General features: G+C 69.5%; 38 protein-coding genes and 1 pseudogene (2 of these 39 only partly in view). 18 read left to right on the forward strand and 21 right to left on the reverse strand.

Translation table 11 applies throughout. The annotated features are described in order from the left end of the window. The 6 genes from NBG84_RS02190 to NBG84_RS02215 all read left to right on the forward strand — a co-directional run. Positions 1-343, forward strand: the end of a protein-coding gene (locus NBG84_RS02190) for a response regulator (protein WP_250917489.1). The gene continues 347 nt to the left of window position 1, outside the view; 343 of the gene's 690 nt are visible here — the last part of the coding sequence; its start codon lies beyond the left edge, outside the window; it ends in the stop codon at positions 341-343. 241 nt (positions 344-584) lie between these two features. Then, positions 585-1,013 carry an OB-fold nucleic acid binding domain-containing protein gene (locus NBG84_RS02195; RefSeq protein ID WP_425608553.1) on the forward strand — a complete coding sequence of 143 codons (429 nt, stop codon included), beginning with the start codon at positions 585-587 and terminating at the stop codon, positions 1,011-1,013. A gap of 3 nt (positions 1,014-1,016) precedes the next feature. Continuing rightward, positions 1,017-1,754: a DUF3159 domain-containing protein gene (locus NBG84_RS02200; RefSeq protein ID WP_250917490.1), complete on the forward strand. Its 738-nt coding sequence runs from the start codon at positions 1,017-1,019 to the stop codon at positions 1,752-1,754. A 701-nt stretch (positions 1,755-2,455) separates the two neighbouring features. Next, the gene (locus NBG84_RS02205; RefSeq protein ID WP_250917491.1) at positions 2,456-5,827 is read left to right on the forward strand and encodes an FtsX-like permease family protein; all 3,372 of its coding nucleotides are present in this window, start codon (positions 2,456-2,458) and stop codon (positions 5,825-5,827) included. A gap of 274 nt (positions 5,828-6,101) precedes the next feature. Beyond that, positions 6,102-8,807, forward strand: coding sequence for an FtsX-like permease family protein (locus NBG84_RS02210; RefSeq protein ID WP_308311992.1), 2,706 nt, complete (start codon positions 6,102-6,104; stop codon positions 8,805-8,807). Next, positions 8,804-9,763, forward strand: coding sequence for an ABC transporter ATP-binding protein (locus NBG84_RS02215; RefSeq protein WP_250917493.1), 960 nt, complete (start codon positions 8,804-8,806; stop codon positions 9,761-9,763). The genes NBG84_RS02210 and NBG84_RS02215 overlap by 4 nt, the downstream gene beginning before the upstream one ends. Before the next feature lie 110 nt (positions 9,764-9,873). Here the strand turns inward: NBG84_RS02215 and NBG84_RS02220 are convergent, their stop codons facing one another. Next, positions 9,874-10,542, reverse strand: coding sequence for a potassium channel family protein (locus tag NBG84_RS02220; RefSeq protein ID WP_250917494.1), 669 nt, complete (start codon positions 10,540-10,542; stop codon positions 9,874-9,876). Further along, positions 10,542-11,210, reverse strand: a complete 669-nt coding sequence (locus tag NBG84_RS02225) for a potassium channel family protein (protein ID WP_250917495.1) — start codon at positions 11,208-11,210, stop codon at positions 10,542-10,544. The genes NBG84_RS02220 and NBG84_RS02225 overlap by 1 nt, the downstream gene beginning before the upstream one ends. Positions 11,211-11,424: 214 nt before the next feature. Here NBG84_RS02225 and NBG84_RS02230 point away from each other — a divergent pair, with 214 nt between their 5' ends. The 3 genes and pseudogenes from NBG84_RS02230 to NBG84_RS02240 all read left to right on the forward strand — a co-directional run. Then, positions 11,425-13,473 carry an APC family permease gene (locus NBG84_RS02230; RefSeq protein WP_250917496.1) on the forward strand — a complete coding sequence of 683 codons (2,049 nt, stop codon included), beginning with the start codon at positions 11,425-11,427 and terminating at the stop codon, positions 13,471-13,473. A gap of 130 nt (positions 13,474-13,603) precedes the next feature. Beyond that, on the forward strand, positions 13,604-14,932 hold the full coding sequence (locus NBG84_RS02235) for a class I SAM-dependent RNA methyltransferase (RefSeq protein WP_250917497.1): 1,329 nt from the start codon (positions 13,604-13,606) through the stop codon (positions 14,930-14,932). An 898-nt stretch (positions 14,933-15,830) separates the two neighbouring features. Continuing rightward, a pseudogene (locus NBG84_RS02240) lies at positions 15,831-16,016 on the forward strand (serine/threonine-protein phosphatase); the annotation flags it as partial. A gap of 103 nt (positions 16,017-16,119) precedes the next feature. Here NBG84_RS02240 and NBG84_RS02245 read toward each other — a convergent pair. Next, complete coding sequence (locus tag NBG84_RS02245; RefSeq protein WP_250917732.1) at positions 16,120-16,269, reverse strand: hypothetical protein; 150 nt, start codon at positions 16,267-16,269, stop codon at positions 16,120-16,122. A 59-nt stretch (positions 16,270-16,328) separates the two neighbouring features. Here NBG84_RS02245 and NBG84_RS02250 point away from each other — a divergent pair, with 59 nt between their 5' ends. Then, entirely contained in the window at positions 16,329-16,736 is a 408-nt protein-coding gene (locus NBG84_RS02250; RefSeq protein ID WP_250917498.1) for a thiol-disulfide oxidoreductase DCC family protein, read from the forward strand. A 69-nt stretch (positions 16,737-16,805) separates the two neighbouring features. Here the strand turns inward: NBG84_RS02250 and NBG84_RS02255 are convergent, their stop codons facing one another. From NBG84_RS02255 to NBG84_RS02330, 16 genes are all read right to left on the reverse strand, one after another. Further along, complete coding sequence (locus NBG84_RS02255) at positions 16,806-18,029, reverse strand: HTTM domain-containing protein (protein WP_250917499.1); 1,224 nt, start codon at positions 18,027-18,029, stop codon at positions 16,806-16,808. Beyond that, positions 18,019-18,735 carry a DUF5819 family protein gene (locus tag NBG84_RS02260; RefSeq protein ID WP_308311993.1) on the reverse strand — a complete coding sequence of 239 codons (717 nt, stop codon included), beginning with the start codon at positions 18,733-18,735 and terminating at the stop codon, positions 18,019-18,021. The genes NBG84_RS02255 and NBG84_RS02260 overlap by 11 nt, the downstream gene beginning before the upstream one ends. Positions 18,736-18,870: 135 nt before the next feature. After that, on the reverse strand, positions 18,871-20,181 hold the full coding sequence (locus tag NBG84_RS02265) for an ice-binding family protein (protein WP_250917500.1): 1,311 nt from the start codon (positions 20,179-20,181) through the stop codon (positions 18,871-18,873). A 1,089-nt stretch (positions 20,182-21,270) separates the two neighbouring features. After that, positions 21,271-21,936 (reverse strand): type I-E CRISPR-associated protein Cas6/Cse3/CasE, encoded by a 666-nt coding sequence (gene cas6e / locus NBG84_RS02270; RefSeq protein ID WP_250917501.1) that lies wholly within the window; start codon positions 21,934-21,936, stop codon positions 21,271-21,273. Then, a complete protein-coding gene (gene cas5e / locus NBG84_RS02275; protein WP_250917502.1) occupies positions 21,933-22,757 on the reverse strand; it encodes a type I-E CRISPR-associated protein Cas5/CasD in 825 nt (274 codons plus the stop codon). Before cas5e ends, cas6e begins: the two co-directional genes overlap by 4 nt. After that, the gene (gene cas7e, locus NBG84_RS02280) at positions 22,754-23,929 is read right to left on the reverse strand and encodes a type I-E CRISPR-associated protein Cas7/Cse4/CasC (protein WP_250917503.1); all 1,176 of its coding nucleotides are present in this window, start codon (positions 23,927-23,929) and stop codon (positions 22,754-22,756) included. Before cas7e ends, cas5e begins: the two co-directional genes overlap by 4 nt. 24 nt (positions 23,930-23,953) lie before the next feature. After that, positions 23,954-24,553: a type I-E CRISPR-associated protein Cse2/CasB gene (gene casB / locus NBG84_RS02285; protein ID WP_250917504.1), complete on the reverse strand. Its 600-nt coding sequence runs from the start codon at positions 24,551-24,553 to the stop codon at positions 23,954-23,956. 94 nt (positions 24,554-24,647) lie between these two features. Further along, the gene (casA, locus tag NBG84_RS02290; protein WP_250917505.1) at positions 24,648-26,258 is read right to left on the reverse strand and encodes a type I-E CRISPR-associated protein Cse1/CasA; all 1,611 of its coding nucleotides are present in this window, start codon (positions 26,256-26,258) and stop codon (positions 24,648-24,650) included. Between the two features lie 64 nt (positions 26,259-26,322). Next, positions 26,323-29,049, reverse strand: coding sequence for a CRISPR-associated endonuclease Cas3'' (locus NBG84_RS02295; RefSeq protein ID WP_250917506.1), 2,727 nt, complete (start codon positions 29,047-29,049; stop codon positions 26,323-26,325). Between the two features lie 1,623 nt (positions 29,050-30,672). Continuing rightward, the gene (locus NBG84_RS02300) at positions 30,673-31,911 is read right to left on the reverse strand and encodes a cytochrome P450 family protein (protein ID WP_250917507.1); all 1,239 of its coding nucleotides are present in this window, start codon (positions 31,909-31,911) and stop codon (positions 30,673-30,675) included. 925 nt (positions 31,912-32,836) lie between these two features. Next, entirely contained in the window at positions 32,837-34,018 is a 1,182-nt protein-coding gene (locus NBG84_RS02305) for a cytochrome P450 family protein (protein ID WP_250917508.1), read from the reverse strand. Further along, entirely contained in the window at positions 34,015-34,998 is a 984-nt protein-coding gene (locus tag NBG84_RS02310; protein WP_250917509.1) for a methyltransferase, read from the reverse strand. The genes NBG84_RS02305 and NBG84_RS02310 overlap by 4 nt, the downstream gene beginning before the upstream one ends. Before the next feature lie 2 nt (positions 34,999-35,000). Beyond that, a complete protein-coding gene (locus tag NBG84_RS02315; protein WP_250917510.1) occupies positions 35,001-42,470 on the reverse strand; it encodes a non-ribosomal peptide synthetase in 7,470 nt (2,489 codons plus the stop codon). Next, entirely contained in the window at positions 42,467-43,039 is a 573-nt protein-coding gene (locus NBG84_RS02320; RefSeq protein WP_250917511.1) for a DUF6875 domain-containing protein, read from the reverse strand. The genes NBG84_RS02315 and NBG84_RS02320 overlap by 4 nt, the downstream gene beginning before the upstream one ends. Further along, positions 43,033-44,301, reverse strand: a complete 1,269-nt coding sequence (locus NBG84_RS02325) for an FAD-dependent oxidoreductase (protein WP_250917512.1) — start codon at positions 44,299-44,301, stop codon at positions 43,033-43,035. Before NBG84_RS02325 ends, NBG84_RS02320 begins: the two co-directional genes overlap by 7 nt. Continuing rightward, positions 44,298-45,950: a non-ribosomal peptide synthetase gene (locus NBG84_RS02330; protein ID WP_250917725.1), complete on the reverse strand. Its 1,653-nt coding sequence runs from the start codon at positions 45,948-45,950 to the stop codon at positions 44,298-44,300. The genes NBG84_RS02325 and NBG84_RS02330 overlap by 4 nt, the downstream gene beginning before the upstream one ends. A 379-nt stretch (positions 45,951-46,329) precedes the next feature. On the opposite strand from NBG84_RS02330, the gene NBG84_RS02335 reads away from it, so the two are divergent. Then, positions 46,330-47,337: a ParB/RepB/Spo0J family partition protein gene (locus NBG84_RS02335; protein ID WP_250917513.1), complete on the forward strand. Its 1,008-nt coding sequence runs from the start codon at positions 46,330-46,332 to the stop codon at positions 47,335-47,337. On the opposite strand, the gene NBG84_RS02340 is transcribed toward NBG84_RS02335, so the two are convergent. Further along, a complete protein-coding gene (locus NBG84_RS02340; protein ID WP_425608554.1) occupies positions 47,290-48,588 on the reverse strand; it encodes an MFS transporter in 1,299 nt (432 codons plus the stop codon). The two genes, NBG84_RS02335 and NBG84_RS02340, sit on opposite strands and share 48 nt — an antisense overlap. Before the next feature lie 8 nt (positions 48,589-48,596). Then, positions 48,597-49,751, reverse strand: coding sequence for a sulfatase (locus NBG84_RS02345; RefSeq protein ID WP_250917515.1), 1,155 nt, complete (start codon positions 49,749-49,751; stop codon positions 48,597-48,599). Positions 49,752-49,924: 173 nt separating this feature from the next. Between NBG84_RS02345 and NBG84_RS02350 the strand changes: the two genes are divergently transcribed. The 7 genes in view from NBG84_RS02350 to NBG84_RS02380 are tightly spaced (at most 3 nt apart) and all read left to right on the forward strand, a layout consistent with a single transcriptional unit that may run on beyond the window. After that, positions 49,925-51,589 (forward strand): B12-binding domain-containing radical SAM protein, encoded by a 1,665-nt coding sequence (locus tag NBG84_RS02350; protein ID WP_250917516.1) that lies wholly within the window; start codon positions 49,925-49,927, stop codon positions 51,587-51,589. A 3-nt stretch (positions 51,590-51,592) separates the two neighbouring features. After that, positions 51,593-52,624, forward strand: a complete 1,032-nt coding sequence (locus tag NBG84_RS02355; protein ID WP_250917517.1) for a sulfotransferase family protein — start codon at positions 51,593-51,595, stop codon at positions 52,622-52,624. Then, positions 52,621-53,364, forward strand: a complete 744-nt coding sequence (locus NBG84_RS02360) for a class I SAM-dependent methyltransferase (RefSeq protein ID WP_250917518.1) — start codon at positions 52,621-52,623, stop codon at positions 53,362-53,364. The genes NBG84_RS02355 and NBG84_RS02360 overlap by 4 nt, the downstream gene beginning before the upstream one ends. Before the next feature lie 2 nt (positions 53,365-53,366). After that, entirely contained in the window at positions 53,367-53,819 is a 453-nt protein-coding gene (locus tag NBG84_RS02365) for a rubrerythrin family protein (protein ID WP_250917519.1), read from the forward strand. Next, the gene (locus NBG84_RS02370; protein WP_250917520.1) at positions 53,816-55,747 is read left to right on the forward strand and encodes a methyltransferase domain-containing protein; all 1,932 of its coding nucleotides are present in this window, start codon (positions 53,816-53,818) and stop codon (positions 55,745-55,747) included. Before NBG84_RS02365 ends, NBG84_RS02370 begins: the two co-directional genes overlap by 4 nt. Beyond that, positions 55,740-56,993 carry a sulfotransferase family protein gene (locus NBG84_RS02375; protein ID WP_250917521.1) on the forward strand — a complete coding sequence of 418 codons (1,254 nt, stop codon included), beginning with the start codon at positions 55,740-55,742 and terminating at the stop codon, positions 56,991-56,993. The genes NBG84_RS02370 and NBG84_RS02375 overlap by 8 nt, the downstream gene beginning before the upstream one ends. Continuing rightward, positions 56,968-57,671, forward strand: partial view of a dimethylarginine dimethylaminohydrolase family protein gene (locus NBG84_RS02380; protein WP_250917522.1) — the 5' portion only. 250 nt of this gene lie beyond the right edge of the window; only the first 704 of its 954 coding nucleotides appear in the window; the start codon lies at positions 56,968-56,970; its stop codon lies beyond the right edge, outside the window. Before NBG84_RS02375 ends, NBG84_RS02380 begins: the two co-directional genes overlap by 26 nt.

A 57,671-nucleotide genomic window follows, 5' to 3' on the forward strand; every position in this document is an offset into this window, starting at 1 on the left:
GCGCAGGGCCGAGCCGGTGGGCGGCGGTGACGATGACGTGGTGATCGTGGAGACCGATGGCTTCACCGTCGACCTCGCCGCCAAGAAGGTGCACCGTGACGGACGCGATGTTCGGCTGACTCCGACCGAGTGGCATCTGCTGGAGGTCCTGGTGCGGAACACGGGACGGCTGGTCAGCCAGAAACAGTTGCTCCAGGAGGTGTGGGGGCCTTCGTACGGGACGGAGACCAACTATCTGCGGGTCTATATGGCACAGCTGCGGCGCAAGCTGGAGGCCGATCCCTCGCACCCCCGCCACTTCGTGACCGAGCCGGGGATGGGATACCGCTTCGAACGCTCATGAGTGATCGGGTTCCAGCGCAGCGGGCCTGACGCCGCCCTTCCGTTTGATGCCTCCCAAGCACCGGGCGCTTCGTCCGCTCTGGCCGCCCGCGCGGCCGGCGGCGTCCCCGGGCCACGGTGACCCGCCCGCCGGGCGTCGTGCGGCCCGCTTCCGCCTCCCCGGGCGTCACCGGGGGTATGAGCAGGTGTACGAGGTGGGCGGGGCACGAGAAGGTGTCGGCGGTGGCCGGTACGCTTGCTCCATGAGTGCAACACCCCGCTCGGACAGTGGTTCAGCGAAGGACGGCAGAGCCGCCAAGCCGGCCGGCCGTTTCCGGCGCATGCTCGACCGGCTTTCCAGCTCGCAGGAGGACCTTGAGTCCGAGGAGTTGCGGGAGGACGCACAGGCGTCGGGGTGCCTTCGGATAGCGGAGTGCGGTGACCGCCAGATCGTCCGAGTGACTGGTACGTTGCGCACGGTCACCTTCCGCCCTCGGGCCGGAGTGCCCTCGCTGGAGGCGGAGCTCTTCGACGGCAGTGCCCCGCTGGACGTCGTCTGGCTCGGCCGCCGCGCGATCGTGGGGATCGAGCCGGGCCGCAGGCTCATAGCTTCCGGCAGGATCTCCATGAGTCACGGACGCCGTGTGCTCTTCAATCCCAAATACGAACTCCGACCGCTCGGACAGGAGTAGCCGGTGACGTCTCTCGACAAGCCGACCACCACGAACGAACAGCAGCAGGACGCCGACTCCAAGGCAGTGACGGAGGCAGCCCTGTCTGAGGCCTTCGGTGGCGTGCGGGGCATGGTGGAGACCGTCCTGCCCGGACTGTTGTTCGTCACGATTTACACGATTAACAAGGATCTCCACGTCTCCGCCATCGCGGCGCTGACCGTCTCCCTCCTGCTGGTGGGAGTCCGGCTGGTGCGCCGGGACACCATGAAGCACGCGTTCAGCGGTGTCTTCGGGGTGGCCTTCGGTGTCGTCTTCGCCATGGTGACGGGGAATGCGAAGGACTTCTATCTCCCGGGGATGATGTACACCCTGGGCCTGGCCCTGGCGTACATCATCACCACGATCTGCGGTGTGCCGCTGGTGGGGTTGATCCTCGGGCCCATCTTCAAGGAGAACCTCTCCTGGCGGACCCGCAACCCGGGGCGCAAGAAGGCCTACGCCAAGGCGAGTTGGGCCTGGGGCCTGATCTTCCTGGCCAAGTGCGCGATCCTCTTCCCGCTCTACTGGTGGGCGGACACCACCCAGTTGGGTTGGGTGCTGGTCGCGCTGAAGATCCCGCCGCTCTTGCTGGCGGTCTATCTGACCTGGCTGTTCCTGGCGAAGGCACCACCGCCGATCGATGTCTTCGCCGAGATGGAGGCCGAGGAGCGCGCCGAGAAGGAACGCAAGGCGGCGGCCGCACGCCAGCCGGAGCTCTAGCCCCAGATGAGGCCGTGAGGCCCGGTTCCCGGTCAACGCCTACCCGGAACCGGGCCTCAGCCCTGTCCGAACTCGCACGCGGTGCGCGAGGGGATGCGCCAAGGGCGCGCTGGGGAACACGAGGGGGGAACGTCGACTCCATGGCAGCCCTCGCCGGAGGTGTCCGAACAGCTCAACCACCGCCCTCGCCGGATGGGCACAGGCATCCCGATACCGATCTTGGGCGGCCCTCTTCGGACAGCTGACCGATCACGCCGGAGGGCTGGGGCTCACAGCGATTCCCGTGATGTGATGACTGTTGGCTGCTGACTGCTGACTGCTGACTGCTGATCGATGGCTGATGGCTGATGGCTGATAGGAGTTCGCGTTGGATTCCGCTCGGGTGGGGAGCAGGGGCAGCGCCGATCTGATCCTCTCGATGCGTCCCACAGCACCACCCCGGTCCCGGGTCTTGCTGGGAAGTCACAGCTCGGCCCCGGGGTAGGAGCTCAGCGGAGATGGCCGATCGCCGGACAGGTCGCCGACCCGCTCTTCCCCTGATCACTGGCCGGATTCATACGCAAACGATCACGATCTCATCAAATCCTTTGCAACAGGTGTCACTCCAGACCCAGCTTCTGAAAGCATCCACAACAGAAAGGGCTTTCAGGGGGCGTACACCTTTATTTGATGGGCGCGCTGACGCATCAGGGGGATATTTCGTGGCGGGGTTTCTCTTTCTCCGCGCGCGCGGGCACCGGCTGCTCCTGGCTGCGGCGCTGCTCGCCATCCTGCTCACCACCTCCATACTCGCCGCGCTCGCCGCCTTCGCCGGCTCCGTCGGTGACGCCGGACTGCGGCACGCACTCCGTACCCGGGACGCTTCAGCCGCCGCGCTGGTCATCACCTCGGAGAACACAGAGGTGAACCGCACCGCGGCAGCGCGGGACGCCAGGCGCGGGGCCCAACTGGCCTTCGATGGACTGCCGGTGAAGCTCCAGCAGTTCGATCGCTCGGGACCGTACGCCCTCCCGCGGACGCTCCAGTCCCCCGCCGCGCGCAAGGGCGAACCGGATCTCACCCTCTTCGCCGCCGTCGATCGCGCCCATGTCCGGCTCTCCAGCGGCACCTGGCCCACCCCGAAGACCGCTGGAGTGATCCCGGTCGCCCTGCCCGAGGTCGCGGCGAAGCAGCTGAGGCTCACACCGGGTCCGCGGGTACTGAAGGTCACCGACCGCATGGGCGGACCCCCCGTACGGATCAGGGTCACCGGGATCTACCGGCCGACCGACCGCGGCGCCCCCTACTGGCAACTCGACGAGTTGGACGGGCGCGGGGTCACCAAGGATGTCTTCACCACCTTCGGGCCGCTGCTCACGGACCCCAGCGCCATGGGTACGGGCGGTATTCGGCCCGGTGGGGTGTCCTGGCTCGCCACCGCCGACTTCGGCGGTCTGACGGGCGAGCGGATCGATGGGGTGCGGAAGGCCTCGGCGAAGAGCCAGCAACTCCTCTCCGCACAGCCCTCACTGGCGACCGGTGTGGTCGCCCGCACCTCACTGCCCGGGGTGCTCGATCAGCTTGAGCGCGCCCTGCTGGTGTCCCGGGCCACCCTGCTGCTTGTCTCCTTGCAGCTGGTCCTCCTGGCCGGATATGCGCTGCTGCTGGTCGCCAGACTGCTGAGTCAGGAGCGGAGCAGCGAGACCCAAGTACTGCTTGCCCGGGGCGCCTCCCGGCGCCGTATCGCCTCTCTCGCAGCCTTGGAGGCCCTACTGCTGGCGCTACCGGCCGCCGTGTGCGCGCCGCTGCTGGCAGGACCGATCACCGGGTTGCTGGCCGGGCACGGCCTGCTGGCCAGGATCGGGCTCCAGGACGAACTGGCCGGCTCTGGGCCGACGGTTCGGCTCTGGTTCATCGGCGCGGCGGTGGCGCTGGCGTGTGCGGTTGCCGTGACCATGCCGGCGCTCACCGCCGCTCGCGCGGCACGCGGTCGGGCCAGAACGCTGCCCGGACCGCTGCGAGCCGGCGCCGATATCGCGCTGCTGGCGATTGCGGGGGTCGCGTACTGGCAACTGGAGCGGCGGACCTCGGGCAGTGGTGCGCTCAGCGGTGATCGCGAGGGGCGGTTGGGCATCGACCCGCTCCTGGTGGTGGCACCCGCGCTGGCGCTCCTCGCGGGCACCGTTCTGACGCTGCGACTGCTGCCCCCAGCGGCCCGGCTCGCCGAGCGACGGGCCGCACGCGGTCGCGGCTTGACCACCTCCCTGGCCGGCTGGCAGTTCAGCCGCCGCCCCATGCGCGGTGCCGGTCCGGTGCTGCTGCTGGTGTTGTCCGTGGCGATGGGAATGCTGGCGATCGGGCAGGGCGCTTCATGGGATCGCTCCCAGGACGACCAGGCCGATTTCCGGACGGGTGCTCCGGTGCGGGTACTCAGCGGCGGGAGCGTTCCCGGGTTCGGACAGGGCGGACTGTACGACGGGATGCGGGGCGTCCGATCGGTGGCCCCCGCCGCCCGAACGGAGCTCAGCCTCTCCGGCGGGCGCCGCAGCACGGTCCTCGCACTCGACACCGCGGCCGCCGCCGAGGGGCTCCAGCTCCGCGGCGATCTCACCGGAGGCGGAGCGGGACGGCCGCTGGAAGCACTGCGCCCCTCGGGTGACGCACGCCCTGGAGTGCTGCTCCCCAAGGACGTCGCCCGGCTGGAGTTCGATGTGACCCTGCGCCGCCCTTCGACGCGTTCCGGTGGTGAGCCGAGCAGCGGACCGGCCCTCACCTTCACCTTCGAAGACCGGTACGGGGTGTCGTACCGGATTCCGGTGGACCCGCCACCGGGCGATGGCAGACCCCATCGGGTGTCCATCGATCTCGCCCGGGCCGCGGGGGGCCCGGCAGGCAAACCGGCGGCGCCGCTGGCGCTGACGGACATCGAGGCCTTCGAGGCCGAGGCGGCGGATCGGATCGTGTCGAAGCGGCTGGCGTTCGGGGCGCTTCGATCGGTGGCCGCTGACGGGACTTCGCGTGCCGTTGCCCTGCCGTCGGGGTTCGCCTGGACGGTCAAGGCGATCGCCAGCGTCGAGGTGGACCCCTCCAACACGGACGAGGCGGCGCCCGCGATCACCGCGGTGCGTTCATCGGCTCGCAAGCCGCTCGACATCTCGTACCACACGGGCAAGACGTTCCTGGACGGCTGGGGCCCGGAAATGACGGTCACCCTGCGGATGACCGTCAAACGGAGCGCACCGGCCATCCTCAAGGCGCTGGTGACCGAAGGGTTCCTCCAGGCCAGCGGCGCGAAGGTGGGCGCCGTGATCGACCTCCCGATGCAGGGCGGGGCGGTCAGGGTCCAGATCATGGGCGTCCTCGGTGCGATACCGACCACGGAACGCGAACCCTCCATCGGGGGAACGACGAGCGCCGAGGGTGGTTCCGAGGCCGCTTCCGCCGCCAAGACGGACGGAGGCGCCCTGTTGGTCGACCTTCGCGCGGTCAACCAGATCCTCGCCACCCGTATCGATGCCGCCTTCCCGCCCTCCGAGTGGTGGTTGTTCCCCCTGCCGGGCAAGGTCGCCGAAACGGCGGCGAAGATCCGGGAACGTACCGACCTCGAACCGAACCAGATCCAGGTGCGGGATGAGATGGCAGCCGCGCTGCACAGCGATCCGCTCGGTGCCGGCCCGCAGTCGGCGCTGCTGGCGGCGACCATCGCCGCGGCCGCGCTGGCCGCGGTGGGGTTCGCGGTCTCCGCGGTGGGCGCGCTGCGGGAGCGTTCACGGGAGTTCGCGGTACTCCGGGCGCTCGGTGCGCCACGACGTCAACTGGCCCGGCTGCTCGCCCTGGAGCAGTCGCTGCTGATCGGGCTCGCGCTACTGATCGGGGTGGCGCTCGGCACGGTGCTCACCCGTGCGGTCGTTCCACTGATCGTGCTGACGGGACAGGCGACCCAGCCGATCCCCTCCGTACTGGTGGAACTACCGACCGACCGGGTGGCGCTGCTGCTGGTGGGCGTGGCGGCGACACCGGTGGCCATCGTGCTGGCGCTCGCCCTGCGCCGCGGTGACTCATTGACGGCGCTGCGTGCGCAGGGAGGCGAATGATGGTGCCGGCCATGCAAGGGGTCGTTGGTGTCACCGTGGCGCAGGTCCGGTCCATGGGTGAGCCTCGGGGGCGCGGGCTCGCCGACTCGGAGCGGTGTTCGCGGGCGATCGGCACCGCGGTCAGTCCACTGCGAAGGACGCGATGCGCATTTGGGCGCGGCGGGGATCGCACCCTCGGTGCGCGAGCCCGGCAGAGCAGGGCCGTGGGGATCCATCACCCGGCGATGGGTCAGCGCCGACCGTCCCTGAGGTGTTCCCGATGAGGAGGGGTGGAGTGAAAGCCGTCGCCCCCTGGGTCCGTACCCGATTGCGCGCCGCGCCGGGGCCCGCCCTCGCCCTGCTGGTGCTGGTCCTGTTGACCTCGTTCCTCGCCGCTGCCTTTCCGCGCGCCGTGGACGCCTACGAGGGCGAGGGGTTGCGGCACGAGGTGAACGCCGCACCCGCGGACCGCCGGGTCCTCCAGTTCACGGACGAGCCCGAAGACGAGTTCGCCGAGTCCGCCGAGTCCGCCGAGGGAGGCGCGGACGACTCATTGCAGCCGGAGCGGATGGCGAAGGCGTACCGCCAGATCCTGGCCACGCTCCCCGAACCCCTGCGCGTGGACGCAGGCCAGTCGGCGTACGGGGTGCGCAGCGTCGAGCCGGTGCGCGCCAGCGACCGCTGGCTGCCCGAACTCGAAGCCGGTCTGCCTGCGTTCACACTCAGCACCCAGGCAGGCGTCGCCGAGCACTCCCGACTGCTCTCGGGTCGGCTGCCCCGGGCCGCCGGGGACGGGGCCACCGTGGAGGGCGCGGTCACCGCGACCACCGCCGAAACGCTGCGGATCAAGGTGGGTTCCACCGTCCACGCCGGGCCGATCGCGGTCCGGGTGACGGGCATCGTCCAACCCCTGCGGCCCGAGCTGGGCTACTGGTCGTACGAGCCGGTGCTGCGCACCCCCGCCCTCCTGTACACGGGGCAGCCCGTGCCCGTTGCGTACTGGCATGGTGCGCTGCTGCTCGACCCCGGTTCGGCCGAGGCGCTGCGGGCATTGGAGGACGAGCCCGAGCCCTACTGGCGGATCGCGCCCGATCTCGCCGGGCTCACCATCGGCGATCTTCCGCAGTTGAGGCGGACGGTCGCCAGTGTGGAGAGCGGCCCGCTGCGTACCCGGCTGCGGGACGGCATCTCCCCCACCTTGGACGCGGGCACCTCCCTGGACGAGGTCCTCATCGGTTTCGACGACATCCGGGCCGCGATCGGACCGGTGGTGGCGGTGGCCGCCTTCGGCGCGGGGAGTGTCGCCGTGGTCGTCCTGCTGATGGCCGGCGGACTGTCCGCCACCCGCCGGCACCAGGAACTCGCGCTGCTGCGCTCTCGCGGCGGCTCGCTGCGCGGTCTCTTCGGCCGATTGCTGGCGGAGAGTGTCGTGGTGGCGTTGCCCGCGGCGGCGGGCGGCTGTGCCCTGGCGCTGGAACTACTCCCCCACGGCCGCTTGCTCCCGGCGCTGCTGGCATCGGGCGCTGTCGCCCTGCTCGCCTGCGCCGCACTGCCGCTGCGGGCGGTCTTCACCCATCGCACGACGCGGTTGCACGGTGGCCGTGATGACGTGGTGCGGGCGAAGCCGTCCCGACGGCGCCTGGTGGCCGAGGTGACCCTGCTGGTGCTGGCGGTGGCCGCGGTGGTCACGCTCCGCCGACGGGGTACCGCGCCGGGCGAAGCGGATGAACTGGTGAGCGCCGCGCCGGTACTGGTGGGCATCGTGGCCGCGCTGGTGCTCGTACGGCTGTATCCGCTGCCGATACGGCTGCTCGCGCTACCGGTGGCGCGTCGACGAGGCGCGGTGGGCTTTCTCTCCCTGGCCCGCGCCGGTCGATCGCCCGCGACGACGGCCCTACCGCTGCTCGCGCTGCTGGTGGCTTTGACGACGGCCGCCTTCGGTGGCTCGGTGCTCGCCGGGGTGGATGGGGCCCGGGATCGCGCCGCACTGGTCTCGGTGGGCGCCGACGCTCGGATCGCGGCCATGGACGCCCTGCCGAAGGGGTTGGCGCAGAAGGTGCGGAAGGTGCCCGGGGTACGGGATGTGGTCTCCCTCCATCTGGAGCCGGAGCTGGATCTTCGGGACTCCGTGACGCGCAGTGTCACCTTGGTGGCCGCGGAGCCGACGGCGTACGCGCGCCTCGCCCGGGACACCGGTCTCGGCGAGTTCGCCGCCGGCCGGCTGCGTCAGGATTCGGGTGCGCTGCCCGCCCTCGTCACCCCCGATGTGGCGGAGCGCCTCGGGAGCGGCGAGGCCTTGATCGGCCCCGCCGGCGCGATGCTGACCGTACGGGTCGCGGGGGTGCTCACCACGACTCCCGCGGTGCCCACCGGTGACTTCGTCCTGGTGGACGCCGCACGGTTGCCGGACCGGGCCCCCACCGCGTTGCTGGTGAGCGGCCCTGACCTATCGGCTCCCGGGCTGAGGACGGCGGTCCGCTCGGCCGGCGGCGATCCGACCGTCGCGCTGCGTTCGGTCGAGCGGGCGGGTTTCACCGAGTCACCGGTGCAGAGCGGTGCCGAACGGATCTACACGGTGGCCGCCGCGACCGGAGCCGGATATGCCGTACTCGCGCTGCTCCTTTCGCTGTTGCAGGCCGCGCCCGAGCGCACCGCGCTCCTGGCCAGGCTGCGCACCATGGGGCTGACTCGTGGTCAGAGCCGACGGCTGCTCATTCTGGAGAGCCTGCCGTCGACGGTACTGGCCGCGGCCGGCGGCGCGTTGGTGGGCTGGACGGCGATCCGACTGCTCGCCCCCGGAATCGATCTGGGCCGTCTCGCACTGGCCATGCAGGACGGGTTCGCCACGATGGGGCCGGTAGGGCTGCGCCCCGATCCCTGGAGCCTGCTGCTGCCCGCCCTCGCGGTGGTGGTGATCGCGGCGGTGGTCTCCGCCGTCCAGGCATGGGTGGCCATCCGGCGTATGACAACGACCGAACTCAGGGTGGGAGACACACGATGACCGAGCCCTCCTCCGGCTCCGCCACGCTAAGGGAACTGGAGCGTCAAGCGGTGGCCCGGCGCGAAGGCCCCGGGTTCGGCCATGACGCGTTGATCGCCTGCGACCGGCTGGTTCGGGTGTTCGCCCTCGACGGAGTCGAGGTGCAGGCGCTCCAGGGGCTCGATCTCCTGGTGCGTGAGGGTGAGCTGATGGCCCTGGTCGGTGCGTCCGGCAGCGGCAAGTCGACCTTGATGAACATTCTCGCCGGGCTCGATGAACCGACGGCGGGGGCGGCGAAGGTCGCGGGCCGCGATCTGCTGGGGATGGGCGCCAAGGAGCGGCTGCGCTACCGGCGCGAGGTGGTGGGCTTCGTCTGGCAGCAGACGGCCCGCAATCTGCTGCCGTATCTGACCGCCGCGCAGAATGTCGCGCTGCCGATGCAGTTGCGCGGCCGCACGAAGAAGAAGGCGGAGCGGGCCGATTCGCTGTTGGCGCTGCTCGATGTCGCGGACTGCCGGGACCGGCGTCCGCACCAGATGTCCGGCGGCCAGCAGCAGCGGGTGGCGATCGCGGTGGCGCTGGCCAATGAACCGTCAGTGCTGCTCGCCGACGAGCCGACCGGTGAGCTGGACTCCCAGACGGCTGAGCAGATCTTCGCCGCCTTCCGGACGGCCAACGAGGAGCTGGGCACGACGATCGTGATCGTCACCCATGACCAGGCGGTGGCGAGCGAGGTCCGCCGTACGGTGGCGATCCGGGACGGGCGGACCTCGACGGAGATCCTGCGCCACACGGAAGTGGACGGGACGACGGGCGAGGAGTCGGTGGTGGCGCGGGAGTACGCCATGCTGGACCGGGCCGGGCGGCTTCAGCTTCCGTCGGAGTACACCGAGGCGTTGGGGATGCGGGATCGGGTGCTGCTGGAGCTGGAGCCGGACCACATCCAGATCTGGCCGGACGGCCCTCGGGAGGGCTGAGGGGCCGGTGGCCCCCGTCCGGGTGGTCAGGGGCCACGCGACGGCGGGGACGCCCTTCGACCGCGGTCGAAAAACGCCCCCGCTCCATCGAGTCAATCGAGGAATCGGGCTCAGAGCTCTCGGCGAACCTGCAACAGGTCCTCCAGTTGCTCCTCACGCTCCTGGGCGGCCACGAACAGCAACTCGTCCCCGGCCTCCAGGGTCTCTTCCGTGTTCGGGGTGAGCACCCGCGAACCGCGGATGATCGTCACCAGTGAGGTGTCCTGCGGCCAGTCCACATCCCCCACCTGGGTCCCTGCCAGCGCCGACTCCGGCGGCAGGGTCAGTTCCACGAGGTTGGCGTCGCCATGGCTGAAGCGGAGCAGCCGCACCAGATCGCCGACGCTCACCGCCTCTTCCACCAGTGCCGACATCAGGCGCGGAGTGGACACCGCCACATCCACCCCCCACGACTCATTGAACAGCCACTCGTTCTTGGGGTTGTTGACCCGGGCGACGACCCGTGGAACCGCGTACTCCGTCTTGGCCAGCAGTGAGACCACCAGATTGACCTTGTCATCCCCCGTGGCCGCGATCACCACATTGCACCGCTGGAGCGCGGCCTCGTCGAGCGAGGTGATCTCGCAGGCATCGGCCAGCAGCCATTCGGCCTGTGGCACCCGCTCCACCGAGATGGCCGTAGGCGCCTTGTCGACGAGCAGCACCTCATGACCGTTCTCCAGCAACTCCCCCGCGATGGAGCGGCCCACCGCACCCGCGCCCGCAATGGCCACCCGCATCACTGCTCAACCTCCTCAGGGCCCTCGGCGAAGGCTGCCTCGACCTTCTCCAGCTCGTCCGTACGCATCATCACGTGGACGAGGTCGCCCTCCTGCAACACGGTCTGCGAGGTCGGCAGGATCGCCTCCCCCAACCGGGTGAGGAACGCCACCCGTACGCCCGTCTCCTCCTGGAGCCTGCTGACCTTCTGTCCGATCCAGGAGGGCGCGGCGTAGACCTCGGCGAGTTGCACTCCGCCGCTGGGATCGCGCCACAGCGGCTCCGCTCCGGACGGCAGCAGCCGACGCAGCATCTGATCGGCGGTCCAGCGGACGGTGGCGACGGTGGGGATGCCCAGGCGCTGGTAGACCTCGGCCCGACGCGGGTCGTAGATACGGGCCGCGACATGATCGATGCCGAACATCTCCCGCGCCACCCGGGCGGCGATGATGTTGGAGTTGTCGCCACTGCTGACGGCGGCGAAGGCGCCCGCGTCCTCGATGCCCGCCTCGCGCAGGGTGTCCTGGTCGAACCCGACTCCGGTGACTCGACGTCCTCCGAATCCGGAGCCCAGACGGCGGAAGGCCGTGGGGTCGCGGTCGATGACGGCGACCGTGTGCCCCTGCTTCTCCAGGGTTTGGGCGAGAGCGGCTCCCACTCGCCCGCACCCCATGATGACGATGTGCACGACCGTCCTTCCGGCTGCCACCTCAGTGGCGTTCTTTGCTCAGTATTTAACGGTTGAAGCGGTGCTGTGGCTTAAAGGGTCTCAGACCATGGCTCAAGCTACACACGCACGGTAAGCCTTGGGACACCAGGTATCAGGGGGGAAGGATGCATTCCATGGGGGGATTGGGGTGGTGGGTGTGCCTGGCCCATAACGAACCCTTACGATCCTCTGCGTGCCCAAACTGACCGACCTGCCCAAGCGGATTCTGATTGGCAGGGCGCTACGGAGCGACCGCCTCGGGGAAACGCTCCTTCATAAGCGCATCGCGCTCCCGGTCTTCGCCTCCGACCCCCTGTCATCCGTGGCGTATGCACCTGGCGAGGTCCTGCTGGTGCTCTCCATCGCGGGCTTCTCGGCCTACCAGTACAGCCCCTGGATCGCCCTTGCGGTCGTGGTGCTGATGTTCACGGTGGTCGCGTCCTACCGCCAGAACGTGCACGCCTACCCCAGCGGCGGCGGCGACTACGAAGTCGCCAACACCAACCTGGGACGCAGGGCCGGGTTGACGGTGGCGAGCGCGCTGCTCGTCGACTACGTCCTGACCGTCGCCGTCTCCATCTCCTCCGGAGTGGAGAACCTGGGTTCCGCGATCCCCTTCGTGGTCGAGAACAAAGTGCTCTGCGCGGTGGTGGTCATCGGCTTGCTGACCGTGATGAACCTGCGCGGAGTACGGGAATCCGGCAACCTCTTCGCCATTCCGACCTATGTCTTCGTCACCGGCGTCTTCATCATGATCGCCTGGGGGGCCTACAAGGGTCTGGTCCTCAACGACACCATGAGCGCCCCGACCGCCGATCTTGAAATCAAGGCCGAGCACCAGGGCCTGGCGGGATTCGCGCTGGTCTTCCTCATGCTGCGGGCCTTTTCGTCCGGCTGTGCCGCACTCACCGGCGTCGAAGCGATCAGCAACGGGGTCCCGGCCTTCCGCAAGCCGAAGTCACGGAACGCCGCCACCACGCTCGCGCTGATGGGCGGTCTGGCGGTCACCATGTTCTGCGGCATCATCGGCCTGGCGATGGCCACCGACGTCAAGATGGCCGAGAAGCCCGGTGAGGACCTGCTGCGCAACGGGGAACCGGTCGGTGACGGTTTCGTCCAGGACCCGGTGATCTCCCAGGTCGCCGCAGCGGTCTTCGGGGACGGCACCTTCTTCTTCGTACTCCTGGCAGCGGCCACCGCCCTGGTGCTGTTCCTCGCCGCGAACACGGCCTACAACGGCTTTCCCCTGCTCGGCTCGATACTGGCGCAGGACCGCTATCTACCGCGCCAGCTCCACACCCGGGGCGACCGGCTCGCCTTCTCCAACGGCATCGTGATGCTCGCCGGCGCCGCCGCGCTGCTGGTGGTCGTCTACGGCGCGGACTCCACCCGGCTCATCCAGCTCTACATCGTCGGCGTCTTTGTCTCTTTCACCCTCAGCCAGACCGGCATGGTCCGGCACTGGAACCGCCATCTGCGGACCGAGCGGAACCAGGCGAAGCGCCGCCATATGATGCGCTCCCGCGCGATCAACGCTTTCGGCGCCTTCTTCACCGGTCTGGTGCTGATCGTGGTGCTGGCCACCAAATTCACCCACGGCGCCTGGGTGGCACTCCTGGGGATGGTGATCTTCTACGGGGTGATGAGCGCCATCCGCAGGCACTACGACCGGGTCTCCGCGGAGCTCGCCGCCTCCGACGAACCGAGCGACGACAGCGTACGACCGTCGCGTGTCCATGCCATCGTGCTGGTCTCCAAGGTCCACAAGCCCACCCTGCGGGCGCTGGCCTACGCCAAGCTGATGCGGGTCGACAAGCTGGAAGCCGTCAGCATCAACGTGGATACGTCCGAGACCAAGGCGCTACGGGCGGAGTGGGAGCGCCGGGGCATCAATGTGCCGCTGAAGATCCTTGACTCGCCCTACCGGGAGATCACCCGCCCGGTGATCGAGTATGTGAAGGGGCTGCGGCGCGAGAGCCCTCGGGATGTGGTCAGTGTGGTCATTCCCGAATATGTGGTGGGCCACTGGTACGAGCACCTCCTGCACAACCAGAGCGCACTGCGGCTCAAGGGGCGGCTGCTGTTCACTCCCGGGGTGATGGTGACCTCGGTGCCGTTCCAGCTGGTGTCATCGGAGGCGGCGAAGAAGCGGGCGCGTAAACGCCAGGAGTGGAGTGCGCCGGGTGCGGTGCGCCGAGGGCTGGTGGACGATCGCCCGAAGAAGCCCGACGGCGAGGAGTGACGGACCAAGGCCGCCGCGCACCGGCGTAGACTGGTGGGCTTGCCCGTGCTTCGACCGGCCGCACCAGCCCCTGACGGCTGATGGGCCACCCCGCACACCGCACCACATCAACCTCTGGAGTCACCCCACCATGCAGAACGCATCCGATTCTTCGCTGGTCGGGGACGAGTACGAGGTCGAGGTCGGCCCGGTGGCCCACGGCGGCCACTGCATCGCCCGCACCGAGGAGGGCCGGGTGCTCTTCGTCCGGCACACGCTGCCCGGCGAGCGGGTCATCGCCAAGGTGACCGAGGGTGACGAAGACTCACGCTTCCTGCGGGCCGACGCGGTACGCGTCATCGAGGCTTCGAAGGACCGGGTCGAGGCGCCCTGCCCCTTCTCGGGACCGGGCAAGTGCGGCGGCTGCGACTGGCAGCATGTGAAGCCGGGCACCCAGCGGCGCTTCAAGGGCGATGTGATCGCGGAGCAGCTACTGCGCCTGGCGGGCCTGACCCCCGAGGAGGCCGGCTGGGACGGCACCGTCGCCCCCGCCCCGGGCGACAAGCTCCCCCCGGGCGAGGTCCCCGCTTGGCGGACCCGAGTGCAGTACGCGGTGGACGCCGAGGGCCAGGCAGGTCTGCGCCGACACCGCTCCCATGAGATCGAGCCGGTCGACCACTGCGCCATCGCAGCCCCTGGCGTGAGCGAACTGGGCATCGAGAAGCGCACCTGGCCCCAGATGGCGACGGTCGAAGCGATCGCGGCCACCGGCTCCAGCGACCGCCAGGTCATCCTCACCCCCGCACCGGGCGGCCGACTGCCGCTGGTCGAGCTGGACAAGCCGGTGTCGGTGCTGCGGGTCGACGAACGAGACGGCGGAGTGCACCGGGTACACGGCCGCGCCTTCGTCCGCGAACGCGCCGACGGCCGCACCTACCGCGTCGGCGCGGGCGGCTTCTGGCAGGTGCATCCACAGGCGGCGGACGTCCTGGTGAAGGCCGTGATGCAGGGGCTGATGCCCCGCAAGGGCGAGATGGCGCTCGATCTGTACTGCGGCGTCGGCCTGTTCGCCGGCGCGATCGCGGAACGCGTCGGCGACCGGGGCGCGGTCCTTGGCGTCGAGTCCTCCAAGCGCGCGGTGGAGGACGCCCGACACAATCTGCGCGACCTGGAGCGCGTACGCATCGAACAGGGCAAGGTCGACCAGGTCCTCCCCCGCACCGGCATCACCGAGGCAGACCTGATCGTCCTCGACCCCCCGCGCGCGGGCGCGGGCAAGCAGACGGTCCGCAGCCTGGCGGCGCTGGGCGCGCGCCGGATCGCCTATGTGGCGTGCGACCCGGCGGCACTCGCCCGGGACCTGAAGTACTTCAGCGAGGCGGGGTACCGACCGCGGACACTGCGGGCGTTCGACCTGTTTCCGATGACGCACCACGTGGAGTGCCTGGCGATCCTGGAGCCGGTGAAGAAGGACGACTGAGCTGGGGGTTTGTCGATGTGCGTGATGTGCGGTGTGGGCGTTACGGGCGATGTCTTGACGCTGATTTGACGCTCGTGACACTCGTTTGACGCACGTTGATCATGGTCTGGCGGTGCTCTGACCATGGGGTTTGCCGTTACTCGGCGTGGATACTGGCGCTCGGAGGCTGCTTTCCAGGCAGCGCCCCGGGGCTGAGTTCTCGGCAGTATCGACGTTCGCCTGCCCCGGCACCCTGGGCTGAGCACGTGTGGTCGGGAGCCAAAGAACCGTTACCTCCTTCTCGCCCGAGAGCTGTTCTCAGCACAAGTACAAGAACAGTCGGGCCTCAAGCAGACCTACAGCGCGCGGGGCACTTGTGCCCCGCTTCTGCAGCATTCCGGATCTCCCGGGTCACTATGCAGAGACGTCACCGGCGGTACGACCGGAAGAGGCCCCCGCACATCGCAGGCCTGAACCACCGCCCTCAGCACTCGCCTCGGTCTCAAGCCGACCATTTCCGTCCTCGGCGGCTGGCCCGCTGGTCAATCGCGCCGTCCGCCGGACGGCGCTGGCACAGCAATGGCCCGGACAGCATGGACCGCACGCCTGCACGGGCTTGGAGCATGACTTTCGGTACGGAGAACTGGAGCTCTGGAGGGAACAGCATCCCTCTGGGGCTTCGCAGTGCAGTCTCCGTCCGGTCGAGGTGAGTCCTGCCCGTGGTGCCCTCGCCGTTCCGGGCTTTGTGGTGCAATGGCTCCGGCCCGGTACCGGGCTTGGCGCCGGCCTCTCGCGCATCCGAGACGGAGCTCTTGACGCCAGCGAGTAGCGAGGAGTCACCGTGACCGTTGACGGGCCTGACGGGGGTCATGGGCCGGCCACTGGTGCTCCTGAGAATGGTGGTGGCCGGGGCAGGGAGATGACGTTGGCGGGGGCGCTGGCGGCTGCGGAGACCGCGGCGCCTGTGGAGTCGCTCGATGTTGTCGCCCGCATGCTCAAGGAGCACCTCGGGGCCGCGGCTGTGTCGTTCCTGATCACCGATTTCACGGGTGGCTCGGTGGTGCGGCTGGGGGTGGCGGGCAGTGTCGATGCACTCGAACCATCGACAACAGCAGGCGAGTTGCTCCAGTCGGACCATGCCTCGTCGGGAACACCACCCTGGCCCGCCACTTTCCAGAGCCCGGGTCCGTGTGCAGGCCCTCGCCCCTTCACCCCGCGAGCATTGGCCCCGGCCTATCCCGTACCGAACACATCGACACGGCCGCGAGGAGGACGGTGCCGAGGAGGCGATGGCCGTTGGTGAACCCGAGGAAGCCGATGCCCATCACGAGGAGCGCGGCTGCGGCACCGGGATTCATGAGAAGGGGTGGCGGTCAGCCTGCCGGAACATCGCGCCTGGACAGGGCAGGATGGAAGCATGCGGACGCGGACCCGGCCTGTACTGGTATACGACGGCGACTGCGCCTTCTGCACGACGTCGGTGAACTTCATCGAGCGCCGTCTGCCACTGAGCTGCTCGATCACTCCGTGGCAGTTCGCTGATCTGCACTCGCTCGGCACCGCTCAGCAACGAGCCGAGTACGAGCTGCTCTGGGTCACACCGACGGGCACGGTGTACGGCGGCGCTCAGGCTGTCGCCAAACTGCTGCTGGGAGCAGGCAAGGGGTGGGCCCTTCTCGGCGCACTCCTGACGTTGCCTCCCGTTCGCTGGGTCGCCCATGGCGCCTATCGGCTCATTGCGAACAACCGCGGCCGTATGCCCGGCGGGACGCCGGCATGTGCCCTCCCGGCAAACCGCCGACCGGGGCAGCAGCTCCCCGACTAGCGGGTGCCGGCTGTCCCCGGTAGGCGCCCGCTGTCGTCACCGTTCTACGGCGGGCATCCGACCGGGCTGTCAGCTCTGGTCGGATGCGAGCTCGGGAGCGAGGGAGGTGTCCTTCCGCCCCGCCGCGGTGGTCCGGCGCTCCGAGCCGGGTACACCGGGCCTGCCCTGCGAAGGGACGGTTCCAGGCCCTGCCACCCGCCCGGATCCAGGCCGCCGCAGGCCTGTCCGCCGGGCTGCGCGTCGGCAGAGGTGAGGCAGGAAGGTGTAGAAGCGGTCGGGAAGGAACACGGCGTCCGCAACGATCATCGCGCCGGAGAACAGGGGCAGCCCCATGAGCACGGCGATACCGATGTGCATGCCCAACAGCATGACGAGAACGGGGTACTTGAGCCTTCCGAAGAGCACGAAGGGGAAGGCCACTTGCAGGAGCACCGTCAGATAGCCGACGATCGCGATCAGGATCGTGTACTCGTCCACGAAATGGGAGAGCGCGGGCCACGGCTGGAAGAGTTCGAGATTGAGAACGTAGTGGAGAGCGGTCCCACCACCCCAGGACGCACCCTGGACCTTGTACAGGCCAGCTGCTCCGTACAGGACACAGACCTGTGCCCCGATGACGAAGATGCCGCAGTTGTGCACGACCGTCGTCAACGTGCTTCGGGCATCGAGGAGTTGCTGTACCGAGCGGTTCCTCACCGGCGTCGGCGCGGCGCCCCCACCAGTCGCCTTGAGCCTCGCTCTGCGAGCGTCCAGGGACCATCGTTGCCCGCACGCGGTCAGGGTGAGGTAGAGGGCCATCAGCAGGATCAGGTTGTCGCCGCCGTCCGTCATGAAGATCGCTCGGGCATGGAACGACGTCACCACGACGGCGAAGAGGACGGACAGGACGCGGGTCCGCCAGCCCAGCGTGAACAGCGCTGACGTGAGGAGAGCGATCACATAGCAGAGCTCGAAGTAGGCGCGGCTGTCGGACAGCGTCAGGATGCTGTTCCAGCCCGTCTGGTCGAACAGCTGCTGCGCCAGCGCGGGTGTCCAGGGCGAGTCGGCGCCCCAGATCTCGTGACGGTGGGGGAACTCACGCAGCAGAAAGACCAGGTAGAGCGATCCGTAGCCGATGCGCAGCACTGATGCCGCGTACAAGGACACCGGCCGATCGGTGAGAAGCGCCCACAGACCACCGATCCGGTCGAGGAGCCACCGCTGGACTGTGCCGGTGGGCGATGTCTCACCGACCGCATGGGCGTGCGGCGTGGTTGCCGCGGGAGGAAGCTGGGGCATCTGCTCAGTTCCCATCGGAGGACACCTTCCACCAGGGCAGTAGCCGGGTTTCGACGGACGCCGGCGGGCGGTTTCCCGCTGCCGAGCCGGGTGCCGCGATGGGCACTGTGACGACGCGGAGTTGGATGAAGTCGACCCTTCCGGCGTGGCGGGCGGTGACGCGGTCCGCAGCGATGTTCCTCAAGTACTTCTGCATCATCACGGCGCGTTCGGTGCGCGCGTGGTCGTCTCCTCCGTGTGAATCGGTGTAGGAGGTCCAGGCGCGGCGCAACAGATTCTGCGCCGTGTGACTCGGAAACACCTGGTGCTCAACTCTGGCGTTGTCCTCGGCAGCCAAGTCGAACCAGGCGCTCACCCTCATCGACCCGTCAGCGCGTGTGTGTGCGGCTCTCGCCAGGATCTGCCGGTTGACCGAGTCGGGCTCCGGGGCGAACAGCCGCCAGTTCTGTTCGAAAAGGGGGTATACCCATGCGCTGATCTGCGGGCTGTATCGCTTGGAGACGGTATTGGCCGGTGCCACATGGAGAAAGACCAGAACGATATGAGCGAGAGTCGTCGCCAGGCAAAGAACCACGGTGGCGTGCAGCGCTGCTTTCAGCGCACGAGCCCCACCCGGCCGATTGGCCAGTGTGGCCGCGCCCCGGGCACATTCCGGTGCGACCGGACCGGAATCGGACTGCTGGATTTCCTTCACGGCCGCTGAATCAATTCCGCTCGACACCGCCCGTCCTCCCTTTCACATATCAGCCATTCGCGCCCGACGTTTCCCTGCGGACCGCCGCCGACGGCGCGCGACGGATTCGATGAGGAATCCGCCGCGCGCCGTCACCCGAGCGGGCCTACCGCAATGCGCGGCCTAGCCCTGGTGGTCCTTGGGGCCGTCATGCCCGTCGTGGTCACTGGGCTTGTCGCCGTAGCCGTAGTGGTCATCGTGGCCGGGCTTGTCACCGTGGCCCGGTCCGCCAGGGTGGTCATCGTGGCCGGGCTTGTCACCGTGGCCCGGTCCGCCAGGGTGGTCGCCGTGGCCGGGCTTGTCACCGTGGCCCGGTCCGCCTGGATGGTCACCCTGGCCCGGTCCGCCAGGGTGGTCGCCGTGGTGCCCACCGGTGTCCCCGCCGATGGTGTTCCCGAGGGTGGCATTCCCGGCGGTGTTGCCCTGCGTGTTCCCGGAGGTGGTGTTCCCGGCAGTGTTCCCCACGGTGTTCCCGGAGGTGTTGCCCGAGATGTTGCCTTCGGTGCCTCCGCTCACGACGCCGAGGATCGGGCCGCCCACAAGACCGCCGGTGACCAGACCGCCACTGACCAGACCGCCGCCCAGCAGACCGCCGGTGGTCGTGCCGGTCGTGGTCCCCGTCGTCGTTCCGGTGGTCGTACCGGTCGTCGTACCGGTCGTCGTACCGGTCGTCGTTCCACCGGTGGTGGTGGTCGCGCACCCGCCGAGGAAGATCCTGTTGGTGTCGAGCGTCACGGCGCCATTACGTGCCAGCGCCCGGCCCTCGATGTTCGTCCCCGTGGTCACGCTGATCGAGGTCAGAGCCATGATGGTGCCCACGAAGGTGGAGTTGGTGCCAAGCGTGGCCGAACTCCCGATCTGCCAGTACACATTGCACGCCGAAGCGCCGTTCGTCAGGAGCACCCGGCTGGAGGATGCCGTCGTCAGGGCTTCAGGAATCTGGAACACCCAGACCGCGTTCGGATTCCCTCCGGCGTCCAGGATCAGGTCGCCAGTGAGCCCGACACCGGATACAGCGGTGTGGACACCCGGAAGCAGCGTGTTACCCATGCCGATACCAGCCGGAAGCGCGAAGTCCGTGGCTTGGCCTGCCGCGTTGTTGTACGCCTGGACCAGATCGGACTTGGCCTGGAGTGCGACAGCGTCCGCTGGGTGCACGGCGCCAAGCACCTGGCCAGGCGGGAACCCGGTAATGGCCGTCCCCGGGTGCACCCCGAGGTCGTGACTGATCAGGGAAGGTCCGGTGTTGGTGACCTGCGAACCCGCAAGAACGGAGAAGCTCGCGGCCGTAGCGAGAGGTACGGGTGTAGCGATCGCCAGCGCCTGCGTCGGCGTCAAGGCGACCATCGCGGCGGCAACCGTCGCGGCAAGGGCCGAGGCCAGCAAACCGGACAGAGAACGGCGGTGAACCGCCTGAGGAATCTTCAGCTTCACTCGAGAGGCCATTTCCTGTGGGGAGCCGTGGCGTACCGGGCCCAACCGATCGCCCGGAAAGCCAAATGATGTCCGCCGAATATTACTCAGAAAAACCCACGCAACAACTATAAGCAAACAGAGAAGAGGGTAAGCGCTAGGCTTTTGACGGAGCGAGACTCCACGAAAGCACCTGAATTCATATCGACGATAATCCGACATGCCACCCGAATGCGCGGAGGTTGACTGACCCGCATGAAGAAAAGTCACCCACACGCCTCCGATCTGCCCCGCCATGCATATAGAAGCTTTTCTCGTCAGGTGATTTCAAGAATTCGCCCGCGTGGCGGGCACTGCGGGCATGGCGGACACCACACTGCCATTCCCCATGAAGACTGCCGCCAGTTGCGTCATGCGAAGCCCCCGCAGGCACTGGGTATTATGAGAATCGCTGCCGCGCTCCACGTCGGCACCGCACAGTGAGCATTGCGAAGGAGAAGCAGCCCCGCGAAGCGGGTGCCACGGCTGGAGTTGCCGGTCCACGGTCCCGTCCTAGAAGCGGGAGAATGCCTCGCCCACCTGCTCCGCCACCCGGGCGTTGGCCAACAGTGCGCGCCCATCACCCGCAGTGGGAAGGCATGCCCGCTCGGACAGGGCTCCAGGCCGGAGCACCACGAAGTCTCTGCGCCGCTGCCGCAACCAGCTCCGGGCATGGTCGTTGGTCCTGGCGGGTACGCGCCCGCCACCGCCCTCGCTGGCGGGCGCTCAAGGGCGTGGAGGGTTGGCCTATCCGGTCGGGCTTGTCCCGGGCGGCAGAACCCTCCCCCCCCCGCTCGCGCAGGGACCACGCACTGATGCGCTGAGACGTCGATCGTGGCACCAGCTCACCCCGCTCGCTCAAGGGGCCACGGCCGCTTCGTGATCGTGAACTGGACGGTGACCGGCTCACACTCACTCGCACGGGGACTACGACGCCGTCCGCCCCGATGCCGCCCTGGCGGACGGCTCGCCCCCCACTCTCGCGCAGGGGCCGCAATGAGGAGAGACAGCCGCGCGGGAGTGTCGCAACTATGAGTGCGGCAAGGCGCCGCTAGCCGCGCGCGGATGAACTCATCGAGCAGGAGCAATGCTGAGAAGCCCGCATCCGTACGCTTTGCCCCGTCCGATGCCCGTAGCGAGCTTCTCACGAAGCAGCTCGACGTCGAGGACTCGGGCCGTCCCATCGAACTGTGTGCGGGCATGCTGGATTCGCTGCTTTGCGGCTGGGCCCTTGGAACCCTGGTGGCCGCGTACCGCGGCGAGCGGGTGGGCGTTGATGTGCAACGCTTCCAACCCACTCGCATTGGATTGGCGTTCCCACCATTCAACAGCGGCATTGCCGCTCAGGGCCACGACCGGCGGGAGCCCATAGGCTTCCCGAGAAGTGGTCCCCGGCTTGCGCACGGGGTTGGCCACACAACGGTAGTTGACGACCATCCCCTTGTGCAGGTTCAACAACAAGGCGTCGAGACAGCGTGTTTCGACGCTGCCGTAGCTGCCCGGCAGGCGGGAGGAGTCCGGTTCTAGGTGGCTCTGCAGGAGGATTTGCGGTCCATGTGGGCTTTCCTCTGCGCGGAACAGAACTCCGAATGCGGCCCGGGCCGGGCCTTCGACTCCGTCGGGAAACATCTGCAGCATGCGTTGGTGCAGCCGGATGCCTTGGTCGCTGCCACCGAGGTCCCTTCGGGCCTCGCGAGAACTGGGCGAGGGCACGATGCGGGTCAGCCACAAAGTCACCGGGTGCTCCTCTCCGCCTTGACGAAATGGGTGTCGATGTAGGTTTGGAGCTTTTCCAGGTAGCCGGTGCCGAAGCCCGCGTGCGTGGCATCCGGCAGGTGCACGGCACGCCGGTACAGCGGCCGGGGCCGATACCGGCGCTCCAGCGGCGCGAACGACAGCGGCTCGTCGGTGACTTCGCCGCTGTGGTGATCACCATCACCCCTGTCCGGGGCGTCCGAGTCGACGGGGAGCACCCCGAGCGGTCTGTCGCTGTAGAAGTCGGTCGGCTGCGGGCCGCGGCACGGCCTCTTGGTTGCCAGCGGCAGCCGTACCAGGTGGTGCAAGGGATCTTCTACGGTTCCCAGCAGGAGCGGGCCCTCCGGCGGGCAGGACCGGCGGCCGAGAAAGAGAGGCCAGTGCGGGTCACGCAGGGCAGCGGCGCACAAGTGGAGCAACTCTGCGTCGTCGGAGGTGAGCGCGACGGTGAAAGCCGCGTCGGCCAGATACTGGCGCTTGGATACCAGAGTGCCCTTGCCCTCGGACCTGCGTTTCCCGTCCACAGTGATCACCGTTTCATCAGCAGGTAGCCCACCGCCTACGGTGTGGAAGTCGGACAGGACAACGCCGGGGCGGTCGACCCGTACCGTCATCGACAGCGCCGTGAGGTCGTCCAAGGGCGCCTCGCGCTCCCGCCCGAGACCTGCGGCCAGCATGCCTACAACGCCGGACCGTGTGGGGAATCTGGCTGTGTCACGCCTCAGGTACTTGCTGTGGGTGCCCCAGGACTGCAGTGGGCCTGCCAGGCGCAACAACACCCCACGGGCGTGTTTTTCGATCACTGCGGGGCCTCGGTCAGCGCAGCGTCGACGGCGGCGGTGACGAGAGCTTCGAAGGACGAGTGGCGCTCGCCGAGGTGCTCCAGCTTGTCGAAATGGAGGGAGGCGTGCGCCGCGTGCAGGACGCGGTCAGGGCCGAGGAGGGTGTTTGCGGCCTTGGAGTAGGCGTCGATGCCTTCAACGGAACGCGTAACGTAGCCGCCGTGTTGAGCGGACCGTACGGGCTCCTCGAAGGCTGCGGCGAAGGACAGGGGCCGGTCGGAGCGGACCGCCACGTGGACCAGGTGCGGGAGCGAGTGCGGGGCGGTGGAGTTCTTCTTGGCCTGCGGAAGTGACTCGATGAAGGAGAGCAGGAACTGGCCGGCGAGTTCGCGGGCAGCGTTGACGGCGATGTCGTTGCCGTCGCTCAGGTTCTTGGTGAGTTCCTGTAGGTCGACTGTGGCGAACCGGTACAAGGTGCCGGTGCTGAACTCGGCAGTGCCCATGTGGCCGCTGCCTGTTTCATCGCCCTTCGTCGCGGTGACATCGTCGACAGCTGCGAAGTAGTCGAGTTCGACCTCAGTGGTGTGCGTGGTGAAGGCGTGCGCGACCTGGACGGCACCGTCGACCCCGGCCTGGTCGACCTCGGCGAGCATGCGGCCGAAGAGGTTGATGACGCCGTTCTTCTTGAGAAGGATCTTGTCGATCTTCCCTTTCAGGGCGCTCTCGGGCTTCTTCGTACCTTTGCCAGTGAAGTCGGTCGTGATCGCGTCCTTGTGGGCTTCGGCGATGTCCGCTAGTTCCTCGACAGCGTCTTCGGGGAGGTAGATGAGCGCGTTGGTCAGGACCTTGTTCGTAATGGGCTGCTTGTCTTTACCCTTGGCCACTTCCCACTTGATGCTGCTCCCTGCCGCGACATGCGCACCGGCACGATCGGCAAGCGCCTCATCCCACCCACGGTCGCGTAGCACTTCGGCGACCCGCTCGCCGATGCGGCGTGTGCGCAGCGCGTTGTCACCGAGTGCTTCCTGGAAGTGCTCACGGATCGCCCGCTTCCAGGACTGGCTGGAGATGCGAGTACGCAAGGCATCGCCGTAGAGCATGGTCTTCACCGAGTTGGTGTCGTCCCGATTCAGGTTCGCGTACGGAATGGGCTGGACGACGTGAATGTCGAGGAAGCGTGGCCTAAGGGCCATCAGGGATCTCCTGTGGGTGAGGGGTCAGTCCCGGTCTGCACGGGCGGTGATCCGGTAGAAGTCCTGCAGCCAGCGGCGACTGATACGCCCCGACTGGTAGGGCCAGTTGACGAGGTCTGCCAGCAACTGTCCCCAATCAATGGGGGTACCGGTGGAGCGCACCTGATTCACTGCGGCGGGGAGGTGCAGATGGATGCCGCGGAGACTCTGCCGCGTCAGAAGGTTGATGCGGCTCTCAGCGGCGCTCATCCGCATGGAGGCGCCCTTCGCGATGACGGCTTGTCCCAGAGTGGCACCGAACGAGGAGCCGTACCGGGTGAGCTCTGACGAGGCGGCCTCCTCGTCCGGTTCTCCGCGCTCCTGAAGAACCTGCCTGCCTTGTTCGGCTGCGGTGTCTTCGTCGTCTTCCTGGTCGGGCGCGAAGGTGTGTCGGGGCTGTGCCGCGATCAGCGAGGCTACCGTGTAGTGAGCCTGCGCTGTTTGGTCATCGCACGCTTCCGGCAGGCGCGGCGTCAGCAGCCGGTGCATGGGGCGAGCACGCGGGTGGTCCAGATCGCGGCGTAGGCCCGCGCGCAGGGCCGCACGGGCTCCAGGGTCCACGCGGCACAGGCGTTCGATACTCAAGGCGAAAGCGGCATACGAGGCGCGAGTCCTCTGGCTCTTGCTCGCTTCAGGGGCTTGGAAGGTCACTGCCTGTCCTCGGGTCGGCGGGCGACGGTCACGACTTCTTGGCCGCCCTTTTCGTTTTCGATTGATCCATCGCCTTGTGCGGGTCTTTCAGCGCGGCGAGGATGACCGTCTTCGCCTTCGTGACAGCCTTCGCGCCCCGTGAAGTGCGTGTCACGGAGTCGGTCACCGACTCGTACGCATCGAGTGCATGCCGCCCGAAAGCCAGGCACGCGGCCTCGAAGTCGAACTCGGAGTCCACAGCGCCGTCAGAGCGGGTCAACCGCCGGAACCTGGACCAGAACTCGTCCTCCGCCGACGGCCAGTACCGTGCCGCTACCGCATCCAGCCAGGCGCCAGGGTCGTTCTTCTTGTCATCCGTGTACTTCAGCCACGCTTCCTTCACGGCCTGCTCCAGCCGGCCCCCGAAGAGCTCGCCGAGTTCGCGGAGCTGACGTACGGGCAGATCGGCGCTCACCACGTCTTCCTCCACTCGGGACAGAAGTACGGGAGTCGTGGAGTCGACGAACTGATAGTTGGCCGACTGACTGGCGTCCTGTTCGAAGCCGAGCGCACGTACTCGCAAGTACTCGCTGACGTCAAAGGCGTGGTCCATCACCTTCGGCTGGATGGGGCTTGCGTCGTCCAGCTGTTTGAGCAGAAGGGCGTCGATGTCCCGCCAGAGAGAACGGGAGGAGCGTGCGAGCCGGGGGAAGGTCTCTCCATCCTTGCCGATGTCCCAAATCAGGTAGTCGTCTTCCGGCCGGATCCGTTCGGCGTTGTAGGCCCAGGTGATATAGGCGTCAGCGGTGTGCTCGCCGTCTCGGGAGGGGACGAGATAGAGAGCGTGCTGTGAACAGGCGGTGAGCCGTGAGCACGGGCCCTGTGGCTCGGGCATCGGTTTGAGCGGGTCCGAGAGGTCTTCGCGCTCCCACGGGCACAGGTCGGTCTGCCGGCTGACGTCTCCATCCGGCGGGGTCAGACCTGCCAGCAGCGTCAGGAAGAGGTTGTCGCACTCCGGGTGATACGACAGCGCAGCTCGCAGTGGCGATGCCTTCGCGTAGTGGTGGCTCACATGGTCGACTGCACGCCTTGAGAGGGCGCCGGGGGCTCCCCAGTAATGCCAGGTCAGCAGCGACAGCGCCGCCTGCGAAAGGCTGGGAAGTACGAGCTTGTCATGACTCCAGTGCCCGAACCAGGAATGGTTGTTGCCCGCCGACCGGCTCATGACCAGCTTGTGGACCCCGGCCGTTTGGTTCCTGTCGCACTGGTCGGGGAGGCGAGGGTCCTGAAGCCAGGGACGATCGCGATCGAACAGGTCGAATCGGTGGGTCCACTGGTCGAAGTAGCCGGCGATGCCGGCCTTGCGGCCGTCGGGGAGTTCGATGCTCTGCTCAGGAAACCCCTGCTCGAGGATCTCCTCACGCCGATCACCCCAGCTTCCAGGACCGGCCTCGTCCAGAGCGGTGATCCGGGCGGTGAGCGCGTACAGCAAGCGCAGCAGCGCCGAGTGAGCCGGAGCTTCCGGGATCAGCAGCGTGCGAATCTCTCGCGCATACAGGAACAGACTCCTGAGGCCCACTTGCGGTGGGCCTGACTCCCCCTCCAGCCATGCGACAGGAATCCATGGCTGGTCGATCAGATTGGACGCAGGCGTGGCCACGCCCCTCCCCCCGTGGTCGGACGTCCACTGAATGCTAGACGGACGTACGGGGCGGAGTGGGCGTTTACGGCAACTGGTCGATCGTCAGGCCATGTTCGGTCATGCAGAATCGGTGCTTGGGGCTTGTGTACACCCACCTACCGTCTTCCAATTGTTTCAGGTTCAGCCGGAGGACATTGTTGAGGGCTGCCATGTCGCGCCAGGCAGCGTTGGCATCGCCCTCCACGGCCTCGACGAGTCGCTTCGGTACCGGTATCAGATAGGGGACGAGCTGGCCCGGCGCAGGTCTCCCTTTGGCCCTGCGCTCAAGTCTCTGCTCCAGAACGCCGTCCTCCAGGAGATGCACAGTCCTGCCTTGCAGGTCGCGCCCGGGGTACAGACACACCACATGCACCGTCTCCTCGCCGAGCACGGAGGAGAGCAGCTCGGGCTCCACGCCTGGGTGATCGCGGCTCAGCAGGCCGAGGTCGCCATCGAGCTCCCGCGGTCCAGGCACCTCAAGCCAACGCGCAGTACCGCTCGCTCTGCCTTCACGAACCATGCGCCGGTTGTCGAGCTGCTGGAGCTCGCGCGCCACCGGCCACCCCAGCCTGTCGACGATCTCGTCGGCATACACCTCATCCAGTAGCGAGGGCAGTTCTTCGGGCAGAGCAACCGTCCTGCCGGTCCCCAGGAGCAGGTCAGTCCGCCACAACAGCGCGGCATCGTCCCGTTCCGACGCGTTGTCCGCTCGGAGCACCACCAGCCTCGACCGATCACCCACACTCTGCACCGCACGGGCCAACAAGTCCGCGAGCGGCGCCGGTCCAGATATCACGAGGTCGAAATGCAGGCCCCGGACATGTTCCAGCATCGACGTCGTCACCAGCACGGAGGGGCTGGAAACTTCACCAGCTGGGGCGAAGGTACTCCGGCAGGCTGCGAGACGCTGCCATCGGTCTTTGTTGGGCATCTGTTCATGGATCAGGGTCACATCCAGACCAGGAAGATCCTTTGCGAGCTGATGGAACGTGCGGATGGCTTCCGCAGGCGTCGATCGGTAGACGGCGGCTCTTCCCTTGCCGGCTGCGACGATCGGTGCAAGAGCCGTCTGGATCTCGCCATACGGCGTACCGTCGACGACGGTGATGCTGAGCGTGCTGGCGCGAGCGGACCCGGCAGGCTGCTGGGGCAAGTGCCCGCTTCCGGACTGAGCATCCACGAACGACCACCCTGGCGACCGACGGGGCTGCATCACTGGCTCTCCACCCCCTCCTGCGCCCCGGCGGTAGGCCGCCAGCATCGCGTCCACCGACTTGTCCGCAGCCGTCGCGGCCAGGACAACTGGGATCCGCAACGCTGCGGCCCACTCCAGGAACCGGAGCATCAGCTTCTGCCCCCAGGCGCCGCGGGCATGGGTTTCATCCACCACGACGACCTTGCTGGAAAGAGCAAAGAGCCTCATGACGTTGAACTTCACCGGCATGACAGCCTGTAGAAGTTCGTCCACCGTCCCCGTGCCGAGCGCAGCTAATAGGGCGCGGTGATGGGAGTTGAGCCAGCTGTTCGCTGTCGGGGCCCACTCCTCACCAGGCTCCGCGCTGACCCCGTCGGTCGCATTGGCGCGCGCCCACTGCTCCGCGGCTTCCGCCGGCTTCAACCGGGAGGAGCTGTGGAGCAGCAGCGACCGCCAGGGGCCAGTCAGTGCCTGCTCGGCGAAGGCATGCACCTGCGCCATGTGGCTGTCAGCCGCTGAACCGGTCGGCAGGGCATAGAAGAGGCCCCGCGCGCCCGCTGCATGCCCAAGGACTGCCGCTGCGTGAAGAGCCGCTTCCGTACGGTCCTCTGACGGTGGAGCCGTCACGACCACCATGCCCGGCCCGTGTTCGGCCACCAGATCAGGCACCTGGCGAGCCATGCTTGCCCCAAGACCAGTCTCCCCGGCACCGTGAGCAGAGTCCGCCGGCCGGGCGAAACCGGTCCCGAGCAGGTCCGTCTGCTGCAACAGACGGGGAGCCGCCGCGCGGGCGATCTGCCAGTAGGCGTCCAGGTCGTCGGGAGTTCCAGCCCATCCCACTTCCCTGAGCCGGGTCCGGATCTCCTCTTCGATACTGGCCAGCCAGTCCGACAAGGTCACCAACCCCGTCAGGACAACAGCCGCTCCTGGCGTCATCCGACCCTGCGGAACCGACTTCACCCCGACCACTCTGCGCACCTCGTCGAAGTGGATCCGCCGCTGTTCCTCCCAACTTCCCGCACCCATACCGGGGTGACGCGCCGCAGGGCACCGCGAGTCCTTGTCGTAGACCACCGGGTGAAAACGACCACCGTGCCCACCAAGCAGCTGGGCCACCGCATGACTGAGCTGGGACTGCGGACGCCGCTTCGACGACGGATAGCCGATCTCCTTGAAGATCCCCACTAGCCACCAGTGCGCCGCCGCTTCGTGCGACTGCCTGTCCTGCGCGGCGCCAGCACCGAATGCGTACCCCGGCTCACCACTCAGCTCCTGAGCCCGCAGCTTTCCCCCGTACTTCGGTCCACCCTGGTGCAGCTGGAACGGCACGCTGATCTTCCCGATGTCATGCAGCCCCGCCCAGAATGCCGCGAACGTCCGCGCCTGCTCATCCGCAACCTGCAGCGCCGCCGCCACGATGCTCCGCTGGTGCACGGTCAGCAGCTCATCCCAGACGACCTCAGCGACGGCAGCCGTGTCCAGCAGGTGACAAACCAATGGGTGCGTATGGGGTACACCGCGGGCGTCCTTGCCCAGCCCGGCAGCCTTGCCCCAGAGGCGGGAGTCCAGAAGCATGGTGCTCCTTGTCACGGGTTCGGTGCAGGTGTGCTTCCGAAGAACGCGGCACAAGCAGCCAGGCTCGCAACGCCTCGTCGCCTTCCAGCGTCCTGTGAAGACCGGCGCAGGGGAATCCGGTCACCGCGGGTGCACAACTTCGTCGTCCCGTAGAGTACTTACTGCTGCACGCCTCCCTGGTAGGTGCGCGGAATCCCATTGACTCTCCAGTCGACGGCACATCGAGACGAACGCATGACCCTCCCGAGGGACGTGTCGCACTCTCGGTTGTCTAGCGCGCTCTGGAGAAACAGTGTCCCGGTTCCTGCGGAAGTTCGTCCTGCGACGCGAGGTCCTCCTTGAGGTCTCCCTCGTGGTGGTCAGCTCGGTACTCGGTGCCCTGATCAACGAACTCGTCAGCTGGCTCTTCTGAGCCAACGGTGACGGACCCAGGGGTCCGTCACCTCCTACATGCTGAGGATGTCTCGCTGGCTGCCGATGTGTCCCCACTACGGCTATGTCTTCCCTCGCCTCCGGCAATCCTCTCCGCGCGAGCAAAGTCCCCCCAACGCCTGGGGAATGGGTCCACACCCTTCTCCGTCGTGGAGTCGGCTCCGCGCGAGCGGGGGTGAGCCGGTGTTGCGCGACACGCTGCGTACGCGGCGACGGTCAGGTGCTCTCTGCGCGAGCGGAGGGAAGCCGTCTTCGTGGATCCAGGACTACGCCAGGGCCGCGTGCTCTCCGTCTTCTCCGGGCGAGCGGAGGTGAGCCGCTGCGGGCCGACCTCCGCGCGGTTGAGAAGTGGTGATCTCCCCGCCGCGGAGGTGAGTCGGCGTCGAGGCTGTCGAGATCACCGTGCGAGCGTAGGTAAGCCGTGCGAGCGTAGGTAAGCCGTGCGAGCGTAGGTAAGCCGTGCGAGGGTGGTGGGCCCGCTCCCGCATCGAAGTCCCTGGGACTCTTCTGGGACTTCCGGCTTCATCAACCGGCACGAGCATGAGACAACTGAACAACCTTTTGCACAGGTCAGCGACTAGAAGCCCCTCATCGTGGCAGGTCACCGCACTGGCTGGTCCCTTCCGGGACATCTGATCGGAACGACCAAGCTCAGTGCATCACTCGTTGTCGCACCACCACCTCAGGAAGGGCGCTACCGCCCACAGCGCCGCCGGATGACGGCTACTTACACCCTTCACGCGGAGTGAACGCCCCCGCTCGGCCGACGACCGGGACCGAACCCCGACGCTCGCCTGAGCCCTCTTCCTCTTAACGCTCATATGACGCTCGGGGCCCGGGATACGCCGCAATCGCGCACATCAAATAGCCTCTGAACCGCACTCATCTTCAACCAGACCCAATCCAACCTCTTCCCGATGACGCACCATGTGGAGTGCTTGGCCATCCCGGAGCCGGTGAAGAAGGACGACTGAGCTGGGGTTTTGTCGAGGCGCATGAGGTGCGGTGTGGGCGTTACGGGCGATGTCACGACGCGCGTGACGCTCGTTGACCATGGTCTGGCGCTGCGCTGACCAGCGGATACTCATAACTGAGCGGTGATGTTGTCGACGACGGTCGCACCGCAGAACCGGGTGAACCGCTCGCCCGCCCGCGATGGATGGACGGTCCGCGTTCACCGGAGCGGTCGGCTCACCGCGCCGCGCGGCCCGGTGGGCGCAGGACAACGGGCAGGGTGAGGACGTCGTTGCCGATGAAGGACGGCTGCGGGTCCGGGGCGTTCCCCTCGTCCGCAAGGACGATGTCCGGGAAGCGGTCGAAGAGGGCGGGCAGCGCGATGGCGGCCTCCAGCTGGGCGAGCGGGGCGCCGAGACAGTAGTGGATGCCGTGCCCGAAGGCCAGATGGTCCCTGTCCACGCGGTCGATCTTGAAGCCGTGGGCGGCGTCATGGGACGACGGGTCCCTGCCGTGCGCCCCGAACCCGATGAGAATGGCCTCCCCGGCCGCTATGGTGACGCCCTCGCCGAGATCGATGTCACGGATCGCGAACCGCAGCGGAAGATGGACGACCGGTGGATGGAGCCGCAGGGTCTCCTCGATGGCGTCGGCCCAGCGGGCGGGCTCGGCCAGGGTCGCGCTCAGTTGCTGACGGTGGGTGAGAAGCGCCCGAACGGCGTTTCCTATCAGCGCGATCGTGGTCTGGCTCCCGGCGCCGATCATCAGGAGCAGGGTGGAGATCAGCTCCGTCTCGGTGAGCCGGTCCCCCTCATGGGCGGTGAGCAGCAGACTGGTCATGTCATCGCCGGGCTCCCGCCGCTTCGCCTCCACGAGACATTGCATGACGGTGAGCAGCTCGCTTGTGATCCGCGCCGACTCCTCCTGGGGGACATCGGTGGCCAGGATCGCGTCGACGGCGGAGAGCATGGCGGGGCGCTGGTCCCCGGGAACGCCGAAGAGATCGCAGATCACACGGGTCGGCACACCGTGCGCGAAGTGCGCCCGTAGATCCACTGCCGCGCCGTCCTCCAGTGCCTCCAGACCGTCCAGGAGGTCGGTGACGGTGGACTCGATCGAGGGCCGCAGCGACTCCATGCGTCGCGGTGTGAACGCGGGGCCGATCAGCCTCCGTAACCGGGTGTGCTCGGCCCCCTCAGAGGTGGCCATGGAGCGGACGTCGACCCAGGGGGAGAGCCAGGGGACGGCGCCTGGCTGGTAACCGGTCCAGGCGTCACGGGCGTCCCTGGTGACATCGGGATGGGTGACCAGCCGCCTGATGACATCGCCGCGCGTGACGGACCAGGCGATGACGTTCTGGGGCAGCCGGACCCGTGCGGCGGGCCCGGTGGCGCGGAGTTCCTCGATCTGTTCGTACAGCCGGTCACCTCCGTCGCTGTCGAGGACCGGGATGGAAACCTCGTGGCTGGTGGTCATGAGACACCTCCGGTCACGCGGGGCCGGCCCGGCGGCGGGAGCGGCCACGATGGTGCGGTCTCGCTCTCGGGCGCCGGGTCGCTCCGGTGCGTGGATGGATGGACTTCGCGGCGACGGCCGGAGAATCGGTACCGGGGATTGTGCTGCGCCCGCGCGGGATCGCATAGAGGGAAATCAGCCTCTTGTCTGGGTTCTGGGCCGATTCGGGATTGTTCGAACGTTCGCCCGTCCCCGATGGGCGCGGTTCACGGGACAGTGTGCGGGGAGCCGCCTTCGGGAACGCGGTGCGCGCACGGTGTTCGACGTCATCCCTCCGGGTCCGGATTCGAAGGCCACGAAGCACTCACACTCGGGGGCGCGTACTGGCTGGGTACGCCCCTTCGCGGCGCGGCGCTGCTCTCGTGTTCGCCACGGCTCCACCGCGCCAAGCGGCCTCGGGTGAACAGCACCAAGGCTCCAGGCAACCCCGATTGCGCGCATCGGGGATCGTCTGCTCCGCATCACCCCGCACGCCCCACCGCATCTGGCTGTCCCACTCCGCGCTCCTCGGTCTGCGTCAGTGCGACGGGTCATTCCGTAGTCGCGTTCCCTCCATCACCGGGGCCGCCCGCTGGGGGTGTTGTCCGTTGACGTGGCGACAGCAGGACTTCCCGTCCCCGAGGGGCATTTACCCGTCTGCTGTCAGCGGATCGCCGAAGGATCGGTGAATGGGGGTGTCCCCCCATTCTCCTGGTGCTCAGAAACGGGGGCGCGCTGACGATGCCCGCGAACGGGACGAGACAAGGGGCGGGTGTCCTGCCCGGAGGGGACTCCAACGTCGCCGTGAGCACGTCCTCGACCCGGTCCAGCAGGATCGAAGCCGGCCCGCCGGAGCGGGGCTCGTCCATCAGCCCGTCCAGCCGCATCCGGATAGACCCTGAGAGGCCTAAGACCTGGTCAAGCTCCTACGATCCGTCGCGTCCCCCAGCGGAGACGAGGTCATCGGCTCCTGGGGGGTGAAGGTGACCGGGAGGGCCCGGGGGCCGCGGAACGTCGGGGCGTAGCCCCAGTCGACCTCGCCGTTCGGGATGTCCAGGGTCAGGTCCGGCAGGCGGCTGAACAGCGTGGTGATCGCGATCTCCGTCTGCAGCTTCACCAGATGGCTGCCCAGGCAGGTGTGCGCGCCGTGGCCGAACGCCAGGTGCGGGCGGGCATCACGGGTGAGGTCCAGGGCGCCGGGGTCGGGGAACCGGTTCGGGTCGCGGTTCGCCGCCGCCAGCGACAGCAGCACCATGTCGCCCTTTGCCACCCGGGCGTCCGCGATCGTCATGTCCTCGCTCGCGTACCGGTACTCCGCCACGTGATCCGGCGAGTCCAGGCGCAGCAGCTCGTTGATCGCCTGGGACCAGTCGATGTCGCCGCCGAGCAGGGCAGCTCGCTGCCCGGGGTGGTCGAGCAGGCGCAGGATGGTGGTACCGAGGAGCTGGATCGTGGTGATGTGACCGGCGCCGATCAACGTCATGACCATCACCTCCAGTTCGTCACCGGTCAGCGCGCCCGACTCGATCAACCGCGTCGGCAGGTCGTCCCCCGGGTGCGAGCGTTTGTAGGCCACCAGCTTCCGGACGTAACCCAGCATCTCGGCCAGCTTCACCTCGTCACGCGGCTGCTGGAACTTCGCGCGGTACCACATGTCCAGCACATCGGCGGCGGGCGGGCGCTCGGCTTCCGGGACGCCGAGCAGGTCGTGTACGACGGCGACCGGGATCTCCCGGGTGTACTCGGCGACAAGGTCCGCGCGCCCCCGCCCGGCGAACGACTCGACGGCGTGCGCGCAGATCCGGGCGGTGCGATCGCGCAGGCGGGACACTGCGGCGGGGGTGAACGCCGCGGCGATGAGCCGGCGTAGCCTGGCGTGTCCGGGATCGTCCAGATTGGACAGACCGGGCGGGTGCGGGTCGGGGTTGACCGGGGCGCCGCTGCCCAGGCGGCGGTCCGCCAGGCAGGCGCGGACGTCGTCGTACCGGGTCACGAGCCACGTCCGGCCCGGGACGTGCGGGTCGTCGACGGGGCAGACCGGGTCGTGCTCGCGCAACCAGGCGTAGCCCGGGTACGGGTCGGCGGTCACGACGGCCGGCCGGCGATCAGCAGCTTCTCCAGCGGGGACGCGGCGAGCGGCACGACCCGCGTCTCGGTGAGCCCGGCCTCGCCCAGCCATTCCGCGAGGTCGGTGTAACGGTGCACGCCGCCGGCGTGGCCCTGCCACAGGGTCAGGTCGAACATGCTGAGGTACCCGGCCGCGGCCGGGCCCAGCCCGGCCGGTGGTACCCGGTCGTGGTCGAGGATGGCGATGCTTCCCGTGGGGGACAACGACTTCGCCGCGCGCTGGAAGAGCTCGCGGCATTCCTCGGGGCGGTGGCCGTGCAGGACGTTGAACAGCAGCACCAGGTCGTACCCGGAACCCAGGTCGTCGGTGAGGTAGTCGCCTGCCTGCGCCGTCACCCGCGCCGCCGGGGCGTCTTCGCGCAGGGCCGTGATCGTCTCGGGCAGGTCGAAGACGGTGACCCGCACGTCCGGGCGACGGCGGCACAGTTCGACGGCGTAGTCGCCGTGGCCACCGCCGATGTCCAGGACGGTCGCCGCGGGAGGCAGCGCGGCGACGATGTCATCGGCCAGGTCCACGGCGGCGCCGGCGAGCATCCGGCGCAGGCGGGCCCCGGAGGCGGGGCGCTCGCTCAGCCAGGTGTAGAAGCCGCGGCGGGGCGTGCCGGTACGGATGGTGTCCTCGATGTCGGCCCAGTGCTCGAACAGGACCTCGTGCCAGAACAGTTCGGCGTCCACCGGGCCGGGCGCCGCGGCGGTCGTGACCCCGTCGGAGTCGCCGTCACGCCGCAGGTAGCCGAAGGTCACCAGGACGTTCACCAGGCTGCGCACCCCGGCCGGGTCACCGCCGATCGTGGTGGCCAGCTCGTCGACGGACAGCGGGCCGGCTTCCAGCGCGGTGAACACCCCGAGGCGGACACCGGCGATCATGGCCCGGTAGCCGGCCGCGCCGAGCCGGTCCAGTACCGGAGCCGGGACACCAATGGATTCTTCGGGCAATGGCATGATCATCCACTTCCGGAAAGCGCGCCGACACCGGTGAGGAAGTCAAGGTGCCTGCGCAGCATTCGCTCGTTGGCCGGGGGGAACCCCACCCCCGCCTCGGCCGTGGCGGCCCAGGTGCGGGAGCAGTCGAACCGCGGGTGCGGGCGGGGGCGTTCGGGCAGGGAGAAGGCGAGCGGGGCGAAAGGCCCGGCCGGGTCGGCGAGCATCCGCTCCCGCCATCGGTGGTACGGCACCACCTCGGTCGGGTGACCGGCCGAGGTGAGGGCGGCGGCGAGGGCGGCACGGGTGAGGCCGCCGTCGCCGTGGTAGTGGTAGTCCCGGCCGAGGTGGTTCGGGGCCTGTGAGAGCGCGACGACCGCCGCGGCCACCGTGTCCACGGGCACCATGTCCAGCACCTCGGCGGTGTCCGGGACGGCGCCCGCGGCGACGCATCCGGTGAGCCAGCGGCTGAACGCGGAGCGCGGGTCGGCGGCGCCGGTGGCGGTGTCGCCGACGATGGCCGCGATGCGGTGGATCGAGACGGACAGGCCGCGGCCGCGGGCGGCGGCGGCCATGGCGTCGGCCACCCACTTGCTGAGGTCGTAGCCGCTGGTGAGGCCGCTCGGGTCGGTGGGAGCGTCGGCCTCGGTGACGACGCGGCCGTCGTAGGCGTCACCGAGGAAAACGCCGAGGGTGGAGATCAGGTGCAGCGGGGCGCCGCTGTCACCGGCCAGGCGCAGGATCGCGGCGGTGGCGTCGACGTGGGCGGTTTTGAGGGCGTCGTAGGGCGCGGCGAAGTGCGGCACGGCGGCGTTGTGGTAGATCGCGTCCACGGTCGTGAGGGTGTCGTGATCCTCTGTGGACAGACCGAGGCCGGGTGCGGACAGGTCGCCGGGGACCGGGATCACGCGGTCGGTGACCGGCAGCCGATCGATCGAGCTCTGGCGGACGAGGCAGTGGATCCGGGCGTCGGTCCGGGCCAGGAGCTGGTCGAGGAGGTGGCGGCCGAGGAAGCCGGTGGCGCCGGTGAGCAGGATCCGGCGCGGCGTGCCAGCCGCGGGGACGCCTGCTGGGTGGACGGTGCGGAGACGGATTTCGGGTGGGGGGACGGCGTCGGCGCGCAGCCGGTCCACCGTGGGCAGGTCCGCCGATGCACCGTCGTCGATGGCTGCCGCGAACGCCGCCACGGTGGGGGCGGTGAACAGTGTGCGCATCGGCACCGTGACGCCGAGACGGTCGCGGACGGCGGCGAGGACGTGGGCGGCGATGAGCGAGTGCCCGCCGATGGCGAAGAAGTCCGCGGTGCGGTCCACGTCGGACTGGTCGAGAACGGTGGCCCAGATGGCGGCGACGGCTCGCTCAGTGGCGGTCCGAGGCGGGTCCGCCGGGGCTGTGAGGTTGGTGGGCTTGGTGGGCGGTTCGGGGAGGGCGGTGTTGTCGACCTTGCCGTTGCTTGTGGTGGGAAGGGCGTCGAGGACGACCACGGTGTCCGGCACGAGATGCGCGGGCAGGCGGTCGGCGCAGAAGGCGCGCAGGCCGGGAACGTCCGGGACGGCAACCAGCGAGTCGGGGGTGGTCGGATCGGGTGCGTTCCGGGTAGGTGTGGTCGAGGTCGGGGCGCCGACGTAGCCGATGAGGCGGTCGCCCCTGGCCACCACCACGGCCTCCGCGACGGCCGGGTGCGCGGCGAGCACGGCCGCCACCTCCCCCGGCTCCACCCGGTTGCCGCGGATCTTGATCTGGTCGTCGGCCCGGCCGACGAACTCAAGGGTGCCCTGCGGGTTCAGCCTCGCGAGGTCGCCGGTCCGGTACATGCGGGCGCCGGGGTGGGCGCCGTACGGGTCGGCGAAGAACGCCGCGGCGGTCGCGGCAGGTTTTCCCCGGTACCCGCGGGCGGGCGCCATCCCTCCGATGTAGACCTCACCGACCACGCCGACGGGCACCCGGCGCAGAGCCCGGTCGAGGAGGTGGACGCGGACGTTCGGCAGCGGGCGGCCGATCGGCAGTCGGGTGGGGTGCTCGCGGCCGTCGACGGTGCGATGGCTGGTCGCGCAGACGGTGGCTTCCGTCGGGCCGTAGTGGTTGTGGAGGGGAATGCCGTGCTTCGCCCACGCGCGGACGGCCGCCGCCGGGACGATGTCGCCGCCGACCATCATGATCTCCAACGGGAGGCGTTCCCCGGCGAGATCGGCCACCCAGCGCTGCCAGAGGGGAGCCGCCGTGTCCACCGCGGTCAGTCGGTGCTCGACGCAGAGCTTGAGGAGGTCCGGCCCGGTCAGGCCGCCCGGGTCGGGGTGGATGACCAGGGTGGCCCCGGCCGCGAGGACCGGGAAGATGTCGCCGAACGCGGCGTCGAAGTGCGGGGGCGGGACCATGAGGAGGCGGTGCGCGGCGGTGAGGCCGTGTTCGGCGATGAACGCGGTGGTGAGGTTGAGGAGGGTGTCGTGCTGTACTTCGACGCCCTTGGGCTCGCCGGTGGAGCCGGAGGTGTGGACCACGTAGGCGAGTTGGGACGGGTGGATGGGCGCAGGTTCGTGGTGGCCGGTGGCGGGGAGGGCGTCACGGGTCAGTACGGTCCTCGCGCCGCTGGCGGTGATCAGGGCGTGTTGGCGGGAGGGCGGCTGGGCGGGGTCGATGGGGACGAAGCATCCGCCCGCCTTGAGCACGCCGAGGATCGCGATGATCGCGTCGGCGCTGGACGGGATGGTGATCGCGACCGGGTCCTCGCTCCGGATGCCGGCCTCGCGCAGGTGGCGGGCGACGGCTGAGGATCTGCGGTCCAGGTCGCGGTAGGTGAGGGGAGTGGCGGCGAGGTCGAGGACGGCGGTGGCGTCAGGGGCCTGCGCGGTGCGGGCCGCGATCAGGTCCACAACGGTCGTGGCGGCCGGTCGCGTGTGGACGGCCAGGCCGGTGGACGGCGTGTCCGGTCCACCGGGGGCGGCTGGATCGGACCGGGTGTCGAGGGCGGTGTGGACGGCGCTGTCGGCCGGGGACAACAGGTCCAGGTGAGACAGCGGACGACCGGGGTGGCGGGCCACCGCCTCCATGACCGCCAGCACCTGGTCGGCAATCCTGGTGATCGTGTCCGCCTCGTACCGGTCGGTGCGGTAGTCGATGAGGGCGGGCCAGTCGCCCTCGCGTTCCCTGATGTGGAGGGTGAGGTCGAAACGGCTGGTGGCGCGGTCGATAGGCACCGGGGTGGTGGTCAGGCCGGTGAAGGTGACGGGGGCCGTCTCGCGGTTGAGGACCAGCATCGTCCGGAACAGGGGGTGGTGCTCCCGCGGGGTGGGGACCGTGGTGAGGATGTCGGCCAGGGAGATGTCGGCGTGGTCCATCGCGTCGGCCACCACCCCGGTGGCGTCGGCGAGCAGGTCGCTGGGGGTGGCTCGACAGTTCGTGCGGAGCCGGAGCGGGAGGGTCGTGACGAACATGCCGATCACGTCGTCCCACCCGGCCGGGCGGGTGCTGACCGGGGCGCCGACGACGAGGTCGTCACCGCCGTCCCGGGTGGAGGAGACGATGGCGAAGACGGCGAGGAGACCGGCGAAGGTGGTGGACCGCTCGCCCCGGCACCAGGTGGCGAAGCGGCGGGCGAGCCCGGCCGGGACGGTGAACCGGTGGGTGGCACCGGGGACGGCGCCCGCGCGGCGGGGGTGAGCAGGGCCGGATTCCGGGTGCGGCGATCCGTCCGATGTCGGGATTGGGGCCGTGCCGTACGGGTGGTCCGGCGAGGGCCCGGAGGCAGGCGGGGCGTCGCGGAGTGTCTCAGCCCAGAATTCGGTGGTTCGTTGCCGTGGACCCGCGGCTGCCGGCGCGGGGATCGGTAGTCCCGGTGCGCTGGTCTTGGTGCTGAGCGCGGCCCTCGGCCCCTGGACATCCGTGGCACCGGACAGGGGCGAGGAGATCGGAACCGCGGTGGTCAGGTTCGTCAGCAGGATCGATATCGATGTGTCGTCGCAGATGATGTGGTGAGCGGTGATCGTCAGGAGATGGGTCGTGGGAGCGGTTCTGATCAGGTGGGCTCGCACCAACGGGCACCGGGTCAGGTCGAAGGGGTGGTCGGCGTCCCGGGCGGCCAGGCGTTCGGCCTCCGGCCACGGGTCCGCGTGAGCGCTCAGGTCGGTGGTGCGCCAGGCCCTCGCCAGCAACTCGTCCGTGTAGGGCGCCGCGCTCAGCCGCGGGGTGTCGTCATGGACGACGATCGCCGATCGCAGGACGGGATGGGTGGCCAGGGTGTGGGCGAACCTGGCGCGCAGGTCCGCCTCGTCGAGGGCACCCTCCAACTGGAACGCGGCGTGCACGACGTAGGCGCCGTTGTCCTGGCCCGTCTGGTGGATGATCCACAGTCCGTGCTGCGGGCCGGACAGCCGTCCTGGCGGAGCGGGCAACGCCCCCGGTATGTCTGCGTTCTCCGGGGTGTCTGGGGTGTCTGCGTTCTCCGGGGTCTCCGGGGTCTCCAGGGTGTCGGGGGTGTCGGGGGTGTCGGGGGTGTCGGGGGTGTCGGGGGTGTCGGGGGTGTCGGGGGTGTCGGGGGTGTCGGGGGTGTCGGGGGTGTCGGGGGTGTCGGGATTGCTCTGGCCCGCATCGATCGCGGCGGCCAGGGCGGCGACGGTGGGGTTGGCGAACAGGGTTCTGATCGTCACCTCCACGCCAACCGACGCCTGGATCTTGGCGACGGCCTTCGCTGCCGCCAGGGAATGGCCGCCGGACAGGAAGAAATCGTCGTCGCGGTTCACCGGGCGAGCCAGCAGGCGCGCGAAGATCTCCGCGATCGTGGTCTCCAGACCCGGGTGGGGATCAGGGGCGGCGACATCCTCCGCCGGTGGGGGCAGAGCGCGTACGTTCAGCTTTCCGGAGCTGGTCAGCGGGAACGCGTCCACGGACACCATCGCCGACGGCACCAGGTAGGCGGGAAGGACACGGCTCAGCCGCTCGCGCACCCTCGACCAGCGGGGCCGCCCGGCGGCCGGGATCACATAGGCCACCAGGCGGTCACCGTCCCCGGCCACGCGGGCGTCGGCGATCTCCGGGTCCGCCCGCAGCGCCGCCTCCACCTCGGCCGGTTCCACCCGGTGACCACGCACCTTGAGCTGGGCGTCCACCCGCCCGACGAACTCCACGACACCGCCCGGCCGGCGCCGCGCCAGGTCGCCCGTCGCGTACATGCGCGCGCCGGGGACCGGCGAGAACGGGTCGGCGACGAACCTCGTCGCCGACTGGCCGGGCGCGCCGAGATAGCCGCGCGCCAGCGGGAAACCACCCAGGTACACCTCGCCGACCACATCGTCGTCAACCGGTCGCAGGCCCGCGTTCAGCAGATACAGGGCCACATCGTCGAGCGGGTCGCCGATGCCGAACGGGCTGCCTTGGTGCACCCGCTGGGCGGTCGACCAGATCGTCGTCTCGGTCGGGCCGTACGTGTTCCACAGCTCGGCCCCGCCCAGCGACCCGGCCAGCTCCGGCGTCAGCACCTCCCCGATCGACACCCGGACCCGCACGCACTCCGGCACGCCCCCGGCCGCCGCCAGCACCGCCCACACCGACGGGGTGACCTGGACGACCGTGACCGCCTCGGCCATCAGATGCCGCGCCAGCGCGGGACCGTCCACAACGATCTCCGGCGGTACCGCCGCCACCCGGGCGCCCACCGTCAGCGGCCCCACCAGTTCCCACACCGAGATGTCGAACGCCGGGGAGATCATGGCCGCCACCACGTCCCCGGCGCCCAGCCCCACCAGCGCCGTCGACCGGGCCAGCATCCCGGCCACCGCGCTGTGCGGCACGCCCACCGCCTTCGGGCGGCCGGTCGACCCGGACGTGTGGAGCACGTACGCCAGTGACTCGGGGGCGATTCCGGGATCGACGCGCTCGAATTCCTCCGGCAGGTCCGGGATCTCGGTCAGCACAACGCGGGCGGCCTCGGTGACGGCCCGGCGCCTCGGCTCGGGCCACAACGGTTCCACCGGCACGTACACCGCGCCCGCCCGCCAGATCCCGAGGATGGCCACCACCAGGTCCGTGCCGCGCGGCAGGTCCACCGCGACCCACGCCTCCGGCCCGGCGCCCTTCGCCCGCAGCACCGAGGCCAGCGCCGCCGAACGGCGCTCCAGCTCGGCGTAGGACAACTCACCCACCGCGAGGCCGTCCGCGCCGAACCGGATCAGCTCCAGCACGGTCGACGGCGCCGGAGCACCGGCCGGCCCGGCCACCGAAGCGGCCACCGCCGAACGCTCCGCCGACAACCCAGTCAACGCCGACAACCGGCGATCGGGGTCGGCGCACGCACGGTCCAGCAAGGCCAGCAGCCGCCCGGCGACACCGTCGACCGTCGCACCGTCGAACAGGTCCGTGTCGTGCTCGGTGACCACCGCCATCTCCGCGCCGCCGGACTCCACCATCAGGCTGAGGTCGACGTCGGCCGTGCCCGTGGCCGGCAGCATCCGGTCGGCCCGCACGCCGGGGAGCACCACCTCGGGTGGGTCCTGCATCACGAGGTGCGCCTGGCACAGCGGCGCGTGGCTCGGGTCGCGGGAGGCGCCGACCGCCTCGACGATCCGGTCGAACGGGACTGCCGCGCTGCCCAGTCCCGCCGCGACCGCGCGGCGGACCCTGGCCACCAGCTCGCGGAACGTCGGATCGCCGCCGATCCCCACCCGCAACGGCACCGGGTTCACGAACATTCCGACGACGCCGGCGAACTCCGGCCCCGGCCGCCCGGACCACAGGGTGGCGACCACTACGTCGTCCTGACCCGCCGTCGTGCCCAACGTGGCGGCGTACGCGGCCTGCAGCACGACGAACCGGGTGGCGCGCGTGGCGCGGGCGAGCGCGTCGACCCGCGCGGTGAGACCCTCGGGGACTGCGTGGCGGCGCAACTCCCCGCGGAAGGCGCGCATCCTCGGGCGGGGCCGGTCGGTGGGCAGGGTGAGCAGGTCCGGCGCACCGTCCAGATCGGACACCCGGCGGGACGGGTCGTGGTCGATGATGTCCGGCGGCGCTCCAGGGTCCGGCAGTGGCCGGGCCGGGTCGGCGTACAGGGCGCTGATCTCCCCGCACAGCACCGACAGTGACGTACCGTCGACGACCGCGTGATGCGTGTTGATCACCAGTATGTGGTCGGTCGGTGTGATCCGGCCCAGCCGGATCCGGAACAACGGCCCGGTGCGCAGGTCGAACGGCTCCCGTGCGGCCTGCGCCGCGAACGCCTCTGCGGCTGCGTCTGCGTCTGCGTCTGCGGATGGCACCGTCCGCACCACGACATCCGCGGCGCCCACCGTACCCACCCGTCCGACCGGCTCGCCGTCGGCCTCGTCGAATGTGGTTCGCAGCACCGGGTGCCGGGCCACCACCAGATCCGCCGCGCGCTGGAGCGCGTCCACCGACACGGGGCCGGCCAACCGGAACACCGCCGGGTTGTTGTGCAGGGGTGCGCCATCGGCGAACGCCTCAAGGAACCACAGTCGCCGGGCCCCGGGCGGGAGCGGGAACGTCATCGGTGCGCTCCCCGATCTCCGAACCGGCTCCGGTACGCCGCCAGATGCTCCGGGTCCGCCCGCAGGAACGGCGCGTCGGCGGCCACCATGTGCCGCACCGCCAGCAACGGCAGCGGGCTGCGCAACGGCCGGAAGTCCGCGTTCCACAGACCGGGCGCGGACGGCGGTCCCGGGTGGAACTCACCGATCATCAGGCCGCGTTCCACGAACCCGGGCTTCAGCTCCCGCTGCGTGCGGTCGATCTCCCCGGGCGTCACGTCCGGCAGCACCACCAGGATCGTCCGGTATCTGGCCTGCGGCCCCTCACGCGGCGGCAGGTCGGGGAACCAGTCGCGGTAAGCGGTCATCACCGCCCGCAGGTCCGGCTGTCCGGGGTGTACGGCGAGGAAGAGCCCGCCCCGTTCCAGCGAGACGGCCGTGTAGGGGCAAACGTCGCCGCCCCGCCCCAGATCGGGGTGCGGTCGGCACAGGTAGGACCGCGCCCACGCCAGCACCACCTCGGCGGGGGCAGGCAGGTCCGGGTGATCCGGCTCGAACAGCGCGACGTCACCCGCCGGATGGCTCAACATCTCCCGCTCCGCTTCCGCCGCGCCGCAGCGAGCAACGTGACCGCGCCGAGCCCGACGAGTCCACCGAGGAGGCGGTCCTGGCGGCGGGCCCGGGCGAGCGCGTCCCCGTACGGGAGGCTGCTGTGGCTGATCATCGCGTACAGCGTCCGCCACCCCGGTAGCAGGCGGCCGAGCGCGAAGTCGATCCGCTTGCGTGCCAGGAACACCGGTGACCGCACCTTGTCGCGCAGTTCCACGAAGTTGCGCGCGGACAACTCGGCGAGCACGTCGGTGTGCGGGCGGCGGCGGGCCTCGAACGCGGCGAGCGCGTCGCCCGGGGCGTGCTCGGCGAGACACGCGTCGAGCACCGCGCAGTCCTCGAACGCGGCGTTCATCCCCTGGCCGTAGAACGGGAACACGGCGTGCGCGGCGTCGCCGACGAGGACGACACGGTCGTGCTGCCACGGCGCGGTGCGCACCGACACCAGGCTGCCCGGCTCGTGCGCGAGGAACTGCGTGACCAGGTCCGGCACCAGATCGGTCAGGTCGCCGAACTCCTCGGCCAGGAACGCCCCGGCCCGCGCCGGGTCGCGCAGCCCCGAGAACCCGGTGTCGCCGTCGAACGGCAGGAACACGGTGCCGGTCAGCGATCCGTCCGGGTTGGGGTGCGCCACCACCAGTCCCCGACTGCCCGGCCACACGTGCAAGGCCTCCGGTCGGTCGACGGCCGGGATGGTGAACTCCCGGTAGCCCCAGTCCAGGTGCGTCTGGTGGAACTCGGCGCGCACCCGGCGGTGCAGGTGCGCGCGCACGGTCGAGTACGCGCCGTCCGCGCCCACGACGAGATCCGCCGAGAACGTCCGGGCCGGGGTCCGCACCTCGGTACCGACCAGGCCGGTGACGCGGTGCCCGAACCACAGCCGCACCAGGGGAACCGATTCGGCGGCGTCGAGCAGGGCGATGTTGAGGTCGTGGCGGCGGACCGAGTGCAGTACCTCGGTGTCGTCCGCGCCGTAGGGCTGGTAGGTGACCCGGCCGCTGTGGTGGACGATCCGCCCGCGCATGGGAACCGCTTTGGCCAGGGCCTCGTCGAGGAGGCCGATGTCGCGCAACGCAGCCCGCCCGCGTTCGGACAGCCCGACGCTGATCGACGCGGCGTCCGGACCGTCCGTGCCGCGTGGGTCGCCGCGCCGCTCCACCACGTCCACCTGGTGGCCGCGGCGGGCCAGCCGGATCGCCAGCATGGTTCCGGCCATACCCGCCCCGACGATGACGACGTTCATGTCCGGCCCCTGGCGGAGTCCACTGGGTCCATCGCGGACAGGGCTTTGGCGAGATCGGTGAGTGAGGAGGCGTCGAACACGGTGGCCACGGACGCGTCCACGGCCAGTTCGACCCGAATCCGGCTGACCAGCGCGGTGGCCATGAGCGAGGTGCCGCCGAGGGCGAAGAAGTCGTCGTCCGGCGCGACCGAATCCACCGACAGCACCTCGGCGAACAACCGGGCGAGGTCGTCGGCGAGCGCGCCCGACGCCCGCGGCGCGGGTTCGGCGAACGCGGCCCGGTCCAGTTTTCCGTTGGGGGTCAACGGGAAGTGCCCGACCACCTCGATCAGGTCCGGGACGAGGTGGGCCGGCAGCCGCTCGGCGAGGTGCGCGCGCAGATCCGGCACGCTCGCCCCGCGCGGCACCACGTAGCCCACCAGGTAGGCGCCGAGCGGTCCGGAGTGGGCGACGACCGCCGCCCGCGCCACCGCCGGGTGAGCGCCGAGCGCGGCCTCCACCTCGGCCGGTTCGACCCGGTGGCCGCGGATCTTCACCTGATCGTCGGCCCGGCCGAGGAACAGCAGGTCACCGTCTGGCAGCACGCGGACCAGGTCGCCGGTGCGGAACATGCGCGACCCGGGCGGACCCCACGGGTCGGCGACGAACCGCTCCGCGGTCGGCCCGGGGCAGCCCAGATAGCCGCGCGCGACCCCGGCGCCGCCGATGTACAGCTCGCCCTCGGCGGCCGGGGCGCACTTCTCGTCCAGCACCCGCAGTTCGGTGCCGGGGATCGCCGCCCCGATCGGCACCACCGGGCCGCCGGTGAGCGGCGCGCTCATGGTGGCGCACGCGGTCGTCTCGGTCGGGCCGTAGGCATTGATCATCCGGCGGCCGGGGGACCATCGGGCGACGAGGTCCGGGTTCAGCGCCTCCCCCGCGACGATCAGGCAGGCGACCGAGGGCAGCGCCATGTCCGGCTGGGTGGCGAGCGCGCTCGGCGGCATGCACACGTGGGTGACGCCGTGCTCGGCGATGAAGCGGGCGAACGGTTCGCCGGGCGGAAGGCCCTCGGGCGGCGCGAGAACGAGCGTAGCCCCGGTGAGCAGCGCCATGCACAGGTCGGCGACGGCCACGTCGAAGCCGACCGACGCGTACTGCAGCACCCTGGCACCCGGTCCGGCACCGAAGCGTTCCCGTTGCGCCGCGACGAGATGAGCGATCCCCGCATGGGGGACGACCACGCCCTTGGGCTTTCCGGTCGAGCCGGAGGTGTAGATGACGTAGGCGGCGCACGCCGGATCGGGATCCGCCACCGGGGCGGCGGACACCGCCGCGGCCTCCAGCGCCCGCAGCTCCCCCGGCGTCAGCACCAGGGCGGGACGGGCGTCGGCGAGCACGGCGGACACTCGGTCCGGCGGTTGGGCGGGGTCGACCGGCAGGTACGCGGCTCCCGCGGCGAGCACGGCGACGACGGCCACCACCATGTCCGCGCCGCGTGGGATCACGACGGCGACGATGTCGTCCGGCCCGACCCCACGGTCTCGTAGCCCGCCCGCCACCGCGGAAGCGCGGGCGTCGAGCTCACCGTAGGAGAGTGTGCCGTCAGCGGCGACAACCGCGATCGACTCCGGGGCCCGGGCGACCTGGCTCCGGAACATCCCCACCATCGTCTCGACCGGAAAGGGATTCTCGGCCGGTATGGGATTCACCATATCTAATCGCGCGTCCACTGCGGTTTCACACTCCGTGTCCCACGGGAATCTATTAGGGGAACGAGGGGAACTCTGTCTCATGGCGCGGATCGGTGTCAACGCGGATCGGTGTAAAAAGAGGTCGCCGAAGTGTTTACTTCGGCGCGCACCCGATGCGCCGACCGCAATGACAATTATGAGAACTTGCTAATAAAAAATTCTGTCCCGTCGGCCTGTTCGGCTCTATAACCTGGCCGATATCTTGTAGCCGCTTCCCGAGACCTGATCAGTTACGCGCTGCCGAGCGTGACCAAGTCGTGCTCGAAAATGGGTTGGCCCATCTGGAGGAGTTCGGATGAGCGGGACATCGCTGGGTACGTTATGTAGGGACACGCCACCGACGTTTGTGCAGATTGACCAGATAACCGAAACGCCTCTCGTGCGGGTCGCCGGCTCCAGTCCCGACCACGTCAGCGCGCTCGCGCAGTGCCCGGACGACCTCCCGCCGATCCTTGTGCACCGGCCGACCATGCAGGTGATCGACGGCGTGCACCGCCTGCGCGCGGCCAAGCTGCGCGGGGACGCCACCATCGGTGTGCGGTTCGTCGACGGCACCGAGGAGGACGCGTTCGTGCTGGCCGTGAGCGCCAACGTGGCCCAGGGGCTGCCGCTGACGCTGGCTGACCGCACCGCCGCCGCCGCCCGGATCCTCTCGTCGCATTCGCACCTGTCGGACCGCCTGATCGCGTCGACAGCCGGGTTGTCCACCAAGACGGTGGCCGCGATCCGGCAGCGTTCAACCGGGGAAATGACTCAGTTGAACACCCGCCTCGGCCGCGACGGGAAAGTGCGGCCACTCGACGCCTCCCACGGACGCATGATTGCGAGTCGGGCGATTTCGAGCAATCCAGATCTCTCATTGCGGGAGATCGCCCGAATCGCCGGAATATCGGTCGGCACCGCCCGGGATGTCCGGGAAAGAATGCGCCGCGGCGAGGATCCTATTCCGCCGCGGCATCGCCTTTCCGCCGGAAATCGCGCGGAAAACGCAGAAAACGCAGAAAACAACGCACCGGGCAACAACACCGGCGTTGACAACGGCTTCAGCGGCACACCTCGCGCCGAACGAGGCCGGTTCCTGCTCTCGCTGCGCACCGATCCGTCGTTGCGGTTCTCCGAGATCGGCCGCGCGCTCCTGCGGCTGCTCGACGCCAACACCCTCGACGCCGCGCAGTGGGACCGCCTCGCCGCCGCCGTCCCCCAACGCTGGTCACCGGTGGTTGCCGACCTCGCCATGGACTGCGCGGCCGACTGGTCAGCGCTGGCCTGCCAGGTCCGCGGCCAGGTCCGCGTCAGCGCGTGAGTCCGGCGCGCACGCCACGGCGATCGCCGCCACCATCTGGACCACCGCGAACAGCCCGACCACCGGAAGCAGCGCCGACGAGCCGCCGGTGATCGCGACCGCGACCAGCGGCAAGAAGCTGGAGATCGTGACGCCCACCTGGTAGGTCACGGCGATCGCGGAGAACCGCACCATGGTCGGGAACAGGTCCACCAGGAACGCCGCCAGGCCACCGTAGATCGCGCCGTGCGCGATGGTCAGCGCGGGGATGAACACCAGGGCGACCAGCGTTGGATCGCCCGAGGACAGCCAGGCGCCCGCCGGGATCATCGCCAGCACCGCGACCACGTAGCCGAAGATCATGACCCGCTTGCGGCCGAACCGATCGGAGAGCGCGCCGAACACCGGCAGTGTCACGCACTCTCCCAGGGCCGCGATCATCAGCCCGGTCAGTACGGTCGACCGCACCTCCGGCCCGGCCTTCGCCGCGTGCGCCACCAGGAACACGGTGAACATGGCGATCACCGACCCGGTGCCGAGCGAAGCGAGAATGCCGATCACCACGCGGCGCGGCCACCGCCGCAGCACCATGATCACCGGCACCCGGGCAGCGCCGTTCTCCGCCCGGCCACGCACGAACTCCGGTGTCTCCTCGACCCCCAGCCGGACCCAGATACCGATGCCGACCAGGACGCTCGATGCCAGGAACGGCAGCCGCCAGCCCCAGGTCAGGAAGTCCTCCTCGGGCAGCTTGGAGATCAGCACGAAGGTCAGGTTGCTGCCGAACAACGCCACCGCGAAGCCCATCGCGGGCCAGCTGCTGAGAAAGCCCCGGCGTCCGGGCGGGCCGTGTTCGGTGCTGAGCAGCACCGCGCTTCCCCATTCGCCGCCGATGCCGATGCCCTGCGCGACGCGCAACGTCACCAACAGGACCGGCGCGAGGACACCGGCCGTTTCATAGGTGGGCAGCAGGCCGATGCCGAACGTGGCGATGCCCATGACGAGCAACGTCCACACCATCATCGACTTGCGGCCCACCCGGTCGCCGAAGTGGCCGAACAGCAGGCCGCCCAGCGGGCGCGCGACGAACCCGGCCGCGTAGGTGGCGAACGACGCGAGCACACCGCCGGCGGTCGACGTTCCGGGGAAGAACAGCGGGCCGAACACCAGCGCGGACGCCGTCGCGTACAGGTAGAAGTCGTACCACTCGATGGCGGTGCCGATCGTGCTCGCGATCAGCACCCGGCGGACCGAACGAGGCGCCGAGGTCACCCCTGCTGTCACGCGTCCTCATCCGACACGAGAACCCGCCCGCCGAGCTCGTTGGGATCGGCGGCGAGGTCGTAGGCCCACACCTGGCGCCCGTCCGCCTCCCAGATCACCTTGCGCCCGTCCGCCCGCACCGAGTGCAGCGCCTTCAGGTCCGGGTAGTCGTCCGAGGCGGCGGCCCGCTCCTGCGGGAAGTAGGTCTCCGAGTACGCCTCGCGGGACGCCCCGGTGCCGTCCGCGAAGAACTCGGTCAGCGAGGCGCCGTCCGACGACCGCGGGTCAAGACCGAGATGGTCGAGCACCGTCGGCATGATGTCGACGAGCCGCACCTGGCTGTCCACGCTCATCCCCCCTGGCACCCCGGGGCCGCTGATGACCAGCGGCACGTGCTGGGTCGCGTCGAACAGCAGGCAGCCGTGGCCCTCCTCGTACGGGTGGCCGAGGTCGCCGGCGTGGTCGTTGGGGTACCACCCGGCCAGGTCCTCGCCGTGATCGGAGAAGCACACCACCAGCATCGACTCGATGTCGTGGCCCATCTCGGCGATGCGGCGCAGCAGGAGCTGGACGTAGTGGTCGGTGTAGGCGACCTCGCCTTCGTACGGGTTCGCCACCTCGACGCCGACATCCTCTGGCGGCTCGTACGGCCAGTGCGCGTCGAAGAAGTGCGCGAACAGGAAGAACGGGCCGTCGCCGTCCAGCGACTCAAGCCAGCGGGTGGCGCGTTCGACCACCACCGGCGCGCGCTTGAGCGCCAGCCCGCGCAGCTTCACGTCGCCGACCGACAGCGGGTCCCGGCCGTCCGGCAGCAGTGGGATCTCGTCGTCGTAGAAGTCGAACCCGCGGTCAATCCCGTACCACTTGTTCAGGCCGGGGCAGGACACCACCGCGCCGGTCGTGTACCCGGCCTCCGACAGGCACTCCGCCAGCGTCGGCACCTTCTTGTCCAGCGCTTCGCGGAACAGGTGCCTGACCCCGTGGCGGGGTGGCTGGAGCCCGGTGAACACCGTGGCGTGGCTGACCGGTGTCAGGGGGCACGACGAGATCGCCTGCGTGAAGCTGACTCCGTTCGCGCGCAGCCGCTCCACGCCGGGGTACTTCCCCGAATAGGCCACGTCGGCGCGCACGGTGTCCAAGGAGATGAACAGGATGTTCGGCTGTGTGGTCACCGGGATTCCTCTGTTTTTCTACGTCGACGCCAGCGGCACCGAAGGCTAACAACGGGCTCCCCGCGTACGACAACGACGAACAGGGCCGCATGAACACCAGTGCCGAACAGCACATCCCGCCCCTACAGTTACCTGGCGGAGCGTCCATGACCGTGACGCAAGGGAGAATTCACATGGCGCGCAAGTTGTCCCTGGACCTGGAGCTGTATGCCGACGCGAACGGCAGCGTCGACCAGCGCTATATCGAGCAGATGCGCAACCAGGACGCCGAACCGGTGCCGGTCGATCCCGCGCTGCCGAGGTTCACCCTCATCGTCGGGCCCTCGCCGTTCACCATGCCGCGGGGTTGGGAGTTCTTCCTCACCTCACCTTACGAGGGTGCGACATACATCTCGACCGTGCTGCACAACGCCGGGTACCCGGTGCGCATCGTCGACGTCCGCTACACCCCGAACCCACTGCAGGCGGCGTACGACCAGATCATCGAAGGCACCGACGTGCTCGGTGTGTGCACGTTCGAGGACAACTTCCCGTTCTGCCGCGAGCTGATGGCGATGGTCCGCGAGTCGCACCCGGACATACCGATCATCTGCGGCGGCTCGCTGGTCACTTCCGTTCCGGCGATATTCATGTCGGACACCGACTGCGACATCGCGGTGATCAGCGAGGGCGAGCTCACCATCCTGGAGCTGATGGAGAGTTACACCCGCGGCTCGTGGCAGCAGGATCTCCCGACCATCAAGGGCATCTGCTACCGGGACGAGAAGGGAAACGCGCGCCGCACGCCACCGCGCGGCCAGATGATGGATCTCGACGCGCTGCCCAGGATGCGGCTCGACCTGTGGCCTCAGTCGCGGTCGCCGCTCGGCATGCAGCCGCAGGTGATCTCGTCCTACAGCCGCGGCTGCAAGATGGACTGCTCGTTCTGCTACCGCACCACACCGCAGGTGCGGGCGAAGTCGCCGGAGAAGATGGACCGCGACCTCGACTGGCTGAAAACCCAGTACGGCGTGGATTTCTGCTTCTTCGTCGACCTGACGTTCAGCTCGCACCGCGGCCAGACCATCGAGATGTGCGACGTGATCTCCCAGCACGATCTGCGGTGGACCTGTCTGACCCGGTGCGCCGACATGGACGTACCGCGCATCGACGCGATGCGGGATGCGGGTGCGGACATCATCCTGTACGGCGTCGAGTCGCTGGGCCGCGAGGTGTTGCGCGAGGCACGCAAGGGCAGCAGCGAGAACCTGACCGTCCGCGCGATGCGCACCACGTTCGAGGGCGGCGTGCGGTTCGGCTCGCTGCTCATCGTCGGTCTGCCGAACGAGACCGAGGAGTCCCTGTCGGACATGGTGCAGTTCGCCGAGCAGTACAACCATGTGACCCGGGTGAAGTATCTGTCGGCCATGCCCGGTACGACGGTGTACCAGGACGCGAGGCGGAACAAGATGATTCGCTCCGAGATCGACCACCTGAACTGGCTGTCGGTCGAACAGGCGCTGCACGAGGACGAGTTCCTGAACGTGAGCGGGCTGCCCGAGCGGGTCTGCCGGGACGCGTACAAGCGTGTGTACGACGCCTATCAGCCCGGCCCGGTGATGGACTTCCAGCACTGGCCGGAGCACTTCCAGTACTTCCACCCGCAGCCGGCCGACGGCACCGAGCGGTCGACGTCGTACGCCGGTAACGGCTGGCGCGCGGAGTGGAGTTCCGCCGCCGCGCCACTGGTTCCCGGTTCCGAACACTACACATTGGACAAGGTGGCTGACGCGGAGGTGGCCAAGGTCGGGAGCACTCTGATGGACTGCGGCGCGAAGAAGCTCGCGGTCGGGGCCTGACCGGTGTCCACTCAGGACGGCCCCATCCTCATCATCGGGACCGAGCGCTCCGGGTCGAACCTGCTGCGGCTGATGCTCGACGCGCACTCGCGGATCGCGGTCCCGCACCCGCCGCACTTCATGCGGTACCTGTCCGGCATCCCCTACAACGGTGATGTCGACGCGATGGTGGGCGACGCGATGTGGTTGCTGCGCAACCACATCCACCCGTGGCCGCACGTGATCGACCGGGCCGCGGTGACCGAGGCTGCCGTGAGTGGAAAGGCGCCGTCGCTGTTCGGGGTGGTGTCGGCGATCTACGACCAGTACCGCGTCGCGGAGGGCGCGGCCCGGTGGGGGTGCAAGAGCACGTTCATGGTCGAGCACGTCGACGAGGTGCTCGCCGAACTCCCGGACGCGCGGTTCCTGTGGCTGGTTCGCGATCCCCGCGATGTGGTCGCGTCGGCGAAGCGGGCCGTGTTCGGCTACTGCCACCCGTACCGAATGGCGCTGCGGTGGACGGCCGAACAGGAGCTCGCCCGCGCGGCCCTGGAGCGGTGGGGGCCGAGAGTGGTGCACCTGGTGCGGTACGAGGACCTGGTGTCCGCGCCCGACCGGGAGATCCGGGCGATCTGCGAATTCATCGGTGAGACGGTCGAGCCCGCGATGCTGGCGCACCACCTCAGTGACAACGCCCGGGTGACCGCGTCGCTGTCGGCGTCCTGGCGCACGGCGGGCGACCCGATCACCACAGCCCGGATCGGCGCCCACCGGCATGGGCTGTCCGACCGGGAGCGGCGGCAGGTGGAGAGCGTGACCGCGCGGGCGATGGAGACGCTTCACTACCCGTTCGACGAGGCCTCGCTGGACGAACCGGCTCCCGCTCCGCTCGGCGTCGCGCTGCGCGGGTTCGCGGTGCGGCTGGCGGTGGAGGCGCGATCGCTGTGCACCGACCGCAACCACTTCCGGCGCTGGCGGCGCGACGCCACCGTCCGCTGGCTGCGTCGCCGCGCGACGCCGGGCCGCACCCTGGCTATGGCAGGAGAGAGCAGATGAACGAAACGGGAAGCGTCCGCACGCACTTCGCCGACCGCGCGAGCACCTACGACCGATCCAGTTCGTGGTGCACCGACGACGCGCTCGGCGAGCTGATGCTGTCCACCGCCGCGCCCCAGCCGGGCGACGCGGTCCTGGACGTGGCGTGCGGCACCGGACTGGTGTCAAGGCAGTTCGCCGGGCGGGTGCGGCGGCTGGTCGGCGTGGACATCACGCCGGAGATGGCCGAGCAGGCGCGCGACATGCTCGACGAACTGGTGATCGCCCCGGCGGAGGAACTGCCGTTCGGTGACGGCACGTTCGACATCGTGGTGTGCCGTCAGGGGATCCAGTTCATGACGCTGCCGGACGCGGTGCGGGAGATGGTGCGGGTGACCCGGCCGGGCGGGCGGGTCGTGCTGACCCATCTGTGCGCCTACGGGGACGACGACCGCGACGAGTACTTCGACATCCTGCGGCTGCGCAACCCGGCCCGGCGGCACTTCTTCCGGCCCGGCGATGTCGAGGCCCTGCTCGCCGGCGCGGGGTGCGACCCGGTGCAATCGCAGCGGTATGTGTCGGTGGAGGACGTGGACGTGTGGTCGGCCAACGGCGCGATCGGCGAGGACGCGCGGGAGGCCATCCGGGACCGCTACCGGAGCGCGTCACCCGCGTTCCGCGCACGGCACGCCGTGGCCGAGGCGGACGGGCGGATCACCGACCACATGCTGTTCGTCGTCGCCTCGGGAACGAGGGTCTGATCATGGAACCGGACCAGTCCCTCGCCGACGGCGTGCAGGCCGCGTTCCGCGCCGAGGCGGCCACCGCGGCGCGGTACACCTACTTCGCACAGGTCGCCGAGATCGAGGGTCACACCGAGGCGGCCCGGGTGTTCGGCGAGCTTGCCGAGAGTGTGGCCTGCGCCGCCCACGGGCACCTGGATGTGCTGCGCGACCTGCTGGGCGGTGACGATCCCGGCACCGGCCGCGCGCTCGGCGACACCCGCCGCAACCTCGCCGCGGCGATCAGCGGCGACCTCGGGGAGGCCAGCGAACGCTACCCCGGCCTGGCGGCGCGGGCGCACATGGAAGGCGTGGCCGATCTGGCGAGTTGGCTGGAGACACTGTGCACGTTGAAGAAGACGCACGTGGACCGGCTGGAGCAGGCCCTCACCGGGCTGACCGAGCCGCGGTTCGCCGGGAACGGAGCGCCATGACCAACGACTACACAGCCGAGGCGATCACCGTCTACTCCGGGCTGGAGGCAGTGCGCCGCAACCCGTCGATGTACGTCGGGTCGACCGGCTCGGACGGCGCCCACCACCTGGTGCTCGAACTGGTCGACAACGCCGTGGACGAGGCCGCCGCCGGGCACTGCGGCGCGATCTCGGTGGAGCTGCACGACGACGGCTCCTGCTCGGTCACCGACGACGGCCGGGGCATCCCCACCGACCCGCACCCGGAGGCCGGGATCCCGGCGTGTGAGCTCGTGCTCACCACGCTGCACTCGGGGGGCAAGTTCGACCACTCCTCGTACGCGACCTCGGCCGGACTGCACGGCGTCGGCCTGGCCTGCGTGAACGCGTTGTCGGAGTGGCTGCGGCTGGACGTGTGGCGCGACGGCGCGCACCACAGCGAGTCGTTCGCCCGAGGCTCGATCGAAACCCCGCTCAAGCGGGTCGGCGACAGCGACCGCCGCGGCACCCGGGTGTGGTTCCGCCCGGACCCGGAGATCTTCTCCTCATGCGAGCTCGACGCGGACCTGGTGCACGCCCGGCTGCTCGACATCGCGTACCTGCACCCGGGCCTGCGGGTCGAACTCACCGACCACCGCACCGGGCGGCACGAGTCGCTGTGCGAGACGACCGGGGTACGGGGCCTGCTCGCGTACCGAGCCCGCGACGCCGAGAAGGTGCACGCCGAGCCGACCACCATCACCTGGGCCGGGGACGGGTGCGTGATCGACGCCGCCGTCCAGTGGACCGAGGGGTACGCGGAGCAGGTCTTCAGCTACGTCAACACCATCCGCACCGACCTGGGCGGGTCGCATGTGGACGCGCTGCGCAGCGCGCTGGCCGGGGTGGTGGCCGACCACCTCGGCCCGGCCGCGGACAAGATGACCGTGGTCGACATCCTGGAGGGGCTGACCGCGGTGATCGCGATCCGGATCCCGGACGCGCGGTTCGACGGCCAGACCAAACGCACCCTGCGCAACGACGACGCGGGCGCCCGCGTGTTCGACGTCGTCACCGACCAGGCGCGGCGGGCGCTGGCGGCCGACCCGGAGCTGGCCCGCCGCATCGCCGAACGGGCCATCGACGCGAGTCGGGCCCGGCTCGCCGCACGGCTGGCCGGGCGGACGGCCCGCTCCCGGACCCGGGCCGTCGAGGTCGACTACGCGGTCTACCAGCGACAGTTCGGGATCCGCTCGAAGGACTGGCACGACTCGTGCTCCTGGCTCACCGACGAGGACCTGCTCGGCAAGCACGCGGAGCTGTGCGCGGTGCCGCCGGACGCGCGGATGCTGGACGTGTGCTGCGGCAGCGGTGTCGTCGGCGGCGCGTTCCGCGGCCGGGTCGGCGAGATGGTCGGGCTGGACCTCACCCCGGAGATGGCCGCGCTCGCCGCCACCCGGCTGGATGTCGTGCACCAGGGCACCGTCTACGACCTGCCGTTCCCCGACGCCAGTTTCGACCTCGTGGTCACCCGGGAAGTGCTGCATCTGCTGCCCCAGCCGGAGCGGCCGGTGTCGGAGATCTTCCGTGTGCTGCGGCCGGGCGGGCAGTTCATCGTCGGGCAGATCGTGCCGTACTCGGACGTGGACGCGTTCTGGATGTTCCGCGTGTTCAAGAAGAAGCAGCCGCTGCTTTACCAGATGTTCCGCGAGGAGGACTTCCGGGCGTTGCTCACCGGCGGCGGGTTCACCGACGTGCGGATGGAGGAGTACTTCCTGTGGGAGTCGATCGACCGTTGGATCGACACCCACGAGACGACACCGGCGGCCCGGCAGGAGATCTACCGCCTCTACTACGACGCGCCGCGCGAGGTGCGCGCCGTACACCCGTTCGAGGTACTGCCGGACGGCTCGGTGCGCGACCGGTGGCGGTGGTGCGTGTACTCGGTGCGGAAACCCGACCATGCCTAGCCGCACCGTGGATCGCCCGGTCGCCGAGGTCGTGCGCGGGCTTGAGGTGCTGCGGCCGCTGCGGGGCACGCCGGTGCCGCACTTCCGCGCGAAAGTGCGCGATCTCGTCGTCGTCGCGTCGAGTTCGCGGGGCGGGTCGAGCATGCTCGCCGAGCTGCTGCGGTCCTCGCCGCACCTGCTGCACCTGCGCGCTGAGCTGAATCCGCTGCTGCGGCTGGTCGGCCTCGACCACCCGCACAGCGGCACCGGATCCGACGTGCTGGACGCGGCGCACTGGCACGGGCTTCCGCCACGTTCCCAGGCGTTGTTCGAGGCGGAACTGGCACTGGACGCGGGCTCCCCCGGCACCGGCGTGGAGAACCTGGCGGTGGACGCGGCGTGGCGGCTGGTCGTGCAGTGGCCGGGGCTGGCCCTCGATCCCGTCGACCTGGTGCGGACCGCCGAGGCGGTACTGGACCGCGATCTCCCCCGGTTCGCGCGGGCGCTGATCGGTATGGCCGGCGTGAACCCGTGGTACTACGACCTTCCCGGGCAGTCACCGGGACCACGACCGGCCGGGCCGCCCGGTGATGTGCTGCTCGAAGAGCCGCCCTTCGTCCTCCCCCGCCCGTGGCGGCCCGCGGACGAACACGATCTCGCCACGAAGCCACTGGTGATCAAGACGCCGGGCAACGCCTACCGACTCGGCTTCCTGCGGGCGGCGTTCCCCAACGCGCGCCTGCGGGTGCTGCACCTGACCAGGAACCCGGCCGCGTCGATCAACGGCCTGGTCGACGGGTGGCTGCACCACGGGTTCCACTCGTACCGGCTGGACGAACCGCTGCGCATCGCCGGATACGCCGACGTGCGGCCGGCCGACCGGCACTGGTGGAAGTTCGACCTGCCACCCTGTTGGGCCGCGTACACCGCCACCGCCCTGCCCCGGGTCTGCGCCCACCAGTGGTTGTCGAGTCACCGTGCGGTGCTCGCGCACGGGGCGGATCACACGGTGCGATTCGAGGACCTGATCAGCGGTCCGCCCGCCCGCGCGGACGCCGTCGAGCGGATCACGGACTGGCTGGGGATCCCGTTCGACGGGCCGCTGAAGCGGGCCGCGACCGACGGCATCGCCGCCACTGTGGCCACCGCCGCACCACGCCCCGGCCGTTGGCGGGCGCGGGAGAAGGAAATCCGGTCCGCGCTGAGCGCCGACGTGCTCGCGATGGCGGAGAGGCTTGGCTATGCCCGTGACGACCACTGGATCTGAGCTGAGCACCCACGGCGGCTCGGGGTGGGTCCCCCGGGTGGCGTCGCATGTGGACGAAGTCGCGGCCGGGAGTGTGTGGGCGCCGTGCGGGTACCGGTCGGAGACGGCCGCGCTGCGTTCGGTGCTGCTGGTCCGCCCGCCGGACAGCATCGCCGCGGTGCGACGGCCGGGGGCCTCGCTCATGCTCGGGCCGGTGGATCTCCCGGCGATGCGGGCGCAGTGCGACGCGCTGGCGGACCGCCTGCGGGACAACGGGGTCGAGGTACACCTGACGTCCCCCGCGGCGACGCCGAACGTGGTGTTCGCGCGAGACCTGTTCTGGATGACCCCGGCCGGGGCGGTGCTGGCGCGGATGGCGTCGGCGCAGCGGGCCGGCGAGGAACGGCATGCCGCGCTCGCACTGGCCGAGGCCGGGTTCCCGATCCTGCGCACGGTGTCCGGCACCGCCGTGTTCGAGGGCGCCGACGCGCTGTGGATCGACCCGTCGACGGTGATCGTCGGTACCGGGTTCCGCACGAACGCGGCCGGCGCGGCCGAGGTCGCCTCGGCGGTCGCGGGACTGGGTGCGCGGGTGGTGACGGTGCCGCTGGCGCCGGGCGTACAGCACCTGCTGGGGACGGTGGTGTTCCTCGACTCGTCCACCGCCGTCGTCCACCGGGCGGCGAGCCCACCGGAGTT

The organism is Streptomyces albipurpureus, assembly GCF_023701525.1.
GTDB classification, from domain to species: Bacteria; Actinomycetota; Actinomycetes; order Streptomycetales; family Streptomycetaceae; genus Streptomyces; species Streptomyces albipurpureus.

What these genes read in the sequence shown, in the direction of transcription:
- NBG84_RS02300 (WP_250917507.1), bottom strand. Translation starts at nt 31,911, where the DNA reads ATGACCACCAGCCACGAGGTTTCCATCCCGGTCCTCGACAGCGACGGA.
- NBG84_RS02375 (WP_250917521.1), top strand. Translation starts at nt 55,740, where the DNA reads ATGCCTAGCCGCACCGTGGATCGCCCGGTCGCCGAGGTCGTGCGCGGG.
- NBG84_RS02220 (WP_250917494.1), bottom strand. Translation starts at nt 10,542, where the DNA reads ATGCGGGTGGCCATTGCGGGCGCGGGTGCGGTGGGCCGCTCCATCGCG.
- NBG84_RS02235 (WP_250917497.1), top strand. Translation starts at nt 13,604, where the DNA reads ATGCAGAACGCATCCGATTCTTCGCTGGTCGGGGACGAGTACGAGGTC.
- NBG84_RS02365 (WP_250917519.1), top strand. Translation starts at nt 53,367, where the DNA reads ATGGAACCGGACCAGTCCCTCGCCGACGGCGTGCAGGCCGCGTTCCGC.
- NBG84_RS02315 (WP_250917510.1), bottom strand. Translation starts at nt 42,470, where the DNA reads ATGACGTTCCCGCTCCCGCCCGGGGCCCGGCGACTGTGGTTCCTTGAG.
- NBG84_RS02360 (WP_250917518.1), top strand. Translation starts at nt 52,621, where the DNA reads ATGAACGAAACGGGAAGCGTCCGCACGCACTTCGCCGACCGCGCGAGC.
- NBG84_RS02245 (WP_250917732.1), bottom strand. Translation starts at nt 16,269, where the DNA reads ATGAATCCCGGTGCCGCAGCCGCGCTCCTCGTGATGGGCATCGGCTTC.
- NBG84_RS02335 (WP_250917513.1), top strand. Translation starts at nt 46,330, where the DNA reads ATGAGCGGGACATCGCTGGGTACGTTATGTAGGGACACGCCACCGACG.
- NBG84_RS02325 (WP_250917512.1), bottom strand. Translation starts at nt 44,301, where the DNA reads ATGAACGTCGTCATCGTCGGGGCGGGTATGGCCGGAACCATGCTGGCG.
- cas7e (WP_250917503.1), bottom strand. Translation starts at nt 23,929, where the DNA reads ATGGCCCTTAGGCCACGCTTCCTCGACATTCACGTCGTCCAGCCCATT.
- NBG84_RS02215 (WP_250917493.1), top strand. Translation starts at nt 8,804, where the DNA reads ATGACCGAGCCCTCCTCCGGCTCCGCCACGCTAAGGGAACTGGAGCGT.
- NBG84_RS02370 (WP_250917520.1), top strand. Translation starts at nt 53,816, where the DNA reads ATGACCAACGACTACACAGCCGAGGCGATCACCGTCTACTCCGGGCTG.
- NBG84_RS02255 (WP_250917499.1), bottom strand. Translation starts at nt 18,029, where the DNA reads ATGGGAACTGAGCAGATGCCCCAGCTTCCTCCCGCGGCAACCACGCCG.
- NBG84_RS02295 (WP_250917506.1), bottom strand. Translation starts at nt 29,049, where the DNA reads ATGCTTCTGGACTCCCGCCTCTGGGGCAAGGCTGCCGGGCTGGGCAAG.
- NBG84_RS02310 (WP_250917509.1), bottom strand. Translation starts at nt 34,998, where the DNA reads ATGCCATTGCCCGAAGAATCCATTGGTGTCCCGGCTCCGGTACTGGAC.
- NBG84_RS02250 (WP_250917498.1), top strand. Translation starts at nt 16,329, where the DNA reads ATGCGGACGCGGACCCGGCCTGTACTGGTATACGACGGCGACTGCGCC.
- NBG84_RS02330 (WP_250917725.1), bottom strand. Translation starts at nt 45,950, where the DNA reads ATGGTGGGGATGTTCCGGAGCCAGGTCGCCCGGGCCCCGGAGTCGATC.
- NBG84_RS02195 (WP_425608553.1), top strand. Translation starts at nt 585, where the DNA reads ATGAGTGCAACACCCCGCTCGGACAGTGGTTCAGCGAAGGACGGCAGA.
- NBG84_RS02320 (WP_250917511.1), bottom strand. Translation starts at nt 43,039, where the DNA reads ATGTTGAGCCATCCGGCGGGTGACGTCGCGCTGTTCGAGCCGGATCAC.
- NBG84_RS02350 (WP_250917516.1), top strand. Translation starts at nt 49,925, where the DNA reads ATGGCGCGCAAGTTGTCCCTGGACCTGGAGCTGTATGCCGACGCGAAC.